Genomic DNA, 57671 nt, shown 5'->3' on the forward strand with positions numbered 1-57671 from the left:
ACCGGCGAACGCAGGCAGGCCGCGGGCGGCCCACCGTCGGGCCCGCCGCCGCGCCGTGGCGGCAGCGGTGGCTCCGACGGGCCGGGAAGGCGGCAGCCCGAGCAGCGGAAGAAGTTCCCCTGGCGGATCGTGCGCCGCACCCTCTATGTCTTGATCGCGTTGGCCATTCTGCTGCCCAGCGGCATCTTCCTGGCCGCGTACACCACGGTGTCGGTGCCGCAGCCGGGCGATCTGAAGACCAACCAGGTGGCGACCATCCTCGCCTCCGACGGCACCACCGTGCTCAGCAAAGTGGTTCCGCCGGAAGGCAACCGGACCGACGTCACCATCGACCAGATCCCGCCGCACGTGCGTAACGCGGTGATGGCCGCCGAGGACCGCGACTTCTACACCAACCCCGGCTTCTCTATCTCCGGCTTCGCGCGCGCGGCCAGGGACAACATCCTCGGCAAGGAGAGCGCGGGCGGCGGCTCGACGATCACCCAGCAGTACGTGAAGAACGCGCTGGTCGGTGACGAGCACTCGCTGACCCGCAAGATGCACGAGCTGGTCATCTCGGCCAAGATGGCGCGGCAGTGGAGCAAGGACGAGATCCTCGCCGCGTACCTGAACACCATCTATTTCGGTCGCGGCGCGTACGGCATCGACGCGGCGGCCAAGGCGTACTTCGGCAAGCCGGTGCAGGAGCTGACCGTCGCCGAGGGCGCGGTGCTCGCCGCCACCATCCAGCTGCCGTCCAGCCTGGACCCGGAGAAGAATCCCGAGGGCGCGAAGACCCGCTGGGGCTACGTGCTCGACGGCATGGTCTCCGGCGGCAACCTGAGCGCGGCCGAGCGCCAGGGCCTGCAATACCCGCAGGTCGTCCCCCTCGCCTCGACCAGAGACAAGGAACAGGACTCCGGCCCCGAGGGCTTGATCAAGACGCAGGTGCTCAAGGAACTCGGCGCCGCGGGCATCAGCGAGCAGCAGCTGAACACCGCCGGCCTGCAGATCACCACGACGATCGACCCGAAGGCCCAGCAGGCGGCGGTCGACGCGGCCACCTCGAAGATGCAGGGTGAGCCGGAGCAGTTGCGTACCGCCGTGGTGTCGATCGATCCGCGTAGCGGCGCCGTGCGCGCCTACTACGGCGGCAGCAACGGCCAGGGGTACGACTTCGCCAACGCGGGGCTGCAGACCGGTTCCTCGTTCAAGGTCATCGGCTTGGCGGCGAACCTGGAGCAGGGCGTCCCGCTGTCGCAGTTGTACGACAGCTCGCCGCTGACCGTCAACGGCATCAAGATCTCCAATGTCGAAGGCGAGCAGTGCGGCATGTGCACCATCGCCGAGGCGCTGAAGCGGTCATTGAACACCAGCTTCTACCGGATGCAGCTGGACATGCAGAACGGCCCACGCAAAATCGCCGAAATGGCCTATAAGTTGGGCATGCCGGACACCATTCCGGGAGTCGGTAAGACGCTCACCGAGTCGGACGGCTCCGGGCCCAACAATGGCATCGTGCTGGGCCAATACCAGGCACGGCCGCTCGACATGGCCTCCATGTACGCGACGCTGGCGGCCTCCGGCGTCTACCACGCGCCGCACTTCGTGTCGAAGGTCGTGACGGGCGACGGTCAAGTCCTGCTCGACCGCGGTGAGGTGGCCGGTGAGCAGCGCGTCTCCGCCGCTGTCGCGGACAACGTCACCGCCGCGATGAAGCCGATCGCCAGTTACTCCCGCAACCACGGGCTGGCCAACGGGCGGGAATCGGCCGCCAAGACGGGTACCGCGCAGTTGCTGGACACCGGCGAGAACAAAGACGCCTGGATGGTCGGCTACACCCCGTCGCTTTCCACCGCGGTGTGGGTCGGCAGCGTCGACAACTCGCCGCTGCGCAACTACAGCGGCGGCATGATCTACGGCTCGGGGCTGCCTTCCGACATCTGGAAGGCGACCATGGACGGGGCGCTCTCGGGCACTCGCAACGAGACTTTCCCGAAGCCCGCGCCCATCAAGGGCCAAGCCGGCGTCCCCGAATGGTCGGCGCCCTACACCGCGCCGTCCACCGTCGAATCTCCGCTCCTGCCGCCGGTGGTGGTCGCACCTACCCAAGTGGAGATTCTGCCCGGCATCACCATCCCGGTTCCCGGCGTACAACCCGCGCCGCAACAGCAGCGCCCGCAACAGCAGCGTGAATCGGACTCCGGACCGCTGCCCGGCCAACCGGTCGCACCGGCTGACGGTTCCGCACCAACGGCCACCGGCTCACCGAGACCGAGCAACAACGGTAATTCGAACAACAACGAGGGTACGAACGGAACCGCGCCGACACGGGGCAGGTAGTTCGCTGTCACGCAGGCCGGGGCCGAACCTGATCAGGTTCGGCCCCGGCCTGCGTCGTGCTTGGGCAAAGTTTCCAGACATCACCTGTCACTGGGCCGATCATTCCGGATAGTGAAGAGGATTTGTCACGTGCACCGCTTGCTCCGGTGTGCGCGGCAGGCAACGCGCGGGGGACCGAAGCCGACTCGATCCGGGCCACCGGCCACACTCCGGGTAGCCTCGGGTTCCGTGACCGATCAGCAGCTGGTGGAGCCACGGAGGGATGGGAGGGCACCGCTGTCGGACCAGATGGCGCCCGGTGGGGCGTACTACGCCGCCCCTGCTCCGCTCGCTTCTGATCTCCGATCGGCGGACGCGCGGGACCGGCCGAGTCGCAATGATTCGCTCGCCGCGCAGCTGTCCACGGTGATCGGCGGGCCGGTCGGTGATCACGCACTGATCGGGCGGGTGCGGTTCTGGACGCCCATGCGGGTGCTGATGGCGTTCACCGTGGTGTTCCTGGCGCTCGGCTGGTTCGGCAAGGCGGGTTGCATCCAGCAGACCACCGGCGCGGACGGTCCGACGCTCGACTGGAACAACGGCCGCCAGTACGTGGCGATGTGCTATTCGGACACCGTGCCGCTCTACGGAGCCGAGCGACTGAACGAAGGCGCTTTCCCGTACAAGAAGCAGTGGACCGAGCAGACTCCCGACGGTGGGCGGGAGACGCGGTACATGGAATATCCCGTGCTCTCGGGCCTCTATCAGTATTTCGCGATGCGGATCGCCAAGAGCTGGGACGCCGCGCCGCTGCCCGGCGCGTTGCAGGTGGTGATCTATTTCAACGTCGTCGCGTTCGGCCTCGCGATCGCCTGGCTGATCACTGTCTGGGCGTCGGCGTTGCTGTCCGGCCGCCGGATCTGGGACGCGGCGCTGATCGCCTGTTCGCCGTTGGTGATCGTGCACGCCTTTACCAATTTCGACGCGCTCGCGACGGCCTTCGCCGCGACCGGTCTGCTCGCGTGGGCCCGGCGCAGGCCCGTGCTGGCGGGAGTCCTGCTCGGCCTGGGCGGCGCGGCCAAACTGTATCCCCTGCTGCTGCTCGGGCCCATCCTCGTGCTGTGCCTGCGCACCGAGACGATGCAACGCACCCTGCGCACGCACCTCGGCCTGCGGATACGCGACATCGACGGCTGGCCGACCTTCCTGGCGTGGCTGCGGGAAACCCCCTATCGCATCCAGTTTCTCAGCGCCAGGCCGATCGGCGCCGCGTCTGTCACGATGTGCGCCGCGCTGGCCACCTGGCTGGCGGTGAACCTGCCGATCGCCGCGCTGTTCCCGAATGGCTGGCAGGAGTTCTTCCGGCTCAACACCACCCGGCACGCCGACCCGGACTCGATCTACAACGTGATCTCCTCGTTCACCGGTTGGCCCGGCTTCGACGGCGCGCTGACCTACGGCGAGCAGCCCGCGATCCTGAACGCCGTCTCCCTGCTGGCGTTCGTCGCCGCCTGCGCCGTGATCGCCTACATCGGCCTCACCGCGCCGCGACGGCCGCGGCTGGCGCAACTGTGCTTCCTGGTGGTCGCGGCGTTCCTGCTGACGAACAAGGTGTGGAGTCCCCAGTATTCGCTGTGGCTGGTGCCGCTGGCCGTCCTGGCGCTGCCGCACCGGCGCATCCTGCTGACGTGGATGACCATCGACGCGCTGGTCTGGGTACCACGGATGTTCTACTACCTCGGCTTGGACCGCAAAGGCCTGCCCGAACAGTGGTTCACCGGCACGGTCGCACTGCGCGACTTGGCGGTGCTCGGCCTGTGCGCGCTGATCGTGCGCCAGATCTACCGCCCGGAGGAGGACCTGGTGCGTCGCGACTTCGTGGACGACCCGGTGGGCGGCGTCGTCGACCGCGCGCCGGATCCGCTGCTGCCCTGGCTGCCGGGGCCGTTGCGGCCGCGGGCGGCGGTCGCCCAAAGCTGAGCGGGCGCCTTCAGGCGTTCACATCGTGCGCAGGAAGCGCGCCTGCCGTTCCGGCTCCTGCGGCAACAGGTCCAGATCGAGTTGCCACGCGCTGCCGGTCCACGGATCGAACAGCGGCGTGCCGCCGATGGTCGGCAGGTGGCGGCACGACTGCGACAGCATCGCCACGGTGGTGTCGGCCGAATCGGACTCGTTCGCGCCGACGATCACGATGGACAGCCCGATCAGCTCACCGCGCGTGATCAACGCGCCGATGCGCTGGGCGTCCGAGCTCTGGTAGCCGTGCGGGAAGTCCGCGGCCAACAGCACCCGATGTTCGGCGGGCGGCGTGAAAGCGCCGCTGGTATAAGCCAATTCGGCCAGTTCGGCCGCGTCCACCAGCGCTTGCAGCCGCGCCGAGATGTCGGCGTGATCGGTGATCGGCGGACCGTTCAGCACCGGAGCGAGCAGGCCGGTGAAGCCGCCGAACGCGTCGGTCAGATCGATGATGTCGACCAGCGTCCGCCGCTGCGGCGCCGTGGCGAGCAGTCGCGCCAGCAGTGCGCCCACCACGGGCGCGACCGCACGCGTCGACTCGGTATCGATCCACAGCGGCCGGTTCAGCGGCACCGGAACGCAGTACGGAATGCGCAGCGGCCCACGGTCGAGCGCGTACAACTCACCGAGCCGGATGCCGTCGCTCGGCGCGGGCTTGTCCCAAGCGGGCGAATCCCAGGACGCCAGGGCGGGCGGCAGCACCCGGTCGGCCTCGGCGAGTTCGCCCATCAGCTGTTCGGCATCGCGCTGGTGGTTGCGCTCCGCGGTGGCGACGAGTTCGTCGTGCCGTTGCTGCGCGGCGGTGCGCGCCTGTTCGGCCGCCGGAGTGTTCCTGGTAGCCGGATCGGAGACGGCGAGCGACAGTTCGTGATCCAACCGCTTCGCCGCGTACTCCCGCGCCGAGACCAGCGCGGCGGACGACCGCGCCGCGTCTTCGAACACCATCCACAGCCGTTCCAGGCCGTGACCGACTTCCAGCGGCGCACCGGCGGCCGCGATCTGCGCGTCACCCGACAGTGGACCGGCCATGGTGTGCGTGCCGGGCCCGTCGGCCTGCTCCTCAGCCGCACCGTCGACCTCGACGCCGTGCGCGGTGAGCAGCACGGCGAGCCCGCCCGCGTAACCCTGGCCCACCGCCCGCAGCTTCCAGGCCGGACCGCGCCGGTACACCTCCAGGCAGATCAGCGCGGTCTCGCCGGACGACGGGGAGATCGCGAATTCGGCTGTCACGCTGTCGTTCTCGGACAAGGTGGCGGTGACCGACCCGAGTCCGCCCGCTCGCGCTGGTGCGGCCGGGTCGGCGCTGACCACCAGCAGCACGGCCTTCGCGTCCGCGCGCACCTCGGCGAGCGTGATGGTGACTCCGTCGGCCGCCAAGGCGACCCCCGCCGTGGCGGGCTGATTGTAGAAGACGAAATCGTCGCTGGAGAACACCTTCAGGTTCTCGGCGACCACCAGCGCGGAGACATCGAGGGCAGCCTCGGCTTTCGCACTGAAACGAACGACCTCACCGGTCAATGGGATGTTCTGACCGGCCCGCAGTTGAATCACCGTATCCGCCCCGCTGTCCGCCGCCGGTCAACCGTTGACGAGGAACCGGCCGAGCTGCGGCACCGCCTCACCCGGATGCTTGGCCTGGAAGCCCTCACCGAGCGCCTGCAGTTTCCAGTCGCTGCCGACCCGGTACAGCTTGGACATGGCCATCGCGGTGAACGGCATGCCGCCCGCGAGCGTGTATCTGGCCAGCTCGCCGTTGTTCGTCCCGTCGACCAAGCGGCAGAACGCGTTCTGCACCTGCTCGAAGGTGTGGCCCTTGTAGGAGGTGACGATGAACAGCAACGTCGTGACGTGCGCGGGGACGCGGGTCAGGTCGACCAGGATCACCTCGTCGTCGCCTTCGCCCTCGCCGGTGAGGTTGTCGCCCTGGTGGCGGATCGAACCGTCCTTGGAGGTCAGCTGGCCGTAGTAGGCCACGTCCACCGGGTTCATGTCGGCGAACATGATGACCGACGCGTCCAGGTCGATGTCGACTGTGCGGTTGCCGAACATGCCGCGGCTGCGCACCGGATCCCAGCCGAGACCCATCTTCACGAAGGTCAGCGCGGCGCCTTCCTTGCGCAACGTCACCCGCTGGCCCTTGACCAGGCTGACGGGGCGGTCCTTGCTCAGGCTGACCTCGGCGGGCTGCTGCGGCTGCGGCGGCTGGCCGGGCGGCGGATAACCGGCCCCGGGGGCGGGCGGCGGCGGGTAACCCGGGCCGGGGGGTGGATAACCGGGGCCGCCCTGCGGCGGCTGACCGGGCGGCGGGTAGCCGGGGCCGGGCGGCGGATAACCGCCGGTCGGCGCGTACTGCGGCGCCTGCTGCTGGGTCGGGTAGGCCGGGGTGGTCGGCGGCGGGTAGTTCGGCGGCTGCTGAACCGGCTGCTGCTGCGGAGGCGGCGGCGGGGCCTGCGGAGCCTGCGCGGGCTGGGCGGGAGCGTCGTCGACCTTCACACCGTGATCGGTGACCAGCGCGGCGAAACCACCCGCGTAGCCCTGCCCGACCGCACGCACCTTCCACGCGCCCTGGCGTCGGTACAGCTCGAGCGCGATCACGATCGACTCGGTGTTCAGCCCCTCGATCCGGTACTCGTACAACTGATTACCGGCCGCGTCCGACACGATCGCGGTCGGCGCGGGGAACCTGCCGAAATTGCTGTTCGCGTCATCGAGGGTGATCACGGCGCGGATCTGATCGATGTCGGCGGGCACCGCGTTCAGCGACACCGCCAGCGACGCGGGCTGACCCGCCGGCGCGGGCTGCAGATTGACACCCGGGCCGCTGGGCTGGTTGAAGAAGACGAAATCGGCATCGGAACGGACCTTGCCCCGCTCGGTGACCAGTAGTGCCGACAGATCCGCCGGCGCCGTGAGCTGGACGGAGATCAGCACGTCGTTGGTGGCCAGCGGACCGTTCTGGCCCTTGGCGAGAGTTGCGGACAAGTTCGACCCTTCGCTTGTCGGTGCGTTCGCCTGACACTCTACGAGAAACGCGCTGCGGGCCGCTGGAATCGAAGGGCCGCGCTGCCCCGACGCCCGCGCGAGCATCGGTTAGGGTGACGGCACGCAGATGGAATACGGCGGTCACACCGTGTTCCCGATCGAGACAGCAGGCAGACATTCCATGGCGCAACTGTTCGAGCAATCGAAGAAGGTGATCGAGGCCCATCTGGCCGGCACCAGCCTCCGCGCGATCTCCGGTTCGATGATCGCCTACGAGGGGAACGTGCAGTTCAAGGCGGCCGGCTTCGGCGGGGGCGACGGCGTGCTCGCCGGGCTGAAGCGCCGGGCCACCGGCGAGAAGCTTTCGCTGATGGAGTGCGCCGGTCACGGAAGGGTGTTCTTCGCGGTCAACGGCCAGCACGTCACCGTCGTGAACCTGAACAACGAGACGTTGCAGGTGGAATCGCAACAATTGCTCGCGTTCGCCGGAAACCTGCGCACCGACGTGCGATTCGCCGGGTTGCGCGGTGCGTCCACCGGGCAGGGCCTGTTCACCACGACCGTCTCCGGCCAAGGCCAGGTCGCGCTGCTCTCGGCGGGTGGTCCGCTCATCCACCTGGAGGTCTCGCCGCAGTACCCGTTGGTCGTGGACCCGGACGCGTTCGTCGCCGCGCGCGGAAACCTCAACCAGTCCTTCGTCACCGACGTGTCCTGGCGCAGTTTCGTCGGCCAGGACGCGGGCGAGGCGTTCTCGCTGCGCTGGGACGGCCACGGCGTGGTGTCGATCCAACCGGCGGAACGGTAGAGGCGGATGTTCGAGAAGGTCAACGGCAAAGTCGTCAAGGTCGACGTCGGGATGGCGGGCGGTGTGGTCGCACGCAGCGGCGCGATGCTGTTCTATACCGGCAACGTCGCTTTCGCCCCCCATCAGATTCCGGGAGCGCAAGGGATGGGCGGCATGGGCGGGCTGATGGGTCTGGCCGGCCGCGCGATGGCGGGCGAGCACGAGCGCACCATGCTCGCGCAGGGCAACGGCGAGGTCCATTACGGATTCGCCGGTCTCGAGGTGCACGTGGTGCACATGCAGCCGGGCGCGACGCTGCGCGTCGAGGCTTCGCGACTGCTCGCCAACACCGCCGGGCTGCAGAGTTCGGTGGTCTCCGTGATGAGTTCGGGCGGTGGAGGCGGTGGCGGCCTGATGGGCGCGCTGCGCGGCGCCGCGTCGGGCGCGCTGACCGGGCAGGGCATGTTCACCACCCAGTTGTCCGGGCAAGGCTCGGCGGTGCTGCTCGCGCACGGCGGATTCCTGGAACTGCAAGTGGGCGGCCCGAATCCGGTCGTGGTCGATCCGCAAGCCTTCGTCGCCGCGTACGGCAACGTGCAGACCGAACTCAAGGCGGCGCTGAGCTGGCGCGACGCCGTCGGACGCGGTTCCGGCGAGGCGATGCAGCTGCACTGCGCCGGGCAGGGCGTCGTCTATGTGCAGGCCTCCGAAGAGAAGTTGTGAGCATGTCCCAGATCCTCGGCCCCATGAATCTCGGTGAGAGCGACAACATCCCGGGAAACAGCTACGCCTACTGCATCGACCTGAACAAGCCGTGGTTCATGCGCAAGGGCGCGATGATCGCCTACTACGGCGACATCCGGTTCCAGGCGCTCACGCACGGGTTGCAGGGCGGGCTGCTGCACATGGTGTCGCAGCAGTTCTCGGCGCCGCTGTTCACCGGCGACTACGTCGTCGCGGAGGGGCACGGCAAGCTGATCATCGGCGACCGCGGTTACGACATCAATTCCTACGATCTCGAGGACAACGGCAACCTGACCATCCGAGCGGCGAACCTGCTCGCCTTCGAACCGGGCCTTTCGCTCAACCAGTCCATCGTGCCCGGATTCCTCACGTTGATCGGCACCGGCAAGTTCCTCGCCTCCTCCAACGGGCCGGTGATGTTCGCCGAGCCACCGCTGCGCGTCGACCCGGAATCCCTGGTCGGGTGGGCCGATTGCCCCTCCCCCAGCCACCACTACGACGAGGGGTGGATCTCGAACTTCCTGGCCGCCGGTGCGGCGCGCTTCGGCGTGAACTCGGGTGAGGAGCGCCAGTTCGAGTTCACCGGCGCGGGAACCGTGCTGATCCAGTCCAGCGAGAAGGTGCTCAGCGACTCCGTGCTGGTGCGCACCATCGAGGGCCAGATCCAGAGCGGGATCACCGTCGGCGGCCTGCAACGATTGCAGGGAATCATCGCGCAGCAGTTGGCGGGACATCAGCAGTACTGAGTTCGCATACGGACAGCGAAGGATTCGCGACGGGACGGTGAACTCGTCTCGACGTTCCCCGGCAACGGTGGCGGTCGGCGGAAAATCGAGGGATGGCTGACTTGGCGCTCTCGCCGCAGCGTCGCACGGCGCTGACGAACCTGGTGCGAGACGAATCCTCTTTCGCGACAGAGTATCCGCGAGTAGCCGACTACTGGTCCACCGCGGGCCGGTTGCCCGGCACCGGTGACGACATCGCCGACGCCACGTTCGACCTACACCTACTGCACTACATGACCGGCGGCGCGAGCGCGAACCCGTACTGGGACATCGTCGCCACCGCGGTGTCGCCCGGCCCGGCGGAACGGGCGAACCGCGCCGAGGTGAACGGGGGAAATCCCAAAGGCAGTGCGCGACTGGCCTACGCGCAGATCGTGTTGCAAGCCGCGTACGCCTACGCGATTCCCTCCCCCGCGACGCTGCGCTGGGTCGGCGACGTCGCCCAGGGCAGGCCGATTTTCGAGGTCGGAGCCGGACGCGGTTACTGGGCACATCAGCTCACGCGGATCGGCGTGCCGACCAGCGCTTTCGACTCGCATCCGCCCGACCGTGCCACGAACTCGGCGTTCCCGGGCGCGGCGGGCCAGACCGCGACCTGGCATCCCACCGCGACGCCGCCGTCCACGCCGGCGGATCTGGTCGCCGCGCACGCCGACCACGCGCTGTTCCTCTGCTGGCCGCCCGGCTGGGAGAACCCGATGGCCTCCACCACTCTCGCCGCCTACCAGGAGGCGGGCGGGTCGTCGCTGATCTACATCGGCGAAGCCCGGGGAGGGCGCACGGCCGACAGCGCGTTCTTCGACCTGCTCGAGCAGGAATGGACCCTGCTCGACCAGGACCCGGGCTACGTCTCCTGGTGGAATCTCGGTGACCGCGCGCAGTGCTGGCAGCGACGGTGAGTGGATCAGCTCGCCCGCTGGAATTCCCACGGGTCGTGCGCGCTGATCAGGGTGACCTCGTGGCCGTGATCGCGGTGTAGTTCGCGCAGGCGCGCCTGGGTGCCCAGCCGCAGGTCGTGATGGACTTCGGAACCGGTCTGCACGACGTCGAGCACCGGGTGCGGCTGCGGGGCGGCGTCGAGTTCGCGATGGTAGTAGTAGGCGTCGCCGCAGTGCAGCAGCCAGCTGTCGCCGTCTCGAACGGCGACCCCTGTGTGGCCTGCAGTGTGCCCGCCCAGCGGGATCAACTGGAAGTCGTCGGGCAGGTCCTTTGGTTGGATCGCGTTGAAACCGAACCATTTCCCGGTCGCCTCCGACGGGTAGGCCACCCAGTTCGGATCGTGTGCCCAGTGCGCGGGACGATAGCGGAAGCTCGGCGCTTCGGCATGCGCCGCCGCCAGTTCGGCGCCGAGCACGTGGACTCGCGCGTGCGGGAAGTCGGGCAGTCCGCCGCAGTGGTCCACGTCGAGGTGGGTGAGGATGATGTGCCGGACGTCGGCTGGGTCGTAGCCGAGCCGCTCGATCTGCCGGATCGCGGTCTCGTCTTCGGAGAGGACGGGCTGGGCCATCGCCACCCATTCCGCCCCGAGCGTGCCCGCCGGGTCGCGCACATCGTCCAGCCCGATGCCCGTGTCGATCAGGACCAGGCCCTCGGAGGCCGTCTCGACCAGCAGGCAATGGTTCACGGCATGAGCGGGCGCGGGCCCGTCGTAGGTGGCTTCGATCTGCCGAACCGATCCGCAATTGAGGTGATGAATTGTCATGCGAGCTAGTCTGTGACTTGAAGCGCGGTTCAAGTCAAGGAGACGAGATGACCGACGTCCTGCTCGATATCGCCGAGGTCGGCGCGCAAACCGGCCTCGCCCCCTCCGCCCTGCGCTTCTACGAGAAGCGCGGTCTCATCGCCGCGACCGGCCGCAACGGCCTGCGCCGCACCTACCACCCCGACATCCTGAACCGCCTCGCCCTCATCTCCTGCGCCCGAGGCGCCGGTTTCACCCTCGCCGAAATCGCCCGCTTCCTACGCGCCTCCCCCTCCGACGCCGAACTCCGCGCCCGCATGGCCGAAAAAGCCGGCCGACTCGACGAGGACATCACCCGCCTCATCCGCATGCGCGACAGCCTCCGCCACGCCGCCACCTGCACCCACGACCCCCTGGTCGAATGCCCGGACTTCAAATCCACCTTCGACCCCACCACCGACGTGGTGTGAGTGCACGAGCCCGTCCGACCGAGAGGAGTCGGATGATCGAGGCTGAACTCAAGGCTCGGGTCCGGGACGTCGAGTCCGTGCGGTGCGCGCTCTCCGCGCGGAGTGCAGGGCAGCGTTCCACGTATCAGGACACTTACTACGACCTGCCGGACGGGAGATTGTCGTGGGAGGACCGTGAGCTGCGTTTGCGGACCATCACCTCGGACAACGGGCGGCGGTCCCTGCTCACTTACAAGGAACCCGCGGTCGACACGGCGAGTGGATCGAAGCCGGAATACGAAACCGAGGTGGCCGACCCTTCGGTAATCGACTCCGTGCTACGCGGTCTCGGCCTGAAAGACCTGGTCTGCTTCGAAAAGCACTGCATCGACTATCGATTCGCATCCGGAGGACGCCAGCTGCTGGCCACGCTGGTGACGGTTCCCGAACTGGACGGCACGTTCATCGAGCTGGAGACCATCGTGCCCGAATCGGAGCTGGCGGAAGCGCTGGAGGTCGTTCGGACCACGCTCCGACAGCTCGGCATCGCGGACGGCGATCTCACCACCGAGCAGTACACGGATGCCGTGCTCGCTACGCGGAAGGCGTCGGGGCTGCCTTGATGAACCAGTTGATGATTTCCTCGCCCGCGAGGATGCCGGTGGCTCTGGTGACGGTGAGGTTGGGGTGGGTCCAGTTGAGTTGTTCGAGTTCGCCGTGGCGGGGGCGGATGGCGGAGTCGGCCGCGCGCAGCATTTCGGCGTCGAGGGCGCCGTCGCCCGCCGCGAGGGTGCGGGCGTCGTCGGCGAGTTCACCGCTTTCCCAGAGACGCTTGCGCACCTCGTCCACCGCGCGGCTCTTGCAGACGGCCTGCGGCATAGTGTAGATCTTGCGGCCCTGCTGGGACGCGGACCAGCCGCGTGGACGGCACCAGTCGTCCCACTCCGCCAAGAACCCCTCGGGAACCTCCTTGGGCTTCACCACCAGGTAGCAGAACAGATGATCGGCCACGCGGAACTTGGTGACCCAGGAGTCATCGATGCGGGTGTGCAGTTCCTTGCTCACCTCGGAAAGGGTGGCGCCCCCCGCGCGAACCTGGGCGTCGATGCCGATGCGCCAGCTGAGGTCGGGCACGCCGTCGACCAGGATGTTCCCGCCGTTGCTCGTGATCGCGTAGCGCCACGGCGCTCCGGGCAGGCGGATGCGGTCGAACTGTTTGATGGTGCGGGTGGTGGTGGGAACGACGGCGGCGGGTTCGGTCAGGGTCTGCATCCGCAGCGCCGCGGTGGTGGTCATGAACGACAGCGGCGCCCCTTCCAGATGCTCCACACAGACCGTCGGCACGTCGGCGGTGGTGCTGAAGGCGTTACGCGAGTAGATCATCGTCCGGTCCAGGTCGGTCGCGATCAGCGCACGTCTTCGATGCGCTTTCGGGGATAGGTTCACTGCTGCACGTCCTTGATCAGTCCCATGCACGAATATGCCAGGTCGGCGACGACTTCGACCGGCACGCCCCTGGCCGCGGCGAGCATCCTGATGTGCGCGTGCTCCGGCGCGTCCGCCTCGCGCACCAGCACCCGCCACGGAACCCGCCGCAGCAGCACCCGGGTGGTCTCACCGACCCCTGGCTTGACGAAGTTCACGCTGGTGATCCCGTATCGCTCCCGCACTTGCTCCACCGACGTCCAGCCGGTCCAGGTGGGCGTCCGGTCGCTCGCGCGGATCGCGGCCACCTCGGCGGGCACCAGGTCCCGGACCGCGTCGAAGGCGCCGCTCACGGTGTCGAGCAGACGCCCGGACACGTCGTCATCGGCCAGTTCGCGGTAGAACTTCGCGCCGTGGAACTCGCCGGGCCCGATCAGGGTGTCGTTCAGGACCGTGCGCGAAACCAAGCCGGACACCGTCGAATTCAGGCAGGCCGACGCGATCAGGAAGTCGTCGCGAGTGCCGTAGGTGCGCACGCAATGCCCTGGATCGGCCAGCACCGCCAAGCCGTCGTCGAACCGCGGGCCGCCCGCGGCGTGATAGGCGTCCAGCGCTTCGGTCAGCTCACGGGTGATCGCACCTTTGCCGGTCCATCCGTCGACGAACACGACCGAGGACGGATCGTGATGCTCGGCCAGATAGTCCAGCGCCACCGCGTCGATGCCGCGACCTCGCACGATCGACACCGCGTAGTGCGGCACCTCCAGGCTCGGACGCCGCGCCCGCAGCCAGCGGCGCATCAGAATGCCGACCGGCGTGCCCGCACGGGCCAGCGACACCAGGACGACGTCCTCGCCGCGTTCGGCGACCACCAGCTCCGACACGGTCGCCACGGCCAGCGCGAGCCGTTCGGCGCTGGCCGCGAGCACCTCGTCGAACAGCGCCCGGTAGGACGCGTCGGGCTGATACTCGATCGGCAGCGACTCCGCGTAGTGCGCCTTCCCGGCCTGGATCCGCCGTTCCCGCTCGACGATGTCGGCTTCCAGGTCGACGTCCGACAGATCCTTCAGCAGCCAGGAGACCTCCTCGGCCGCGTAGGAGCCGAACCGCGGCCCGTGCAGGGGAGCCGGTAGCGCGCCCACCTCGGTACTCGTCATACCCGGCTCCCGTCCGACTCCGTGCGTTCGGCGTGCAGCCGCCGCGGGTCCGCCTCCGGCAGCACCGCCAGCAGGACGTCGGCCCCGGAAGCGGTCAGCACGTCGATCAACCCGTGCTCAGCCGTCAGCTCCGCGGTGTCGGCGGGGGAGTCGACCACGACGACGAGCACGGGGTCGGCGGCCGGGCCGTCGCCCTCGGCGCCGCTGTCGACGCCGTCGTCCGAGATCGCGACGGCATCGCCGTGCGGCGAACCGGCGAGCAGCGCGCCAAGCCCCGCGAGGTCGGCCTCGAACAGGTCGAGCGAGGTCGCGGGCCACTGCGCGTTGTACAGATAGCGCGGCGCGGCATCGCCCGGTTCGGGCGCGACGAACCGGAACCCCCGCCGCAACGGATACCCCGGCTCGTCCAGCACGTACGCGGGCGACCGCGTGGTGGTCTGGAACCGCGTGGGCGTCCCCGACTCGGCGAGCAGCGCCGCCAGCCGCAGGGGCAGGTACATCAGCTCCTCGTGCCCGAGCACGATGACGGCCCGGCCGGGGAAGTCGGCGTCGAGCCGAGCGGTCAGCGCACGTCCCGCGTCCACCAGCGCGGCCTCGAACGCGCCGGTGTCGGAGGCGAGGATGCCGTGTCTGCCACCCTCCGGCACAGCGTTCGGCCACGGGAGTTCGATGCGCCCGAACGAACCGGTGTGCCCGGCGGTCGGGTTCAGCCGGGGTTCGGGAAGCGCGCCGACCGCGTCCACCAGCCCGTCGGGCAGTGACGCGCGGCCGGTGGCGAGGCACACGGTGTCGATGCGCGCCCCGAGTTCGGCTGCCACCGCGTCGAATTCGGCCCGCTGGGCCTCGGTGCGCAGATCCACCAGCGACGCGAGCACATAGTGCGTGCGGGGCGCGAAGGCATGCAGTGCCCGCACCGCGTCGATCGCGGTGTCACCGGTGGAGATCTCGTCGTCCACCAGCACCAGCGGCAGATCGTTGACGAAGATGCCGGCCGGCGACGGTTGCAACAGGTGGGAAGTGGCGTGCGAGTGCCCCTCCTCGAACCCGGCGAGCGTCGTCGCGTGCGGCACCGCGCGCCGGGTCGAATGCAGATAGCAGCTCGCGCCGATGCGCGCTGCCACGCAATGGCCGAGACCCGTTGCGGTCTCCGCGAATCCGAGCACGACGGCTGGGCGCTCACCGAGCACCGCGCGAACCAGATCGCCCAGGTGATCGCCCGCGCCGAGCACCACCCGAGGATCGGTCGGCAGGTGCTTGCCCAGCACGGTGGAGACCAGCAGGTGCGCCCTGCGCCGATTGTTGTGGCGCACTCCCGGCTGCACCAAGGCCGTGATCGGCAGCCGCGCGGTGCGCAGCCGGTCCGGTGCGCCACTGGTGTCGTGATGTAGTTCGATGCCGAGAACTTTTGTCGCCCAAGGTGTTCGGTTGTCGAATTCGGTAGCGGCCCGGCTCATACGGTGACCAACGCCGTCAGCAGATCCACGAACGACACTCCCTTGTTCGCCACGCCGAACACCCGCGCGCGCAACAGTGTCTGCCGCGCCCAACTGCGATGCGGCCGCATCTCGTTCATCTTGTTCCGGTAGCCGGAGGCCGCCACGCCGCCGACGTCGTCGCGCAGGATGTCCAGCGCGTCCGAGTACTCCTCGTGCGTCACCACCGACAGCGCGTGCACGGCCGCCACGTGCGACGGATGGATCACCGTCTTGCCCTGGATGCCGTTGGCCCGGTCCAGCGTGATCTCCCGCAGCAAACCGTCCAGATCCCGGCTGACCAGGTACTGCCGGCACGGCACCGCGTCGGATTCCTCGAACGGCGCGGTCCGCAGCAGCGGACGGAACATCCGTTCGTGATCGGCGAAGTACTCCCACACCGGCCCCGTGATGACGAAACCGGTTCCGTCCGCGCGTCCCAGATAGTTCACGATGTCGGCGATGACGTCGGCGACCACGCGCACGTCGTAGATGGTCAGGTCGCGGTCGCGGCGGATGCCGAAGGTCGAGCACATGTCGGTCGCGCCGACCCGCACCGCCAGCACCCGGTCCCGGTGCGCCGCCAGCAGCGCCGCGATCTGGGTGAGCTCGTAATCGCGGGTCTCCCGGTGCACCAGCCCCGCCGACTCCAGCACCGGCATCCCGTACAGCGGCCGGTCCAGCCGCTGGGCCGCCGCGTTCAGCGCGTTCAGGTACTTCGGCCCGGTGACGCTGTCGAACTTCGGGAACACGAACCCGGTCAGCACCTTGGCTCCGGGTCCGAGTTGCTCGACGAGCTCGGTGATCGTGTCCGCGTCGCGCACCCGCACGAACAGCAGCGGGTTGGCGTCGTGGCTGCTCGCGAGCAGATCCAGCGCGGCGACGGTCTGTCGCTTGGCGTACTCCACTTCGTGATCGGCGACCGCGTCCTCGAGGTCGATCACCATCGAACACACGCCGTGCGCGGCGCGCCTTCCGATCGTCTCCGCGAGATCGGGCCTGGTCGCGGGCGCGTACAGCGTCGCGCCCAGCCCGATGGCGAGCAGCTCGCGGTCGGTGTCGTCGTCGCCGAACGCCTCGGGCTGCCGGTGGAAAAGACGCCGAGCCTCGGGTCCGTGCAACTGCCGGAAGTGGCGCAGCGGCATTCGCTTCCGCAGGGATACCTCCTGCTGGACGGCGATGCCTGCGGTCATCGTTGCCCCATCCTCATTCTCGTCGTGGTCCTGCTTGTTTTCTCATTCGATCCACTACTCCGGCTATGAATTCGGTGACGGCATCCAGTTCCGCCACATAGGCCCAGTAGTCGGGGTGGCGCCCCGACAGTGTTTCGCTGATTCGGTCGATTCGTGCCGCTTGCGCGTCGAGCACCGAACCCCATTCGGCGACCAGCCCGCGGCTCACCGCGAGCATCTGCGCGTCCCGCAGCCGGAATCGTACGGCCTTGGCGTGTTCTTGCGGGTCGGACCGGATCGCACGCAGCAGAGCCAGCCGCTTGGTGACGGCGTCGACTCGCTGCTCGGCCTCGGCGAGGAACCCGCGCGCGGATGTGGTCAGATCAAGTGCAAACTCCGGATTGTTCTCTGCCGCCGCCGCACGCGCCCTGCCCAGGGCCGCGTCCGCGGCCTCGATGGCTCGCTGGCTTTCCCGCTCATTGTTAGCCAAATCGGCCGAACTCGCAGCATTGAACTCGCGCAGCAGCGCCGAGAATGCCTGCGGAACGCCTTCGGCCCTGGTCCGGACGGCGGCAATGCGGGTTGTCACCGACGATATCGCGTTGGTCGCCGCCGCGGCCCGAGATGGCGCTTGCGCCAGAGCATCAGCCAGCTCCTTGGTGGCCGCCCGGAGACGGTTCGCGGCCTCACGCACGGTGCCCGAGGCCGTGCCCGAACCCGCCGCTTCCAGTGTGACCAGCGCCTCATCGACCGCCGCCGCGTGCCTGCGCACCGAGGGGTAGTCCGCGAACTCCGATTCGGCGGCCCGCCCGCGCACACCGGCCGCGTCGGCCTTCACCTGCTGGACCAACTGCGGCACCGCGCCGAGCACCGCCACCGCCTCTTCCAGCTTGCCCCGGTCGCCGCGATAGAACTCGTCGACCGCGCGCGCCGCGTCGGTCAGTTGCCGCACCGCGGCGTCGACGCGTTGCCTGCCCTGCGGCACCGGAGGGCCGCCTTGCTGCGCGGCCTCCAGCTCCGCGCTCAGCGTCAGATACAGCTCCGCGGCGCCATAGCACCTGTGCCGCACCGGTTCCCAGCGCGCGCCCGTGCCCCGGTCGGGGAAGATCTGGTCGGCCGCGTGCACCGCCGCCTCGGCCGCGCTCTGCCGTCGGTCCATGTCCAGGAACGCGGTCGCGAGCGTCGCGCGGGCATGCTCGATCCACTCGTCGTTTCCCGACGAACGGAACCATCCACGCCTCCGGCCTGCCACGCCCCGATGGTAGGAGATCTTCCTGTTCGCCGGGGGTTACGCGGGTTCCTACGCAAGTTCGCGGAAACCTACTACTGTCGATGGCGTCCCCGGCGATTCGGACATGCTGGGAACCAATGACGGACTATTGAAAGGGAATCCCGCATGGGTGTCAGTTTGTCCAAGGGCGGCAATGTCTCGCTGACCAAGGCGGCGCCTAACCTCACCGCTGTTGCGGTCGGCCTGGGGTGGGATGTGCGGACCACCACCGGCACCGACTTCGACCTCGACGCCAGCGCCATCGCTACCGGCGCGGACAAGAAGGTCCTGTCCGACCAGCACTTCGTCTTCTTCAACAATCTGCGTTCCCCCGAGGGCTCGATCGAGCACGCGGGCGACAACCGGACCGGCGAGGGCGAGGGCGACGACGAGGTCATCAACGTCGACCTGGCGAACACCCCGCCCACGATCGAGAGCATCTTCTTCCCGGTCTCGATCTACGACGCCGACTCCCGGTCGCAGTCCTTCGGCCAGGTCCGCAACGCCTACATCCGCGTGGTGGACCGCAGCAACGGCGAGGAGCTCGCCCGCTACGACCTCACCGAGGATGCCTCCACCGAGACCGCGATGGTCTTCGGTGAGCTGTACCGCAACGGCGCGGAGTGGAAGTTCCGCGCGATCGGCCAGGGTTACGCCTCCGGCCTGGCGGGCATCGCCCGTGACTACGGCGTGAACGTCTAAGGAACACTTCGCCGTTCACAGGGGGCCCGGCGACGGGCCCCCTCGTCGTGCGACCCAGGCATGCCGGCGCCCTGGGAGCAACGTTGGACAACCGGCGATCCAGCGGCCACCCTGGTAGCAACCGTCGCCGCCTCGTTCTTCACTCACGAAAGGTCCCAGCGTGGTCCTGCGCATATTCGGCATGTCCCTCGTCGTCACGGTGCTGTCGCTCGTCGTCGCCGTCGTGTACGGCGGACCGACCGCCCTCGCGCTCGCCGCGATCCTCGGCATCCTCGAGGTGTCGCTCTCGTTCGACAACGCCGTGATCAACGCCACCGTCCTGGAACGGATGAGCGCGTTCTGGCAGCGGATCTTCCTCACCGTCGGCGTGTTGATCGCCGTGTTCGGCATGCGGTTGGTCTTCCCGCTGGCGATCGTGTGGATCACCGCGGGGCTGGATCCGGTGCGGGCCTTCGACCTGGCCCTCAACCCGCCCCCGGACGGCGCCCTGACCTTCCCCGACGGCAGCCCCAGCTACGAGAAACTGCTCACCGACGCGCACCCGCAGATCGCGGCGTTCGGCGGCATGTTCCTGGCCCTGCTGTTCCTCAACTTCATCTTCGAGGAGCGCGACATCACCTGGCTGAGCTGGCTGGAGCGGCCGCTGGCCAAGGCGGGCAAGCTGGACATGCTCTCCGTGGTGGTCGCCGGCACGGGTCTGATTCTCACCGCGGAGTTCATCGCCGACGAGGCGCACCGCTCGACCGTGCTGGTGGCGGGTCTGCTCGGCATGATCACCTACATCGCGGTGGACGGCTTGGGCTCGATGTTCCACACCGAGGAGCACACCGAGGGCGGCCCTTCGGAACTGGTCAAGGCCACCGGCAAGGCGGGCTTCTTCCTGTTCCTCTACCTGGAGGTGCTCGATGCGTCGTTCTCCTTCGACGGTGTGATCGGCGCGTTCGCCATCACCTCCGACCCGATCATCATCGCGCTCGGCCTCGGCCTGATCGGCGCCATGTTCGTCCGGTCGATCACGGTGTACCTGGTCCGCAAGGGCACGCTGTCGGAGTACGTCTACCTGGAGCACGGCGCGCACTGGGCGATCGGCGCGCTCGCGGCGATCCTGCTGATCTCGATCGGCGTGCACATCAACGAGGTCGTCACCGGCCTGGTCGGCGTCGCGTTCATCGGCGCGGCGTTCATCACCAGCATCGTCCGCAACGGCCGAGCGGACGAGGAGGAACTGGACAGCGAACGGGAACCGACGCCGGTAGGCTGATTCCCGGCAAGCAGCCGAAGACCCGTTGCGGCAGCGGCCCCATCCCGAGGATGGCCGCTGCCGCTCTCGTTTCCACAGAGGGGGGATCCGCGCCATGGGGACCAACGACAACCCCGGCGGCGTCAGCCTGTCCAAGGTGACCCTGTCGAAGGCGACACCGAGCATCAATCTGACCAAGCCGGGTGAGCAGCAGGGCACCATGCGGGTCAACCTGAACTGGTCGAGCGGTCCGAGGGGATTCTTCCGCCGCGCCAAGGCCATCGACCTGGACCTCGGCTGCCTCTACGAACTGTCCAACGGCGCCAAGGGCGTCGTCCAGGCGATCGGTGGCAACTTCGGCACGCTGGAGGGCGAGCCCCACATCCGGCTCGACGGCGACGATCGCAGCGGTTCGGCCGCGGCGGGCGAGAACCTGCACATCGATCTGTCCCGGCCCGAACTGTTCCGGCGCATCCTGATCTTCGCCTTCATCTACGAGGGCGTGCCCAACTGGGCCGCCGCCGACGGCGTGGTGACGCTCTACCCCACCTCCGGTCCGCAGGTCGAGGTCCGCCTCGACTCTCCGGTGGACGGCGCCCGCTCGTGTGCCGTCGCCCTGCTGCAGAACCAGGGAGCCGGCATCACCGTGCACCGGGAAGTGCACTACGTCAACGGCGCCCAGCGCGAACTCGACCAGGCGTACCAGTGGGGTATGCGGTGGCAGGCCGGTCGCAAGTAGGTCACCGCGGCACCGGCACCGGCTGCCGCCGGATCACCGGCGACGCCGTCGGCTTGCGCGCGGCGAACACCAAGCCCACCAGGCCGACGGCCAGTCCGGCGACCGTCAGCGGTCGCAGCGGCTGATCGATCAGCAGCCAGGCCAGGATCGCGGTCACCGCGGGCGTCGCGAAGAACAGCTTGCCGACCCTGGTCGCGTCCCACCGGCGCAGCATGGCGTTGAGCAGCAGGAACGCGGCCATGGAGTTCACCAGCACCATCCAGATCAGCGACCCGGCGAACCGGCCGGCGTCCGACACGTGCACCTGACCCGACAGCCAGGCCAGCGCCCCGGCGATCGGCGCGCTGATCGCCACGTGCAGCGCCGTGGCGGCCCGTGGATCGACGGCGGGCGTGAACCGCTTCTGGTATACGGTGCCGATGCTCAGGCCGAGCAGCCCTGCCACGCACAGCAGCAATCCGGTCAGGGAGAAGTGGGACTGGTCGAACACGGCGAGCGCGACTCCGACGCCGCCGATGCCGAAGCCGAACCACTGCCGCATCGTGACGACTTCGCCGATCAGTCCGGCGCACAGCGCGATGACCACCGGATTCAAGCCCTGCACCAGCGCGATCACCGCCGCCGAGACATGTTCGGCCATCGCGGTGTAGAACGCGCCGAACTGGACCATCTGCATCAGCAACCCGGCGATGAGCACGTGACGCAGTTGACCGCCTTGCGGCCAGGTCACCCGCGCGATGAAGGCGTAGGCCGTCAGCAGCACTCCCGCGACGGCGAAGCGCACGAACAGCACGAAGAGCGGCGGCGCGGCGCCGACCCCGATCACCCCGGCGATGAACGCGCTGCTCCACAACAAGACGAACAGCGGCTGCGCGGCCACCGTCGCGAATCGGCTCTGCACGGAACCTCCCTGAGTAACCATCTTGGGTGGTTATCACGGTGACATCCGCGCCACTAACCTGTCAAGACGGTTACTATGGGCACGTGTTCACCTTCGTGAGCGGCAACCTCGCCCTGGACTTCGCCGGCACCGTCAAGGCGCGCTCGACCACATTCGAGGACGTCCTCACCAGCCCTGCCGCGCTGGCCGACTGGATCGTCGCCGCGCGGTTGCTCGACAACCCCCCGCCCAGCGACGCGGACACCCTCGCGCGGGCGGTGCGCTTGCGCGAGGCGGCCTACCGCATGGCGGTGGCCTGCACCCGCGACAGCGCCTTCGACGATGCCGACCGCCGGACCGTCAACGAATTCGCCGGCAGCGCCCCACCGTCGGTCAGCCTGCGTCCCGATGGGACGGTCCTCCGCGCCGGCGATGCGGACGCGGCCTTGGCCGCCATCGCCCGGTCCGCAATCGAGCTACTCGGCAGCAGGGCGCTCGTCAAAGAGTGCGGTCGCGCCGCATGCACCCGGCTGTATGTGGACACTTCCCGCGGCGGCTCCCGCCGGTGGTGCGACATGACCTTGTGCGGCAACCGCGCCAAAAGCGCCGCCTTCCGGGCCCGGCACGGTGCGCCCTAGACCACCGGGACCAGCTTGCGCGTGCCGGATGGCGAAACCCGGGCAGACGTCGAACGATCTCCGCGCGGCGCCGCCCACAGGAAGACGAAGAAGAACACGATCAGCAGGCTCGCGCGCCCCCACACACCGAATTGGACGATGCGTTCCATCAACTCGACCGAGGTGCCCTGACCCATCGAATAGAAATAGCGGAACACCCCGATCCCGATGGCCGCGTCGGCGACGAGATAGCCGCCGATCCACCACCAGGGGATCTCGAGCAGCACCAGGAACGGCACCAGCCAGAGGGTGTACTGCGGGGAATGCACCTTGTGGAACAACAGGAATCCACACAGCATCGCGCCGCTCACCCCGACCCATGGGAACACGCCGGTCGCCAGATAGCGCCGCCAGCCGAGCACCATGGCCAGTGCGAACGCCGCGAGCACCAGCACGGGCGAGGCGACCGAGACCACTTGCTGGAACGCCGCCTCGCTGCGCGCGTCGGGACCGAACATCGGCCGAAGTCCCCAGTACCAGATCGAATTCGTGGTGATGTCGGCCTGACGCAATTGCTGGAACGTGATGGACGCGCGCCAGCCCTCATATCCCACCAGGGCGAACGGCAGGTTGACCACGACGACGGTGCCGATCGCCGCCGCCGCGGTGAGCAGCGCGCCACGGACGTCCGGCTCGCGATCGCCGCCTCGCGCGTCGCGCTCACCGCCGCCGGTCAGCACGTAGGCCAGCAGGGGCAATACGAAGATCCCCGGATACAACTTGAGGCAGAACCCGAGCCCGAGCAGCACCGCGGCCACGATGCCCCTGGTGCGCACGGAGTAGCGGGTCAGCGCCGCCATCACGTAGACGGCCGCGACCGCCGTGCACACCACCGGAAGCTCCCAGTTGTGGAAGGCGTACAGCACCAGCGGCGGTCCGGCCGCCCACAGCAAGGCCGCGCCCCCGGCCAGGCGAGCCAGCATCCATGCGGTCAGCAGCGCAAAAGGCGCCAGCAACAGCGCCGAGTACCGCAGGAAATCGGCGTCGTTGTCCGCGCCGACCGCGCCGATCCACATCAGCACGCCGCTGAGCACCGGATACTCCACCGCGCCGCCGACCAACGCGCCGCCGTCGGTGATGCCGCCGTTCACATAGGGAAAGACGTGCTCGTTGATATCCCGGCCGAGCCAGAGGAATTGGATATCGGAATAGCAGACGTCCGAATCCTTGACGACGTCGAAAACCGTGCTTCGCCCGTCCCGGTCGAACGGCGCACCCGCACAGCGCGCCTTGTTCGCGTAGGCCAGCGCGAGGACCAGGCCGCAGAGCAGCACCACCACCACGGCGAACGCCGCGCGGCGTCGCACACCACCCGCGGGCAGGTCGCTGGCGGCGAGTCCGGTCGGCATGGATCCACCCTAAGCGGACGCTCCCCGGCGTGGCGCCGTTCCCCTTCCTACGGATGTGAACGCGGCGTCCGACCGCAGGGGGCCGGGGCGGCGCGCCGGGGCAATTTCACTGCTCAGCCGCCGCTCATGTAGCCTGTTCGGGTTGCTGACGCAACGACCCTCCTGCCACGGACCGTCCGTGGCCGTTTCCTAGTCCACAGGAGGTGATTGGTCCGTGCGTCATTACGAAGTGATGGTCATCCTCGATCCGAGCCTGGACGAGCGCACTGTTGGTCCGTCGCTGGACAACCTGCTCAGTGTCGTTCGCACCGAGGGCGGCAAGATCGACAAGGTCGACATCTGGGGCCGCCGCAGGCTCGCCTACGAGATCGCCAAGCACGCCGAGGGCATCTACGCCGTGGTCGACCTGACCGCCGAGCCCGCCACCGTGAGCGAACTCGACCGCCAGCTCGGTCTCAACGAGTCGGTGCTGCGCACCAAGGTTCTGCGCCACGACAAGTAGTCCGGCAACCCTCGTTTGCGTCAGAGCCTGTGCCTAGGCTCTAGCGCAACAGCGAGACGCGGACTGCACACCGAGCAGGAGGAACCACATGGCAGGCGACACGGTCATCACCGTCATCGGAAATCTGACGGCCGACCCGGAGCTTCGATTCACACCGGCGGGACAGGCGGTGGCGAATTTCACCGTCGCGTCGACTCCCCGTGTGTTCGATCGCAATTCGAACGAATGGAAAGACGGCGAAGCGCTGTTCCTGCGCTGCAATATCTGGCGCGAGGCCGCGGAGAATGTCGCCGAAAGCCTGACCAGGGGTTCCCGTGTCATCGTGAGCGGACGACTCAAGCAGCGCTCCTACGAGACCCGCGAGGGTGAGAAGCGCACGGTCGTCGAGCTCGAGGTCGACGAGGTCGGTCCCTCGCTGCGCTACGCCACCGCGAAGGTCAACAAGACCAGCCGCGGCAGCGGAGGCGGCGGCTTCGGGTCCGGCTCCGGCGGCGGTGGCGGCTATGCCTCCTCCGGTGGTGGCGGTGGGCGTTCCGGCGGTGCCGAGGACGACCCGTGGGGCAGTGCGCCCGCGGCAGGCTCCTTCGGGGGCAGCCGCATGGATGACGAACCGCCGTTCTGAGAACGGCCACAACGGCCCGGCCGATTCGGGCCATCACTGATTACGGAGTACAAGACCATGCCTAAAGCGCCCGCGCGCGAAAAGGTGCTGAAGAAGAAGGCTTGCTCGTTCTGCAAGGAGAGCAAGACCGGAAGCGTCACGATCGATTACAAGGACACGGCGTTGCTGCGCAAGTACGTCAGCGACCGCGGCAAGATCCGTGCCCGCCGCGTCACCGGCAACTGCGTGCAGCATCAGCGCGATATCGCGGTTGCGGTCAAGAACTCGCGTGAGGTCGCCCTGCTGCCTTACGTGTCGACGGCTCGCTGAGAAAGGGAGGCACGCCAATGAAGTTGATTCTTACCGCTGATGTGGACAACCTCGGTGCCCCCGGCGACACCGTTGAGGTCAAGGACGGCTACGGCCGCAACTACCTGCTGCCGCGCGGCCTGGCGATCGTGGCCAGCCGTGGCGCGCAGAAGCAGGTCGAGGGCATCCGCCGGGCGCAGGAAGCCCGCCGGGTCCGCGACCTGGACCACGCCAACGAGCTGAAGCAGGCCATCGAGGGCCTGGAGTCGGTCTCCCTGGCGGTGAAGACCGCCGGCACCGGCAAGCTGTTCGGTTCGGTGACCCAGTCGGACGTCGCGGCGGCCGTCAAGGCGGCGGGTGGCCCCGTCGTCGACAAGCGCAGCATCGAGCTGCCGAAGGCGCACATCAAGACGACCGGCAAGCACGGCATCGCGGTGCACCTGCACCCCGACGTGGTGGCGAAGTTCGACCTGACGGTCACCGCCGCCTGATTTCAGGGCATTACATCGAGGACCACTCCCGTCTGCGGGCGGGAGTGGTCCTCGGTTGTGCCCGCTGCTACGCACTGATTAGTAGCCAGCTATTTGCCGAATGAGCGAGAGCGTCATTCGGGACAATCGGGGCGCCGTCGCGCACTTCACCGCCGCCCTGTTTTCCCAGCCTGTGGATTACTGGCGGAACCGACCGTCCGCAATGTGATTCAGGTCATATGCGACTCACGTGCTGTTAACCCAACACGCCCGGCTGTTCAACTTGGCCGACACGCCGGTACTTCATTAATCCACACCTGGAAAAGCGCGGAAGTCCATGTCTATCTGCGTATTCGACCCTGTCGACCTGGGTTTTCCCCAAGTTGTACACAGGGGCTGCACACGGTTGGGTGAACTCTCCCCAAGTTATCCACAGCTGTGTGCACAGGGCGGTTTGGTACCCACCCGGCAGGTCGCCTAGGTTCGTCGCATCGCCGCGCGCCGACCGCTTCATGGCGCGCGCACGGACCGGTGCCGCGGCGGTAGCTGGAGCCCTGGTCAACGGCTTATCCGAACGTGTCGGTGCCCGGGAGTAAAACGAGTCGACAGGGTGCATCCCGGTCGTGGGGTAGAGAGGACGGTCGAGTCTGGTGACAACCACCGATGACCGCGGGCACACGGATTTCCCGCCCGAACCTCCCGGCGAAGACTTCGGCCGCCAGCCTCCGCACGACATGGCGGCCGAGCAGTCGGTGCTCGGCGGCATGCTGTTGAGCAAGGACGCCATCGCCGACGTCGTCGAGGCCCTTCGTCCCGGCGATTTCTACCGTCCTGCCCACCAGGCCATCTACGACACGATCCTGGATCTCTACGGGCGCGGCGAACCCGCCGACCCGGTGACCGTCGCCGCGGGCCTCGACCGCCGTGGCGAACTCAAGCGCATCGGCGGCGCCCCCTATCTGGTCACGCTCACCCAGACCGTGCCCACCGCGGCCAACGCGGGCTACTACGCCGAAATCGTCGCCGAGAAGGCCATTCTGCGCCGCCTGGTCGAGGCGGGCACCCGCATCGTCCAGTACGGCTACGCGGGCGCCGACGGCCAGGACGTCGCCGAGGTCGTCGACCGCGCCCAAGCCGAGGTCTACGAGGTCACCGAACGTCGCACCAGCGAAGACTTCCTCCCCCTCGAGGAATTGCTCCAGCCGACGATGGACGAGATCGACTCCATCGCCAGCCGCGGCGGCATATCCCTCGGCGTCCCCACCGGTTTCACCGAACTGGACGAAATCACCAACGGTCTGCACCCGGGCCAGATGATCATCGTCGCGGCGCGGCCCGGCGTGGGTAAGGCGCTGGCATTGGACACTCCACTGCCCACGCCGACTGGATGGACCACCATGGGTCAGGTGCAGGTCGGCGAAGAATTGCTGAATGCCGACGGCTTGCCCACCCGTGTCGTCGCGGCCACCGAAATCCTGACCGGACGCCCGTGCTACGAAGTCGAATTCTCCGACGGCAGCGTTCTCGTCGCCGACGAACAACATCAATGGCTCACCGATACGAGGGCATCCCGGCGGTCGAAGCGGGCTCACGCCGAAGTCCGCACCACCGGGGAAATCGCGAAGACGGTGCGGTGCGACACCGCTGATCGCAGGCTCAACCACTCGATCACCAACGCCGCGCCGCTGCAGTTGCCTGCGCGCGCATTGCCGGTGCCGCCTTACACACTGGGTGCCTGGCTCGGGGACGGAACGTCCGCCGCCGCACAGCTCACCTGCGCCGACCCTGAGATCATCGCGCGCATCGAAGCCGAGGGAATCGTCGCCGTGCCGTCACGGTCGGCTCGGCTGCGCTATCAGCTGAGGTTGCCTGCCGACGAGCCGATCGCCGCACGCGAGTGCGTGATTTGTGGAAAGGAATTCATTCCCTTCACCAGCGAGGTTCGCACCTGCGGGCGGTCTTGCGGCGGAAAGGCACGGTTCCATTCGGCTCCGGTACCTGCGCCTCGTTGCCCGAATTGTGGCGAGCGTTCGATCGGTCTGCGCCTGTGCCAGAGATGCCGGAACACCGTCGGCAGCCTGCAGGCGCGTCTTCGGTCCCTTGGCGTTCTCGGTGACAAGCACATTCCCATCGAGTACCTTCGCGCATCCGAACAGCAGCGCCGTTCCCTTCTGGCCGGCCTGCTCGACACCGATGGCACGGTGACACACGGCGGTGCCGTGCAGTTCTGCGTCACGAACGCCCGGCTGATCAGCGATGTGTACGAACTGATTGTCAGCCTGGGTTACCGCTGCCATGTGTCCACGAAACGAGTCCCAGGGCGTTCGGAGGAATCGTCCACCGCGTACACCATCACCTTCTCAACCGACGACGAGGTGTTCGGCCTGTACCGGAAGGCCGTACTTCAGAAGGAGCGGCGCGCGAGCCACAGCACAGCGCGTTCGAACTCGCGTTTCATCGTCGACGTGCGCCGGATCGAGAGCGTGCCGGTGCGCTGCGTCGAAGTGGACAACGCCGCTCACCTGTATCTGGCGGGACGCTCGATGATTCCCACCCACAACTCGACCCTGGGAATGGATTTCATGCGCAGCTGCTCGATCAAGCACGGCTTGGCGAGCGTCATCTTCTCGTTGGAGATGAGTCGCACCGAGATCGTCATGCGCTTGTTGTCGGCGGAGGCGAAGATCAAGCTCGGGGATATGCGGTCCGGGCGGATGAGCGACGACGACTGGACGAAGCTGGCGCGGCGGATGAGTGAGATCAGCGAAGCACCGCTGTTCGTGGACGATTCGCCGAACCTGACGATGATGGAGATTCGCGCCAAAGCGCGGCGTCTCAAACAGCGCCACGATTTGAAACTCGTGGTGGTGGATTACCTCCAGCTGATGACGTCCGGAAAAAAGGTCGAATCCCGTCAGCAGGAAGTCTCCGACTTCTCCCGCAATTTGAAACTGCTGGCCAAGGAACTCGAAGTGCCGGTAGTCGCCATCAGCCAGCTCAACCGCGGTCCCGAACAGCGAACCGACAAGCGCCCCATGGTGTCCGATCTCCGCGAATCGGGCTGCATGCCCGCCAGCACCCGCATCCTCCGCGCCGACACGGGCGACGAAACCACGCTCGGCGACCTGCTGTCGAGTGGGGAACAGCCGTTGGTGTGGTCGCTCGATGAACGGATGCGGATGGTCGCGCGGCCGATGGTGAAGGTGTTCTCCAGCGGGCGCAAAGAAGTGTTCCGGCTGCGCCTGGCATCCGGCCGCGAAGTGGAAGCGACGGGGAACCATCCGTTCTTGACCCTGGATGGCTGGATTCCGCTCGACAAGCTGTCGGTCGGCGACCGACTCGCCACTCCTCGCCGGGTACCGGAACCGGTGCACACGTCGCGGATGCCCGATGCCGAGGTCATCCTGCTCGCCCACATGATCGGTGACGGCTCCTGCGTGAAGCGGCAGCCGCTGCGCTATGCCAGCATCGATGAGGAAAACCTGGCGGTGGTCACCGAAGCAGCGACACATTTCGGCGTCACCGTCGCTCGTGACGACTACGCGGCAGCGAGGGTCACGACACTTCGGCTGCGCGCTCCGAACCGACTCGCCCGCGGCAAACGCAATCCGATTGCCGCGTGGCTGGATGAACTCGGCCTGTTCGGTCTGCGCAGCTATGAAAAGTTCGTACCCAAGCGTGTCTTCGCGCTTCCCAATGATCAGATCGCATTGTTCCTGCATCATCTCTGGGCAACGGACGGTTCCGTGCGCTGGGATGCGAAGGGACGTCAGGCGAGGATCTACTACGCGTCCACCAGCCGCCGCCTGATCGATGATGTAGTCCAATTGCTGCTGCGCTTGGGCGTGCACGGCCGCATCAAAAAGGTCGCCAAGACCGGTTACCGGGATTGTTGGCATCTCACTATCGACGGCGCGGAGAATCAGACGATCTTCCTGCGTGACATCGGGGTGCACGGTGCACGGGGGCAGTCCGCCCGAGCAGCCCTTGCCCAATTGGAGCCGATGACACGCAATACCAACGTCGACACGGTTCCTCGCGAGGTTTGGTCGAAGGTTCGTACGCTGCTGAGCGCCAAAGGCATGACGCACCGCGAATTCTCGGCGGCGATGGGTTCACGTTTCTGCGGATCGACCATGTGGAGGCACTCGCCCAGTCGATCCCGGCTCGCTCGGGTGGCAGCAGTGCTGGAAGACGCGGAAATCGAAATGTTCGCCACGAATGATGTCTTCTGGGACAAGATCGTCGACATCACCAGCCTCGGTGAGCAGGACGTCTACGACGGCACCGTGCCCGGGACACACAATTTCGTCGCGCAGGGAATCTCGGCGCACAACTCCTTGGAACAAGATGCGGATATGGTCATCCTGCTGCATCGTCCCGACGCTTTCGAGCGCGACGACCCGCGCGGCGGCGAGGCGGACCTGATTCTCGGCAAACACCGTAACGGTCCCACCGCCACAATTACCGTCGCCCACCAATTGCATCTTTCGCGGTTCGTGGACATGGCGCGCGGCTGAGTTCTGCTGGCGATGAGCATCGGGGCGCCGCGTGTGTCCGTATGCCATCGCGCCGCGGCGTCGTCGCTGTGCTCTGGCTCACTTCAGGCGAGGAGGCACTCGGCCGCTCGAACCCTTCCATCCGGAACCGAGTAACGCTCGGGGCCCCGACCACGACGTCCTCGGTGACGTATGGCCCGTCGGGGGGCTTGTCCGTCCACTTTGTCGGTGTATGGAATGGGAATCAGGACATGGCTCTTCGCGAGTTCTTCGCGCGGCATCGTATCGCTTCGGCGGTCGCCGCACCGGCGGCGTTGGGAGTGGCGGCGGTCGTCGCCGCCTCGTTGGCGCTGACCTCGACGCCGGAAACCAGGGAAACGCAGCTCACGACATCCGTCACGGAGTGCCGCGACATGGTCACCATCTCGGTGGCCGGCCGCAACGACACTCCGGTGGAGGGGACCACCAAGATGCTGGTGGACGCCAACGGCAACCCCTTGCCCGCAGCGCTGTCGGGCGATCACAGCAGCGAGTGGGTCGATCCGGTCGTCAACGCACCTGCCGACGACGTCGATCCGGACGCGTACGCCGCGGTCTACATCGCCTATCCGGCGAATATGTCCACCTACGAGGACGCCGTGAACGCTGGTGTCGCGAACACCGAACGGGTGATGCGGGAGATCGCCCAGGCGTGCCCCGACACCAAGTTCTCGATCGTCGGCTACAGCGAGGGCGCCGACGTCGTCCGCCGCGTCGCGATGAAGATCGGCCATCAGGAACCCGGCCAGGACGGCGCCTACGGGATCGTGGACCCGGACGACGTCGTCGGCGTCGTCATCCTCGCCGATTCGGGTCGCTCGGCGGGCGACGGGCCGTTCCCCGGATCGAAGGACCCGTTCGGCAACCCGGACGGCTTCGACCAGAAGTATCAGAACGGCGCCAACCCGGTTCCCGGGCGGGGCGCGGTGCAGGGCACCAGCGGTGACTTCGGCGCGCTGAACGGCAAGATCGCGTCGTTCTGCTCCGACGGCGATCTCACCTGCTCGGCGCCGCAGAACATCTCCCTGCTGCAATTGGTGGTCAATGTCGGCAGGCAGTTGAACGTCGACGCGCTCGAGCGCGACGGGCTCACGCCCGCGACCGGTCAGGACGTCGCCGTGGTCCTCGGGCGGATCGCGATGGCGGCGTTCGCGGACATCCAGTCGCAGCCGAACTGGATGCAGAGCGACGAGACCTTCTTGCAGGTGCTGTTGCGGGTGTCGGACCCGGCGTACAAGCCGGGGGAGAAGAAGGCACCGGCTCAGGCGGAGGCGATTTCCACGAACGAGATGTCGCCGCTGGCCTACCTGCCGCAGAAGGTGCTCAACGAGATCGTCGGACTGATCGTGACGAACCAGAACACGATCCCGGTCATTCTGAGCGACCCGTACAACCTCACGCTCGGGCCGAACCACACCGGTCACCACTTCGACTACTGGGACGACGCCGACCCCGCCGCGGGCAAGCCGCTGACCTCGGCGGAGTACGCCGCCGCCTGGCTCACCCATCTGGCGAAGCAGGCGCAGGCCGGTAAGCAGGTCGACCCGACGTCCAAGCCGCAGGCGGCGGATCTGGCCGCCGTGTACAAGGCGGTGGAGACCACCTCGGCGACTCCGACGACCGAGCCCGCCAAGACGTCGACCACGTCGCAGGCACCGACCAGCGCCGCACCCACGACGACCAGCGCCGCGCCGACGACGACCGGAACCACGCAGCAGCCGACGACGACGGCGCCGAGCTCGAGCACCACCTCGGCGCCGGCGGTCACCACGCCGCCCGCTCCGGCTCCGGTCGCGGCTCCGGTCGAGACGACCAAGCCCACCACTACGGAATCGACCACGACGACTACGCAAGCGGCGCCGACCACGACCGCGAAACCGTCGAACTGATCGACCCACGGGCCGCGATCAGCCTCCGGGCGTGATCGCGGCCCTCGGCGTCTTCGCTCAGAAGGCCACTCGGATTCGCCTGCCGACGCGCGAAGAGTGCGGCGTAATCGGCAGACCGCCCGACGGCCACGTCAGTCGTGCACGGCCCGGAGGTTTCGGCCGAGCACTTCGATGCGATGGCGTTGGAGCTGCGCGAATTCCTGGGGATGATGGATCTCGACGCTCAGCCGCCCATCGAACGTGCTGATGACGCAGGTACCGCCGCCGGGTTGCTGCGGGCGGCGTCCGGTCAGGTCCGGCTTCGCGAGCATGGTGGAGTGGAAGTCGTCGACGCGCAGCTCGTCCTGCGCGGGGAGCGGCGGGATGGTGCCCCAGTTGGTCGCGATGACCACGCCGGGCAGGGCCGGTCGCGGCGCCGCCGCCATGTCGGGGATGCTCAACGGTGTGCGCTGCACGATGCCCGCGGACAGGCCCGCGTGCAGCGCCGCGCCGATGCCGCGGGCTGATTCCACCAGCGTCACGTCGGATGCGGGGGACAGGTAATTGGCGAAACCGAGGACATTGGTCCCTTCGGTGGCGCCGATCGACGGGCTGACCCTGGTCCGCAGGTCGACGGAGTACAGGTAGAGCAGTCCGGTGAGCGGGAGTTCGCGGATCTCGGCTTCGGTCCGCAACAGCGCGGCCGACACCAGACCGTGCACCGTGACGTTCTCGCGGTGCCCGACGGCGACCAGCGCGGCGGTCTCCTCCCGGGTGAGCAGGCATCGGGTGGTGCGCAGCGTCGGATAGTCGTCCTCGCGCGGCGGCGGGACCTGCGGCGCGGCGGCGGCGTTCGCGGCGCCGGGCAGTGCCATCTTCTCGATGCCTCGCGCCGCGAGCAGGTGCTCCACCGGTTCTGGGAACGTGTGTACCGGCGCGTCGAGAGTGGCGCCGCCGAGCGCGTCCCGGTACCCGGCCCAGAATGCGGTGACGATGACGAACGCGTGGAACGCGTCCGCGACGCTGTGATGGAGCACGAGGGTGACGCAGGCGGTATCGCCGTCGCGTACCACGCACAGTCCGCAGACGCCCGTGCGCTGGTCGAATTTCGCTCCGCTGAGGGGCGATTCGGGGTCGCCGTCGGCGACGAACATCTGCGGCGGGGCATCCGACGCGACGAAGACCCGACCACCATCCGCGGCGGACTCGATGCGGGCGCGCAGCACCGGGTGCGTCCTGGCGACGGACTCCAAGGCGGCCGTCAACGCGGACAGGTCCAACCGGCCGGATACCCGTGCCGCATAACCGATGAAGACCTCGCCCGCGGCGAACATCTCCTCGCTCGGGGCAAGTCGGCGGATCACGTCGACCACGATGATGCCTTCCCTTCGCTTCCGGCGAAGACTAGCCCGAAGACCGTTGTCTGCGCGCATCATTCGCTCAAATGGGACGAACAGGACAGCAACGGGCGTGCCCTGGCGCCTTACCGGAGCCGGGAAGCTGGACGTGTCGGATGATCGGATCACCTGGCTAAGCTCCCAGTGGTCGAAAGCGAGGGGAGCATGTTCCCAACCTCCGGCGCCGAGTCGGTCACCGTCCGTCCGCACCGCGGAGCGGTCGCGCGATGACCCGCCGCGGGTGGGCGCTGTTCCTGGCGATGGGCGTGATCTGGGGCGTGCCGTACGCGATGATCCGCGTCGCGGTGGTTGACCTCGACCCGATCGTGGTCGCGTTCGGCCGCACGCTGATCGGCGGCTTGCTGCTCCTGCCGGTCGCGCTGTACGCCGACGCGCTGGCGCCGGTGCTGCGGCGGTGGCGACCGCTGCTGCTCTACACCCTGATGGAGATCACCGGGCCGTGGTTCCTGATCGGGTACGCCGAGACCACGCTGCACAGCTCGACGGTCGGCCTGCTGATCGCGGCGGTGCCGCTGATCGCCGTGGTGATCGTGACCGTGCTCGGCCACGACCGGTTCGACGCGCGCCGGGTGGCCGGTCTGCTCGTGGGGTTCGCCGGCGTCGCCGCGCTCGTCGGTTTGGACGTCGACCTGGGGAACCCGGCGGCCATTGCCGCGATCGGGCTGACCACGGTCGGCTACGCGGTCGGGCCGATCGTCATCAATCGCGCGTTGGCCGATCTGCCCCCGCTCGGTGTGGTGACCGCGTCGCTGCTGCTCGCGGCGGTGATCTACGCGCCGTTCGCGGGATGGCTGCGCCCGTCGCGCCTCACCGCCGACGCGGCGTGGTCGGTGCTCGGGCTCGCGGTGGTCTGCACGGCCGTGGCGTTCCTGTTCTTCTTCGCGCTGATCGCCGAGGTGGGCCCGGCCCGTGCCACGGTGATCACCTACATCAATCCCGCGGTGGCGATCCTGCTCGGCGTCACGGCGCTCGACGAGCCGCTGACCGCGGGCATGGCGATCGGCTTCCCGCTGGTCATCCTCGGTTCGGTCCTCGGAACCGCGCGTGGGCGCGGCGAAGTGGTCCGTGCGGACGCGCCGGCCGCGCCGGAGGCCGCCGCCCAAGTACCCGAGAGGTGATCGCCACGGCGCGCGGACATGGCAGTCGCACCGTCGCCCGGGCATTCGATCCGGGGAGTAGGTAATACGCTGCTCGGGGTGTTGCATCCGACCGAAGACTTCGCAGACGAACATCCCGACGTGGCCGTCACCCGCGCCGCCTACGACGACGTCGCCGATCTCTATACCGAGCTTTTCCGGGATCACCTCGCCGGCGCGGTGCTCGACCGCGCGATGCTCGGCGCGTTCGTGGAATCGGTGGCGCGCAACGGTTCCGGGCCGATCGCCGATCTCGGCTGCGGACCCGGACGGCTCACCGGCCATCTCGCGTCGTCGGGGGCAAGGGTGTTCGGTATCGATCTCTCGCCGCGCATGGTGGAGCTGGCCCGCGCGGAACATCCACAGCTGCTTTTCGCGCAAGGGTCGGTGGAGCGACTACCGATAGGCGACGAGGCGCTCGGCGGCGTGGTGGCGTGGTATTCGTTGATCCACCTCCCGCCGGATCGCATCCCCCACGTGTTGAGTGAGTTTCATCGGGTACTCGCGAACAAAGGGCACGTGTTGCTGGCCTTCCAGACGGCGGACCACCCGGATGCGGTGGAAGCCTTCGACCACAAGGTGACTCGTGCTTACCGGTGGGCGCCGAAGCGTCTCGCGCGCCTGCTCGGTGACGCCGGGTTCACCATGGTCGCTCGGATGGTGCGCGAGCCGGATCCCGAGGAGCGGTTCGGGCAGGCCTACCTGCTGGCCTCGAAGGTTCGGTGACGCACCGAACACGTTCGATCCGGTCCGGGCGCGTCCGTCGGCGGGTAGGTTTGTCGTGTCGCGGTGGCTTCACGGCTGCGCGGGCCCGCCGACAACGTGGTCGATTCGAACTCCGAACATCTTCACCATGTCGTCAGGGGGCGACTCATCATGGAATTCATCGCGCCGGTCGATGCCGTCTTCTTGCTCGCCGAATCCCGGGAACAGCCGATGCACGTGGGAGCGCTGCAGCTGTTCGAGCCGCCGGAGGACGCCGGGCCGGACTTCGCCGCACAGGTGCACGACAGGCTATTGGGCAATACCGACGTCGATCCGGCATTCCGCAAGCATCCCGCCACGATCTTCGGCTCCCCGCAGATGGCATGGACGTACGCCGACGACGTGGAACTCGACTATCACGTGCGGCGGCTGGCCGTCCCCGGGCCGGGGCACATGGACCAGCTCGTCGAGCTGGCCGCCGGGCTGCACAGCGGTCTGCTCGACCGGCACCGCCCGCTGTGGGAGTTCCATCTGATCGAGGGCCTTGCCGACGGCAGGTTCGCGCTGTATTCCAAGATGCATCACGCGTTGATCGACGGCGTTTCCGCACAGCGTCTCCTGCGCCGCACGCTGGCCAGCGATCCGGCCGCGAGTGCCACGCGCGTGCCGTGGCACCTGCCTCGGAGCAGGCGCGGCACGCGGTCCGGTGCGGGAAGCACGGCGCGCACTCTGGTCTCCGCCGCCACGTCCGGCGCGTCGGTGCTGCGTGCCGCGCGCACCGCGCTGGCGCGACAGCAGCTGACCCTGCCGTTCGCGGCGCCGCGCACCATGTTCAACGTGCCGATCGGCGGCGCGCGGCGCGCGGTGGTGCGGTCCTGGCCGTTGGAGCGGTTGCAGCAGGTGAAGAAGGCGACCGGCGCGACGCTCAACGACGTGGTGCTCACCATGTCGGCGGGCGCGCTGCGAAGGTACCTGCTGGAACGGAACGAGCTGCCGGACAAGCCGCTGGTCGCGATGGTGCCGATGTCGCTGCGGGCCGAGGACGACGAGGAGACCGACGGGGTGAAGGTCGGCGCGGTGCTGTGCAACCTCGGCACCGACATCGCCGATCCGCTTGGCCGTCTCCAGGTGATCGCGGCGTCGATGCGCGACGGCAAGGACGTGTACCGCACGCTGTCGTGCAACCAGACGATGGCGTTGTCGGCGTTGATGCTCAGCCCGCTGGCCCTCAATCTCGTGCCCGCGCTGATTCCGTGGACCAAACCGGCCTTCAACATCGTGATCTCCAACGTGCCGGGGCCGCGCGAGCCGATGTATTGGAACGGTGCGCGGCTGGACGCGAGCTACCCACTGTCGATCCCGTTCGACGGCCAGGCGGTGAACATCACGCTCACCTCCAACGCGGGCAATCTCGACTTCGGCCTGGTCGGCTGCCGCCGCAGTGTGCCGCAACTGCCCCGTCTGCTCGATCACTTGGAGGCCTCGCTCGCCGAACTGGAGCGTGACATCGCCTGACCCGGCGGCGCATTCCGCAGAAAACTAGAACGTGTTACTGTCGATGCATGGTGCAACGGCCAGTCGACGAAGCCGCGGCCGCTTCATGGCGATATCAGCGGCTCGCGGTGGACTCGACGTGCGGCGACCGGGCCGAGCCGAGCGCCACTTATGCAACTCGTTCTAGTACATCTGCGCCGCGCCGTTCGCGGCGGAGCAGTTAGGGAGACCAGCACGCCATGCGTACCGAAATCTGCGAACGGCTCGGGATCGAATTCCCCATCTTCGCCTTCACCCACTGCCGCGACGTGGCGGCCGCGGTCAGCAACGCGGGCGGACTCGGCGTGCTCGGCGCCGTCGGCTTCACCGCTGAGCAGCTCGAGGTCGAGCTGGCCTGGCTGGACGAGCACGTGCAGGGTGTCTACGGCGTCGACCTGGTGATTCCTTCGAAGTACGAGGGCAAGGGCATCGATGGACTGAGCCCGGAGGAACTCGAGGCCAAACTGGCCGAGTTGGTCCCCCAGGGGCACCGCGACTTCGCGGAGAAGATCCTCGCCGACCACGGTGTGCCCAAGCTGCCCGAGGACGAGCACCACAACCAACTGCTCGGCTGGACCGCGACCACCGCGGGACCGCAGGTCGAGGTGATCCTGCGGCATCCGAAGGCGAAGCTGGTCGCCAACGCCCTCGGCACCCCGCCGGAGGACGTGATCAAGCAGGTGCAGGATTCCGGCCGGTTGATCGGCGCGCTGTGCGGTTCGGTCAAGCACGCGCTCAACCACAAGCGCGCGGGTCTCGACTTCGTGGTGTGCCAAGGGACCGAGGGCGGCGGCCATTGCGGCGAGGTGTCGTCGATGGTGCTGTGGCCGCAGGTCATCGACGCCGTCGGTGACCTGCCGGTGCTGGCCGCAGGCGGCATCGGCAACGGCCGCCAGGTGGCCGCCGCGATGGCGATGGGCGCCGCGGGCGCGTGGACCGGCTCGGTGTGGCTGACCGTCGAGGAAGCCAACGTTCCGCCCGCCCAGATGCAGACCTACATCGACGCCACCAGCCACGACACCGTGCGTTCGCGCGCATGGACCGGCAAGCCCGCCCGCATGCTGCGCAACGACTGGACCGAGGCGTGGGAGCAGGCCGATACGCCGGACCCGCTGCCGATGCCGCTGCAGATGATGGTCGCGCTGGACGGCGTGAAGCGCGGGCACCGCTATCCGGAGGCCGCCAAGGACGTCAACTTCAATCCGGTCGGCCAGATCGTCGGCATGATGAACCGGGTGGAGCGTTCCGCGGACGTGGTCAACCGCCTGATCCAGGAGTACGTCGAGGCGTGCGAGCGCCTCAACAAGCTCAACGGCGGAGCCTGAGTCCCGGCATCGGTTCCGAGGCGGCGACGCCGCGCGGTGCGGCCGCGCGGCGTCCAGCCGGTGGAGTCCGGGATGATCGCACCGGCGTCGAGGCGGCCACCCTCGCGCCGGTGCGATCGCCGGTGCACGGCTTCGGGTCGATCGCACGGCATAGCAGGACTCGCCGCTCGTGCTGTCGCTCAGACGTTTTCGGCACGGTCGGCCCTTCCGCCGCAGGCCGAGCACCTTTGTCGATGCGGGACCGATTCATCCCATTCGCACCATGCGGTGTCTGAGTCGGATCCTGTCGCAGAATCCGGCGGCAGGGCCGTTTTCGAGGCGCTGAGCGGACTCGGACAAGAGGGCCGCCGAAGAACGTCTCAGACAGATTGTGCGGCGTACGAAACGGCTACGCCGTCGCGGCCCGGTGCTCGTCGGCGCTTGCCTCGACGCCGACCACCAACTCCTCGAAGCGCGCGACGACCTTCTCGTGGTACATGCCGAACAGATCCTCGAACAGCGCCAGCTGAGCCTCGCTCGGCCCCGATCCGGAGTCCCACACCGCGGCCAGCGCCCGCCAGACCAAGACATGCAGATCCGGCGCGCCGGCGAAGTACGCCTCGACCGCCTCCGGCACCTCGAGCACCGTCTCGCCGATCGAGTTCAAGATCGCGCGGTGCATCGGGAGTCCGAGCGCGGTCAGCAGTCTGCGCACCAGCGCGACCTCGAGCGCGAGCATCTGCCGCAAGTCCGGATCCTGCTGGCGCGCCAAAGATTCGAGTTCATCGATGGTGGATTTGGTTTCGGCCGAATCGATCCGCTGCTCCCCACCGGTGTAGGAGAGCAGCGCCTCCAGCACGAGATTGCGCTCGACATCCACGATGTCGCGGAACATCTCCATCGCGATGTCCGGCATGGGAATCGAGAATCGGAACAGCTGGCGGTACACGTCCACCCCGCCCGCCTCCCGGACGTCACGGATCGTGAATCCTTTGCCGCGCCGGGCTTCGACGAAACCGTACGACTCCAGCCTGCCCAGGGTCAGCTGCGCGGTCGCGCGGTTCATGTCGAACTCCTCGGCGACCTGACGCACCGACGGCATGAGATCCCCCGGCTGATATTCCCCTGCGGCAACCCGGCGCGCCAGCTCGTCGGCAACGTCGGCGACCACCGTCTGGGATCCCATCGAAGTCACCTTTCGACTACTTTCGAATACGTCCCAGACAGTCTAAGCCCTACTGTCCGGTACTGCACCTGTGTCACACTTGTGCCCGCGACTGTGAGGTGAGTCATGACCATCCGGCCCATCGGAGAGCGCCCCGAGGAGGGGGCGACGGGCAAGCGATCCCGGCTTTTCGCGTCGCGTTCCCACGGTAAACCGCCTGTTCACGGCGCTGTTCGCGGCGCCAAGCTCGCCGCGCTCCCGATGGCGTTCGCCGGACGGCAGGCGGCGGGCCTTGGCAAGCGGGCGCTCGGCAGATCGGCCGAAGAAGTCAATCGCGACATCCAGCTCCGCACCGCGCAGCACATCTTCGAGGTGCTCGGCGAGCTGAAGGGCTGCGCCGCGAAGCTGGGGCAGCTGCTGGCCATCTACGAACTGGCGCTGCCCCGAGAGCTGGCCGAGCCGTATCGGATCGCGCTCAGCAGGCTGCAGGACGCGGCGCCCGCGATGCTGCCGCACACCGTCCACGCCTCCATGGCCGACAGCCTTGGAGCGCAATGGCGTTCGTATTTTCGCGATTTCGACGATCGACGCGCCGCAGCGGCCTCGCTCGGCCAAGTACACCGCGCGATCTGGCACGACGGCCGACCGGTCGCGGTCAAGGTGATGTATCCCGGCGGCAGGCAGGCCGTAGCGCGCGATCTGGACCACCTGCGCCGCATCTCCTATCTCGCCGCGGTTTTCCTGCCCGGCGCGGACGTGGCGGCGGTGACCGAAGCGATCTGCGCGTCCGTCGCCGGGGAACTCGACTACGCGGCGGAGGCCGATCATCAACGGGCCTTCGCGGCGGCCTACGCAGGCGATCCGGACTTCCACGTGCCTAATGTCGTTGCGCAACAGGGCGATGTGCTGATCAGCGAGTGGATCGATGGCACCCCCGTACCGCGCGTCGTCGCCTCCGGCACGCAGGCCGAGCGCGACCGGGTCGGCATGCTCATGGTCCGCTTCGTGACCTCGGGCTGGGCCAGGCACGGCCTGCTGTACGCCGATCCGCATCCGGGCAACTTCCGCGTGCTGCCGGACGGCAGGCTCGGCGTGATGGATTTCGGCGCGTGCTGCGCCTGGCCGCCGGAGGGTTTCGGCGAATTGACGCTCGACTGCTGCAAAGCGATATTTCGCGGCGGCCCAGGCGATCTGGCGGACGCCACGCGCAGACACGGTTTCGTGGAGAACGGACGCGCCCTCGACAGCGATGCGCTCTACGCCGCGATCACTCCGTGCGGTGAGCCCTTCCGGCACGAGACCTACCGCGTGACCACCCGCTGGTTGCGCCGACAAGTGCTGCGCACCACCAACCCTCGACTGACCAACGTGGTGCGGCAGATGACCATGCCCGCCTACTTCACGCCGTTCGCCCGCTCGTTCCTGACACTGGTCGGCGTGCTCGGTCAATTGGAGACCGAAGGCCCTTACCGCGACGAAATCGTGCGCTGGGTACCGGAATTGAGCGAGGCGTTCGTCTCGGACGAGGCGGCGCGGACGGCTTCGCCGACAGTGGATCTGGCGGCCGCGCGAAGGAGACGCGCCGAGGCGGGCAAACGGGACGTGCCGACGGGGTAATGTCGAACACAGTGTAAAACAGGCGAATTCGGCATGACCCCGCTTGGAAGTGCCGAATCGGGCATTTTCGTCTTCATTGTCTGGGACAGATGCGAGACCGACCCGCCGGTGGTCGAAATTTCAACGAATCACCGCCGCAGCCACGCGCGCCACTGCGGAGCGACGAGCGCGGCCAACTCCGCGTAACCCGCGGCCGCCGGATGTGCCCCGTCACCCGCGCGCACGTCGGCCGACCACACCGGGTTGTCCCGCAGTGGCTGGTGCACCCGCACGTACGGCACTCTAGACGCGGCGCAGACCTGGGCGAACCGTTCGTCGAGCGCGGCGGTGCGGGCGTTGTGCTCGTCGTCGGCGATCGGCGGCGGAGCGACCATCAGCACCGGCCACCCCCGCTCGGCCGCCTGCGCGAGCAGCTCGCCCAGATTGGCGACCGACTCCTCGGGCGCCACCCGCGGACCACCGTTCTCGTGCATGGTGTCGTTCACGCCGAACGACAGCACGACCCGCGCGTCGACGCCCTCCGGCAGGCGGGGCGCGCATTCGGCGTGGAAGCGCCGCACGATCTCGGCAGACGTCTGTCTGCGCACCCCGAGGTTGTAGGCCGTCAGCGGAAACCCTTCCGCGTGCGCAGTGGACACGAGCCTGCCCGCCCACCCGAGAAAACCCGGGTCGCCGACACCGGCGACGAACGAATCCCCGACGAAACACACACGTAGATCACGGCTCACCCACGTGATCCTGACAGGCCGGGACCGGCCCGCGAGTTCCAGGTACGGGCAATATGATCACGGAGGTTCGACCGGGAGGGAGTAATGGTGACAACCGAGCCGGAACTCGCGACACCGCCGGTTCCGCAGTGGTTCGCGGAGTTGTTCGCCCATCGACGCTGGATCCGGCGCAGCATGCCCTTTCCGCACGTGTACGCCCGCGATGTCTTCGTTCCCGAGTTCTATCGACGGCTGGCCGAGGAAGTGGATCGGGTTCGCGTGCGGCGTCCCGAGTTGTTCGCGCCGATCGCCGCAGGCTACAGCGCCGACGGCGTCCGGCTGGCCGACCTGCGCGACGGCCCGCTCGCGGTGTTCTCCTCGCGCGAGTGGCACGACCTGGTCGCCCGGCTCGGCGGCGTCGAGGCGACCGGTGACGTCGAGGGGTCGTTGCACCACCACGGGCCGGGCAGCCCGTTCGGCTGGCCGCACAACGACTTCAATCCGGCCTGGTTCCCCGGCCCGCCGCCCGGGCCCGGCGAAGTGCGCCTGCCCGACGACACCGTGCATACCAAGACCGGCGCACGCGCGCCGGGCGTCGTCGCGCGCGAGATCGTGCGCGCCGTCGCGGTGCTGTTCTATCTGGGCAATCCGGGGTGGGAACCGGGCGCCGGTGGCGAGACCGCGCTGTACGACCACGTCGCCGAGGGGGCGGCGCTGCCGTCGGTGACCCTGGTCCCGCCGCTGGACAACTCGCTGCTGCTGTTCGAGGTCACCCCGCGCACCTGGCACACGTTCGCGGGCAACAACGTCGAAGACCGCAACAGCGTGGTGATGTGGGTGCATCGCACCAAGGCGGACGCCGAACGGCGCTGGGGAGGAGACCGGATTGTCCATTGGTGAACGCCGCGTCTGCCTGCTCACCGGCGCGAGCGGCACGCTGGGCGACGCCTTCTGCCAGGCCTACTACCGCGACTACGACATCGTCGCCGTGTGCCGCACCCGCACACCCGCGGTGCCGTCGCAGCTGGAGTGGTACGTCGATCCGCTGGCGCCGGCCGCGGCGGTGCCGGAGAACGATTCCCGCGTGTTCGTGGTGCGATCCGATCTGACCCAGCCGGGCGAAGTGGAACGGGTGGTGGACCTGGCGCTGGCCCGGTTCGGCCGAGTCGACCTGCTGGTGAACAACGCGGCGCACGTCCGGCTGCACCCGGGCGGCATCGTGGACGGCGACGCCGCACTGGAAGACTTCGATCCGCATTTCGCGCTGAACGTCGCCGTGCCACTGCGTTTCGCGACGCGACTCGCGCAACGATGCTGGTTGCACGCGGGCCCGGAGAATCGCGCGCGCAATCGCAACATCGTCAATGTCTCGAGCATCTCCGGCTCGGAGGTGTATCCCGGGCAGACGCTCTACTCCGCGTCGAAGGCCGCGCTCAACCAGCTGACCCGCAATATCGCCGCCGAGTTCGCCGAGTTCGGGGTGCGCGCGAACGCCATCGCCCCCACCACGTTCCCGGTAGTGGTCCCCACCGGGCGAGTCGCGCGGGCGATCGTCGAGCTGGACGCGAGCGCGGTGTCCGGTGGGGTGTACGGGGTCGGCGTCGAGCCGGAGCGAGCGGACGGCTCCTCGCTCCGGCTCGCCGAACCGTGACCGGGACTACTCGCTCGGTGCGAGCCCGGTGGCCTGCTCGGACAGCGTCCAGAGCCGTCGCGCGAGATCGGCGTCGAGCGCCTGCTTGTTCTTCGGCGGCTCCAAGTCGAGCCGGTGGAAGTACTGGCCGTTGATCGCCGCGCCGTCGGCGGTAGTGGCCAGGTACACCAGCGGCTCGGCCCCCTTGTCGGGCCGGATGAAGAACGGACGCGCCAGCGGCGAGCGGATGAACCAGCCGAGGCCGAGCGGCGCGTTGTCGTAGACGCGGGTGGCGACCACGCCGGGGTGGAAAGCCGCGGTGGTGAGGCCGGTGCCCTCGGTGCGGCGGGCGAGTTCCCTGGTGAACAGGATGTTCGCCAGCTTGGACGCGCCGTACGCGCCGAGCTGGTTGAACGAACCGGTCGGCGCGTTGGCCGTGTCCAGGTTCAGCTTCGCCATCCGGTAGGTGGTGCTCGCGGTGTTCACCACCCGCGCCCGCGCCTGGATCAAGCGCTCCAGCAGCAGGTTGGTCAGCAGGAACGGGGACAGGTGATTGACCTGGAAGGTGAGTTCGTTGCCGTCGTCGGTGACCGTCCGCTTCGGCCACGCACCGCCCGCGTTGTTGGCCAGCACGTCGATCCTCGGGTACCGGTCGAGCAGTTGCTCGGCCAATTTGCGCACGTCGTCGAGCCGGGCGAAGTCGGCGACGAACGGCTGCGCGCCCGCCTTCGCGGCCACCTCCGCGGTCCGCTCCGGTGATCGGCCGACGACGGCGACGGTGGCGCCGCGCGCCGCGAGCCGCTGCGCCGCCGCGGCGCCGATGCCCGAGCTCGCCCCGGTCACCACCACCGTCTTTCCCGTCAAGTCCTGGTTTTGTGTCTGTTCCCGCGCTGCCATCGCTGCCTCTCGCACATCGGTTTACGTGACCCGATCGTCTTCGGCTCGCGCGGGTTCGGCAAGCACCGACGCGCCGGAGTAGTGCTCGGCGATCTCGTCACTGGTGGTCAGCCACACTCCGGGATGGCTTGCCACGTAATCGAGTGCCTCGTCCAGGTACTTGATCCGGAACGCTTGCCCGATCACGAAGGGGTGCAGGGCCAGCGCCATGACCCGCCCGCTGCCTGCCGACTCGGCGTAGAGCTGGTCGAGCTGATCGCGCACGATCCGCACGAAGTCCGGCCCGCTGGTCGCTTTGCCGAGGAACAGCGTGTTGTCGTTGAGTTCCACCGAGTACGGGACGCTGAGCAAGCCGGGCACCGACAGCGGATAGGGCTGGTCGTCGTTGGTCCAGTCGAGGACGTAGCCGAGGCCGAGTTCGGCGAGCAGCGACGGGGTCTGGAAGGACTCGGTGAGCGCGGGCCCCATCCAGCCGCGTGGCCTGCGTCCGGTCGCGCGTTCGATGGTCGCGACCACGTCGGCGAGGTAGGCGCGCTCCTCGTCCGCCGGAACGTCCGGCTGGAAGATCGAGTTGTTCTTCCCGTGCGCGACCCACGCCCAGTCCCGCCGCACCCCCGCCGCGACGATCTGCGGATTGTGCTCGACCACATCCGCATTGAGCAACGCGCTGGCCCGGATGCCGTGCCGGTCGAGCACATCGATGACCCGCCAGATGCCGACCCGGGGCCCGTAGTCGCGCCACCCGTAGTTCAACGGATCCGGCGCGAGACCCGACGTGCCGGGAAAGATGCTCGTGGACGGCCGATCCACCTGATAGTGCTCGACATTGAGCCCGACATAGAACGCCACCCTGGCGTCACCGGGCCACCGCAGCGGCGGACGATCGACGATCGGGCTGTAATCGAAGAGTTCGTTGTCCATGCCCTCATGCTGAAACTTGACACCGGTGTGAGGATCAACAGTGACGGTGAGTGACGTGCGGCACACCGCGTCGCCGAGCGGAAGACGGTGGCGGTTCCGCGAGCCTCAGCGCGTACACCGGCCGGTATCGTGCAGCGAACGCAACAACTGATCTCGTACGCACCTGGGCAACTCATCGGGACGCCCAGAAGGGGAGTGGCGCCCGACGCAGACCTGAACACGGATCTCGCGGCTCTCGACCGGTACGGCCCGGAGAGCCGCGGAGGCGGGTCCAGCGCCACCCAACCAGTACGGCCTGAATACCCGGAGAGGCGGACCAGCATGCGAGTGGACGGGCGGGAGATCCCGGTCACGGGCAGCCTGCTACAACCGCTGATCCGGCGTACCAGCGACATCGTCCGGGTGGTCCTCGCCACGCTGTGGGTGGCGGTCGTGATCGCGGCCTCGCTGATCACCCGCCCGGAATGGCTGGCCCTGGAACGCTCGGTCTCCAACATCGTCGGTTTCCTCAATCCGGACCAGTCCAACCTGGTGTATCTGGTCTACGGCATGGCGATTCTCGCGCTGCCGTTCGCGATCCTGATCGAACTGATCATCGGCAGGCAGTGGAAGCTGCTCGCCGGCTACGCCGCGGCAGGCGTCGTGGCCGGACTGCTGTTGTCCATCACCGGCACCGGCCTCTCCGCGCCCAAATGGCATCTCCAGGTGCCGGACCGGTTGGACACCTTCCTGTCCCAGTTCCTCGACGATCCGCGCTGGATCGCAATGATCGCCGCGATGCTCACCGTCGCCAGCCCGTGGCTGCCCACCCGGCCGCGACGCTGGTTGTGGTTCCTGCTGCTGGCCTTCGCGCCGATCCACCTCGTGGTCAGCACCGTGGTGCCCGCGCGGGCGATGTTCGGGCTCGCGGTGGGCTGGCTGGTCGGCGCGGTGATCGTGCTCGTGGTCGGCACGCCTGCGCTGGAGGTGCCGCTGGACGCGGCCGTCCGGGTGCTCGCCAAACGCGGCCACACGGTCACCGGATTCACCGTCGTGCATCCGGCGGGCCGCGGGCCGCTGGTGCTCGCCGCCGCCATCGAAGGGCCGGAACGCGAGCTGATCGTCGAGATGTTCGGCAAGAACCAGCGCAGCTTCGGCGCGCTGCGCCAGGTGTGGCGCTGGCTGACCTTCCGCTCCAGCGAGACCGCGGCCATCCACGGTTCCATGCACCGTGCGGTCGAGCACCGCGCGCTCATGGCGATCGCCGTCGCCGACCTCGGGCTCGGCAGTTCCAGCCCCGTCGCGGTCGCCGCGCTGTCGCGTGGCTGGATGCTGTACGCGCTCACCCAACCCTGCGGCACGGCGCTCACCGAACAGTCCGCCGAAGTGCTGCCAGGGGTGTGGCAAGCGCTGGACGCTTTGCAGCGCAAGCAGATCTCGCACGGCGACCTGCGGCCGATCGATATCCGCGTCGCCGACGGCGTCACGCTGTTCGGCGGCTTCGGCAACGCCGAGTACGGCGCGTCGGACGCGCAACTGCAATCCGACATCGCCCAGCTGCTGGTCACGACCACCGCGACGTTCGGCAAGGAGCCCGCCGTGCGCGCGGCGATCGAAACCATGGGCGAAGCGCGGGTACTCGCCGCGGCGAGCCGGTTGACCAAGTCGGCCATACCGACCGGCATCCGCAAAGCGGTTCCGGAGTGGAAGACCGCGCTGTCCGATGCCCGCGACGAGGTGCGCAAACAGACCGGTCAGGACCGGATCGAAGCCGAGCAGATCACCCGGTTCTCCCGCAACCAGATCATCCAGCTGGTGCTGCTGATCGGGCTGGTGTATGTCGCCTACCCGTTCATCAGCGCCGTGCCGACCTTCTTCACCCAGCTGCGCACGGCGAACTGGTGGTGGGCGCTGCTCGGGCTGCTGGTCTCCGCACTGACCTACGTCGGCGCGGCGGCGGCGCTGTGGGCGTGCGCGTTCGGCGCGGTGAAGATCCGCAACCTGCTCGTCATGCAGGTCGCCAATACCTTCGCGGCCACCACCACGCCCGCGGGCGTCGGCGGACTCGCGTTGAGCGTGCGGTTCCTGCAGAAGGCCGGGATCGGCACGGTGCGCGCGACGGCCGCGGTGGCGCTGCAACAGGCGGTGCAGGTGATCACGCATATCGGCCTGCTGCTCGCGTTCAGCATCCTCGCGGGCACCTCGGCGGATCTGTCGCATTTCGTCCCGGATGCCACCGTGCTGTATCTGCTCGCCGGCGTCGGGGTCGGGATCGTCGGCGCGTTCATGTTCGTGCCGAAACTGCGCCGCTGGCTGAACAACGCGGTCCGGCCGCAGTTGCAGGAGGTCATCGGTGAACTCGCGGAGCTGGCCCGCGATCCCAGACGCTCCGCGGTGATCATCGGCGGATGCGCGGCGCTCACCGTCGGCATGGCGGGCGCGCTGTGGGCCAGCGTGCAGGCGTTCGGCGGCGGCACCACCTTCATCACCGTCACGATCGTCACCATGATCGGCGGCACGCTCGCCGCCGCCGCGCCGACGCCGGGCGGTGTCGGCGCGGTCGAAGCGGCGCTGATCGGTGGTCTGGCCGCGTTCGGCCTGCCCGCCGAGATCGCGGTGCCATCGGTGCTGCTCTACCGCGTGCTCACCTGCTGGCTTCCGGTGTTCTGCGGCTGGTTCGCCATGCGCTGGCTGGTGAAGAAGGACCTGATCTAGGCGGGTTTGGTGGCGAGCAGGACACCGGTCGCGGGGCGCACCGTGACGAACTCGACCAGTTCGAATCCGTTCACACCCAGCACATCGCGGTACCGCCGGATATCGATGGCGGCCAGCGGGTCACCGTGGTTGTGCGAAGTGTCATGTGCGCGGTGCGCGGCGAAGCGCGCCATGATCCGCACAGCGCTGGAGAGCACCGGACCGGTCGGATGCGCGTCGGCGAGCAGGAGCCGGCCGCCCGGCCGCAGTACCCGAAACATCTGCGCGACCGCGGCCGGTCGTTGTGCCGCATCGATGTGGTGCATCGCGAAGGTCGAGACAACCAGATCCGCCGAAGCGTCGGGCAACGGCAACGACTGCGCCGCGCCGACCTCGAACCGGCAGTTCGGCAGGTCGCGCGAGCGAGCGGTGGCGTAGTCGATCATCTGTGGTGCGGGATCGACGCCGACCACCTGACCGGCCCGGCGAGCCAGCAGACGAGCGAAATCACCCGGACCGCACCCGACGTCGATGACATCGGCGTCCGTCCCGGGATGCGCCAGACGGGCCAGGCGCGCGTTGAGGCGGTTCGCGCCCCCGAGCAGGGTCACCTCCTTGAGGAGCCGATAGCGCCGGGGCTGAGTGAGCAGGATGCCGACGTCATCGGCGCTGTCGGCTCGGCTGTGGATACGGGACTTGTGTGCGTTTTCGGCCATATGTTCAGGATCGTGCCCGCTGCGTGGAACTACCAGGCACAATGTGGTGAAACCCGTCCACAATCGGACGAAGGTGAGACATCTGTCCAGGAGAGAGCGTGTCGTCGAACGGACGAAGCACATCCGGCCGCACTGATCGCAGGGTCCGGCGCACCAGGGACTCACTGCATCGGGCCTTGGTCGAACTCATGATCGAGCGCGGCTACGACCGGATCACCATCAGCGAAATCCTGACTCGCGCCGACGTCGGCCGGTCGACCTTCTACACGCACTACCGCGACAAGGACGATCTGCTCCTGCGCAGCTGCGCCGATTACCTGCGAGCGGCGATATCAGAGATGGATCCTGCTGCGGCGCACAGTGATCCACTCGCGCCCGTGCACACGTTGTTCCGACTCGCCGACGGAAGCCCCGAGGTATACCGTGCGCTGCTGCGCCGCAAGAGCGGGGCGGTACTGCTGCGGACAACTGTCGACGTCGTCATGGAGGTGTTGGGCGAGCAGCTGCGCGACCGGCTGGAGCTGCCACCCGCAGAGGTCGCCACTACGGTCACTTTCCTGTCCTGGGGCGTAACCGGCCTGCTGAACGCGATCGCCGAGGCCGATCCACCGCTTTCGGCGGACGAGGCATATCGCCGTTTGGTTCACTTGGTCGGCCCCGGGTTGAGCAGCCGGGTCGGCGACTGAGTCGATTACACCGATCACGCCTCCGATCGCCGAGTTCCAGCGTCCTGCGGCGCAGTCGATTCTTCCGTGGGTGAAACCACTGAGCGATAACAGCCAGAGCGGAAAGCAGCGAAATACCGATCGCGAGTAGCGCAGCCCAAGTGAGACTGAAAGTAGCGTAGGAAATCTGCCGAAATCCTGGGGCCGGATAATTGTCGTGCCCTTTTGCCCATCGGATCAGCAATCCGACTTGCGTGCCCGGATCTCGAGCGCTCCCATACGAAACCACTCGCGTGAGTTCATCGCCTTTGCTGTCGAGATAGAGCGCGGTGGCGATCGTGAATATGGCGACGAAGACCGTCGCGACGAGCGCCACACGCGTCAGCGCCTCGACGCGGGCGACGCTGTCGACCGCCACGCTGCCGACCACGATGACGATCGCGACACTGGTCAGGATGCCCAAAGTGCCACTGGCTTCCGGGCTTGGCACGGATGACCGCGCCCAGAGATCGACCCAGAACGTCGAGACCTGGATCCGGCCGAATGCGTTCGCGTGGATCACACCGTCCGTCCCGCCGGTGCCGGTGGTCAGCCATGGCTGGAACAGCAGAATGAATACGACGATGCAGCCGCCTGCCACGCAAAGGTGCACCCCTTTTTCACCGCGTACAGCTGAAAGCCGCTTTGCGCCGAGCACAACTCGCAGCCGCACGCGATCCCATCGACATCGTGGCGCTGCACCGGCTGAATCGACCTGCTCGTTGCGGGCTGCCGCATTCTGCCAAGGGGTGGGTCGCACGGTTTTTCAGCCTATGAGTGCGGCTGTATGGAACCCGTCAAGGAACAACGCTGTGAGCGAGAACAATTCGTCAAACTTCAGCGGCGATGGGCGAATGCGCGCCGAGGTATCGCCCCCTCCGCGAGGAGAAGGCCGGTCAGTCGTTGATCAGTTCCAGCGCGTCCGCGGCACGCACGCTGCCCGCCGTGACGAGCTCGAGGTTCGCCAGCGCGGCTTCGTGCGCTTCCGGGGTGGCGGCGGCCAGGCAGTCGGCCACCGGATGCACGGTGAAGCCGAGATCGGTGCCGTGCCGCGCGGTTTGCTCGACGGTCAGATTGGTGGCGACACCGGTGACGAAGAGCGTCTCGATCCCTTGATCGGTCAGCCACCGCGGCAGTTTGCTGCCCGCCAGGCCGGAGAGTTTCTGGTTGTCGAAGACTTCCGTCGGCTGCGCCGCCATCTCCGGAATGATCGCGGCCCCGGGCGAATCCGGCCGGAACTCGGTCTGCGCCGCGCCGACCGAGCGCATGAATCCGGTGTTGCGCACCAGCTCTCCCTCACCGATCGGGATGGTGAACCGCGTGAAGACCACCGGCAGCCGCGCCGCGAGCGCCGCGGCGTGGAAGTCCGTCGCCCGCGTCACCACGCCCGAAGCCGCCACGGGCGCGGCCAGCATGGGACCGAAGAAGCCTTCGGGCCGAATGACATTCACCTGCCAGTGCAGCGCCAGCACGGCGGCGCGGATGCGTCGGATCGCCATGGGACGACCTTACGCATCCACGCCGCGCGCATCGTCCGATTCACGTGAAACCGGACTCACCGCACCGTCAGGACGAATAGTCCTTGCGCAACTGGACTTTGACGACCTTGCCGCTCGCGTTGCGCGGCAGCTCGGGCAGCAGCACCAGCTCCTTGGGGTGCTTGTAGCGCGCCAGGTTCTCGTTGAGGAACGGCTCCAGCTCTTCCAGGGTCAGCTCGTCGTCCGGGTTGTGCAGGGCGACCACCGCGACCGGCACCTCGCCCCACTTCTCGTGCGCTCGGCCGACCACCGCGGCCTCCCGGATCTTGGGGTGCGCGAACAGGACGTTCTCCACCTCGGCGCAGTAGATGTTCTCGCCGCCGGAGATGATCATGTCCTTCTTGCGGTCGACCACGTAGATGAAGCCCTCTTCGTCCTGACGGACCAGGTCGCCGGAGTGGAACCAGCCGCCCGCGAACGCCTCGGCGGTGGCCTCGGGCTTGTTCCAGTAGCCCTGCATGAGCGTGGGGCCGCGGTAGACGATCTCGCCCACCTCACCGGGCGCGACGTCGTTCATCTCGTCGTCGACGATCCGCGCCTGGATGGTCGGGATCACCTTGCCGACCGAACCGAGCTTGCGGATCGCGTCCTTGCCCTCCAGCACGCAGGTGATCGGCGACATCTCCGTCTGACCGAACACCGCGACGTTGAACGAGTTCGGGAAGCACTCGGCCATCGCGCGCAACACGGTGTCGGAGGCGGGCGCGGCGCCCCAGCTGAGTACCTCGAGCGCGAGCTTGCGGTCCTTCACCGTCGGGTGGTCGCAGACCAGCTGCCACTGCGCGGGCACGCAGAACGCGGAGGTGGCCTGCTCGGCCTCCAACGCGTCCAGGAACTCACCGGCGTCGAAGGCGCCGAGCGGATGCAGCACCGTCTTCGAACCGAGCATGAAGGCCGGGGCGAGACTGCCGAGACCGGCGATGTGGAACAGCGGCGAGGTGCACAGCCCGATCGAGTCCGGCTCCAGCGCCAGCGCCCGGATGCAGGTCAGCGCCTGGGCGTTCATGTTCGCGTAGGTCAGTACCGCGCCTTTCGGGCTGCCGGTGGTGCCCGAGGTGTACATGATGAGGCTCGGGGTGTCCTCCGGGATGTCCAGCGGGGTGTGCGGCTCACCCTCTTCGGCGATCAGGTCGTCGTAGCCGATCGCACCGTCGCCGGACGCGCCGCCGATCACCACGAGGGTCTCCAGGGCGGGCGCCTGCGCCCGCACGGCGGCGGCCAGCGGCTGCAACACGGTGTCGGTGACCACCGCCTTGGCTCCGCTGTCACCGACGATGTAGGCGACCTCGGGCGGCGTGAGCCGGAAGTTGACCGGGACCGCGATCGCGCCGAGCGCGTTGATTCCGAACACGGCCTCGAGGTATTCCGGGTAGTTCAGCGCCAGGATCAGGACCCGGTCGCCGAACCCGACACCGCGGCGTGCCAGTCCGTCGGCGAACTTCAGCGATCGCTCGTGCAACTGCCGCCAGGTCGTGTCCGCGCCGCGGAACCGGACCGCGACCGCGTCCGGGCGCATCTGCGCGTGCACGGCGAGCTGGTTGTTCCAGTGGTTGCGCCGCGACCTGATCGGCTCGTCGAGCGCTGCTGCCCCGGTGGTCATTGCCACGAACTCCTCTCGGACCGCCATCGGCCCGCCGGGATGTCCGACGGCGGCGACGGGCTGAATCGCGTGCAGAATAACAACTAACTTAAACGCCCGGCAAGAGATTGCGTGATGAATCCGGGTTAATCGGCCCGTCCGGGCGGCCTCGCCGAGTTGGAAGTCTTCTAGCAGGCTATTTGGTCTACTATGCACCGATAGCGAAGCGGAAGCAGCGACGAAGAAGATCATCAAACATGCGAACGTCGGCTCACTTGTGAGTTGAAGGCGGAGCGATTCTCGTGTCACCATCGACGCCAACGGGCGAACCGGCACGCCCGCGCGAGATAGAGGAGAAGCGCAATGCTGCGGACCAGGTTCACCGAGAAGTTCGGCGTAGAGCACCCGATCGTGCAGGGCGGCATGATGTGGGTCGGGCGGGCCGAGCTCGTCGCGGCCGTCGCCAACGCCGGGGGGCTCGGCTTCATCACGGCCCTGACCCAGCCGACGCCGGACGACCTGCGCCGCGAGATCGCGCGCACCAGGGAGCTGACCGACAAGCCGTTCGGCGTGAACGTCACCATCCTGCCGTCGATCAACCCGCCGCCGTACGCGGAGTACGTGCGGGCGATCATCGACAGCGGCGTCGAGATCGTCGAGACGGCGGGCAGCAACCCCGAGCCGTTCCTGCCGTACTACAAGGACGCGGGCATCAAGGTGCTGCACAAGTGCACCAGCGTGCGGCACGCGCTGAAAGCCGAGCGGATCGGTGTGGACGGCGTGAGCATCGACGGCTTCGAATGCGCGGGCCATCCCGGTGAGGACGACGTCCCCGGCCTGGTGCTCATCCCGGCCGCCGCACGGGAGCTGAGCATCCCGATGCTCGCCTCCGGTGGAATCGCCGATGCCCGTGGCCTGGTCGCCGCGCTCGCCCTCGGCGCCGACGGCGTCAACATGGGCACCCGGTTCCTGTGCACGCAGGAGTCCTCGATCGATCAGAAGGTCAAGGAGAAGATCGTCACGAACTCCGAGCGCGACACCCAGCTCATCTTCCGCACCATGCGTAACACGGCGCGGGTGGCGGACAACGAGATCAGCCGCAAGGTCGTCGAGATCGAGAAGTCCGGCGGCACCTTCGACGACGTGCGGGATCTGGTGGCGGGAGCGCGCGGCCGCCGGGTGTTCGAAGAGGGTGACCTGGACGCGGGCATCTGGTCGGTTGGCCTGTGCCAGGGCCTGATCCACGACATCCCGACCTGCGCGGAGCTGATCGGCCGGATGGTCACCGAGGCCGAGGAGCTGATCACGGCTCGTCTGGCCGAGGCCGTGGTGGCGGGCTGACCCGAGCTACCGGGCCGCGCGGGCGGTGACGGCCGCGTAGTCGTGGCTCGCGACGAGTTCGATGCCGTCGGGCAGCGCGTGCAGGCGGTGGATCGTGGTGAAGGCGGCGTCCCGGTCGGCGTCGAACAGCTTGCCCGGCATCGGCGCCTTCTCCCGCAGCAGATCGACCTGCAACTTGCTCCAGACGGCGTCGCCCGCGAACAGCACGCGGGTGCCGTCGTCCACCGCGAGCAGCACGCCGATGCTGCCGGGAGTATGGCCCGCCAGATCCACCAGCAGCACCGAACCGTCGCCGAACAGGTCTTTGCTGCGCGGGAAGGTCAGCACCGGCGGGCCGTCCAACTCGAAACGGTCGAAACTGCGCCCCCGCAGCGGGCCGCGCGCCACACCGGCCGGCGCGTGCGGACCGCCCATCGCCCAGTCGTACTCGACTCCGGGCAAGCGGATCTCCACCGAAGCGGGCAGCTCCAGCAGGCCGGAGACATGATCCCAGTGCAGGTGGGTCGGGACCACGAAATCGATGTCCTCGCCCGCGATGTCGTGCGCCGCGAGCGCGTCGGACAACCCGAGCACCGGCTTGTCCGGCGCGACGAGCAGCGGAACCGGGAACGGCAGTTCGGGCAGCACGCGCTCGTGCACGCCCGCGCACAGGGCGGGGTCGATCAGGAAGCGCGCCTTCGGATGCTCGACCAGGAACGCCGCCATCGACAGCCGCATCTCCCGCAGGCTGCGCACCCCCTCGGCCACGATCGTGGTCGGCGCGGACATGGTGGCCTGCGTCAGCACGGTCAGCCGGACCGTGGCGCTCGCGGCGGGCGGCGGCGCCACTTCGAGGTTCGCCAGCAGGGCCGTGTCGGGGCGGCGCGGCCGCAACAACCGGCCCGGCGTCGCCGCCAGCGCGGCGCAGCAGCGCAGGAGGGTGGGCAGAGTCGGCGTGCGCTCGGCACGGGTGGCGGCACCGCTGTCCGGTTCGGTCACGATGCCACGGTATGTGATCACGCCGGTTCGCGAAAGAGCCGGGCAGGCAGCGGATATGCGTCCTTGCTCAGTACCGTTTCTCCGGCATAATCGCGTGGGTACCGTTCTCGAGCGGGTAACGACAACCGGGGAGACGGGGAGGGAGGACGCGATGCGGCCCGGTCTTCCGGACGGGCACGGTGGTGCACGGGAGCACGACGGTTCGCTCGGCGGTAGCCGACGCACCGCGCTGACTTGCGCCGCCGTCCTCGCGGTAGCGGATCTACTAGGCGTCGACGCCGCCTCGGTGTCGACCAACTCGCCCTTTTCCGATCTCGGCCTCGGTTCCACCCAACTCGCGAGGCTGACCGCCCATCTCGAGGACGCCATGGGAGTCGAGGTTCCGCTGATCGCGATCTACGACCATCCGGACATCGAGCAGCTTGTCGAGTATCTCGCGATGCGATGAGCGGCGCGGCTACTGATTCAGTCGGCTCGCATCCACCCGTCTCCGTCATCGGCATCGGCTGCCGACTGCCGGGAGCGGCGAGCGTCGCCGAGTTCTGGCAGCTGTTGGCCGAGGGCAGGGACGCCACGTCCACCCCGCCCGCCGGGCGGCTCGGCTCCCGGCGTGGCGGGTACCTCGCCGAGGTCGAGTCCTTCGACAACGACTGGTTCGGCATCTCCGACCGCGAGGCCGCGGTGATGGATCCGCAACAGCGGCTCGCGTTGGAAGTCGCGGTCGAGGCGCTCGACGACGCGGGGATCGGCTACCGCGCGCGGGGTTCCGGCGCGGCCGTCGTCTTCGGCGCTTCCGGGTACGACCACGGCATCGCGGTGCTCGGCCGAGCGGGCCACGACGCCCCCTTCGCGGTGACCGGGTCGGCGCTCAGCATCATCGCCAACCGGTTGTCGTACGTGCTCGACCTGCACGGGCCGAGCCTGGTGCTCGACAGCGCCTGCTCGTCCTCGCTCGCCGCGGTCGACCTCGCGGTCCGGCTGCTCGCCGACGACGCCGTGCCGTTCGCCATCGTGGGCGGCGTCAATCTCGTATTGCTGGAACACACTTCGAACTACCTGGCCGAGGGCGGCTTCCTGTCGCCCGGCGGACGGTCGGCGCCGTTCGACGTCACCGCCGACGGCTATACCCGCGGCGACGGCTGCGCCGTGGTGATTCTGCAGCGCAGCGCGGACGCGGCACGCGAGGGCAATCGGGTGTACGCGGAGATCGCCGGAACCGCCGTCGGATCGGACGGACGCTCCAACGGCCTGTACGCGCCCAACGGCCGCGCGCAGCAGGAGACGTTGCGCGCGGCGTGGGCGCGGGCCGGGCGCCCGCCGAGCAGCGCGGGGTATATCGAATGCCACGGCACCGGAACGCCTTTGGGCGACGCCGTGGAGGTCGGGGCGCTCGCCGCCGCGCTCGGCGACGGCGCGGACGATCCGGTCTGGATCGGCTCGGTGAAGTCGAACATCGGTCATCTGGAGGCCGCCGCCGGAATCACCGGAATGGTGAAGACCGCGCTTTGCATTCACCACGGGATGATCGCCCCGACCATCAACGTGCACACCGAGCACCCGCTGCTGCGTTTGGCCGAGCGCGGCCTGCGCGTGCCCACCGAGCCGGTGGACTGGAGCCGGGTGGCCGCTCCGGAGCGCGTCGCGGGCGTCAGCTCGTTCGGATTCGGCGGCACCATCGCGCACCTCGTGCTCCGTGGCGTCGCGCAGGCCCGGTCCGAACCCGCCCCGCGCTTCCCGATCCTGCTGCCGCTCACCGCACGCGACGACGAGGAGCTGCGCGAACGCGCGCTGCGGCTGGCCGGCGAACTGGACCTGGCGCGGTCGTCCCTGCCCGAGTCGGCCGCGGCGGCGGCGCGAGCGCTGCCTGAGCCCGCCCGGGCCGCGATCCTCGCGCACGATCACGCCGACGCCGTGCACCGGTTGCGCACGCTCGGAGGCGGCGACGCGGCGCTCGGCATCGTGTCGAACCGCCGCCGCGGCGGGCTGTTGTTCCTGTTCTCCGGGCAGGGAGGCCAGCATCCGCAGATGGGCCGCGCGCTCGCGGCGCGGTACCCGGTGTTCGCCGCCGCACTCGCCGAGGCGACCGACGCGGTCGTGACGGCGGGCGGACCGCGGGTCTGGACGCCGCGCCACGGGTTCACTTCCGCGGGCGAGGCGCAGGCCACCGATCTGGTGCAACCCGCGTTGTTCGTCTTCCAGGTGGCGCTGGTGAGATTGCTGGCGGCATGGGGCATCCGCTCCGACGCGGTGGCGGGGCACAGTCTCGGTGAGATCGCCGCGGCGGCGGTGAGCGGCGCGCTGACTCTCGCCGACGCGGCGCGCGTGGTGGTGCTGCGCAGCGCGACCTTGGCGCATCTGGACGGGCGAGGCGCGATGGCGGTGCTCGAGGCGGCCCCGGAAGAAGCGGCCAAACTTGTGGAGCCGATGCGATCGGAAGTCGCCATAGCCGCGATCAACGGCCCCAGGTCGGTGGTCGTGTCCGGCACACCGCGCTATATCGACACGCTGGTGCGGCGGGCCACGCGCCGCGACATGTTCGCGCGCAAGCTCGCGGTCGACTTCGCCGCGCACAGCCCGCAGGTCGCCACCGTGCTCGCGCCTTTCGTCGCGGCGTTGACCGAGATAGCCCCGCTGACGCCACGTCTGCCGGTGTATTCGACGGCGCGGCGCGGCGCGAAACTCACCACCGCCGCCATGGACCGCGACTACTGGGCGGAGAATGCCGCGGGCACGGTGCACTTGGCGGCCGCGCTGGAGCATGCGGCCGAAGACGGCATCGCCACCGTGGTGGAGATCGGCCCGCATCCGGTGTTGCTCGCGGCGGTGCGGGAGTACCCCGACTTCCGCGACCGCACGCATGCCGTGGCGCTGCGCGACGACGAGGCGAGCGGCTTTCTCACCGGCGTGGCAGGGCTGTACCTGGAGGGACGGCCGATCGACTGGTCCGCGCTCGGCGTTTTCGGCACACCGGCGCCGCGGCGGTGGCGCAAACGGAG

Annotated in this window: 49 protein-coding genes (1 of these 49 running past the window's edge); 30 read left to right on the forward strand and 19 right to left on the reverse strand. The window is 68.3% G+C overall.

Annotation, left to right across the window (positions count from 1 at the left end; translation table 11 throughout):
- Positions 1-2322 (forward strand): transglycosylase domain-containing protein (locus tag NB3_RS25395; RefSeq protein ID WP_244892073.1); only part of this gene is annotated, 2322 nt, incomplete at its 5' end.
- Between the two features lie 288 nt (positions 2323-2610).
- Complete coding sequence (locus NB3_RS25400) at positions 2611-4281, forward strand: glycosyltransferase family 87 protein (protein ID WP_084823663.1); 1671 nt, start codon at positions 2611-2613, stop codon at positions 4279-4281.
- Between the two features lie 18 nt (positions 4282-4299).
- On the opposite strand, the gene NB3_RS25405 is transcribed toward NB3_RS25400, so the two are convergent.
- Entirely contained in the window at positions 4300-5868 is a 1569-nt protein-coding gene (locus NB3_RS25405; RefSeq protein ID WP_067808402.1) for a TerD family protein, read from the reverse strand.
- A 27-nt stretch (positions 5869-5895) separates the two neighbouring features.
- On the reverse strand, positions 5896-7299 hold the full coding sequence (locus NB3_RS25410; protein WP_067808404.1) for a TerD family protein: 1404 nt from the start codon (positions 7297-7299) through the stop codon (positions 5896-5898).
- Between the two features lie 181 nt (positions 7300-7480).
- On the opposite strand from NB3_RS25410, the gene NB3_RS25415 reads away from it, so the two are divergent.
- The 4 genes from NB3_RS25415 (at position 7481) to NB3_RS25430 (ending at position 10511) form a co-directional block, all read left to right on the forward strand.
- A complete protein-coding gene (locus NB3_RS25415) occupies positions 7481-8104 on the forward strand; it encodes an AIM24 family protein (RefSeq protein ID WP_067808574.1) in 624 nt (207 codons plus the stop codon).
- A gap of 6 nt (positions 8105-8110) precedes the next feature.
- Positions 8111-8806 (forward strand): AIM24 family protein, encoded by a 696-nt coding sequence (locus NB3_RS25420; RefSeq protein WP_067808406.1) that lies wholly within the window; start codon positions 8111-8113, stop codon positions 8804-8806.
- Between the two features lie 2 nt (positions 8807-8808).
- Positions 8809-9573 carry an AIM24 family protein gene (locus NB3_RS25425; protein WP_067808408.1) on the forward strand — a complete coding sequence of 255 codons (765 nt, stop codon included), beginning with the start codon at positions 8809-8811 and terminating at the stop codon, positions 9571-9573.
- A 92-nt stretch (positions 9574-9665) separates the two neighbouring features.
- Positions 9666-10511: a hypothetical protein gene (locus tag NB3_RS25430; RefSeq protein ID WP_067808410.1), complete on the forward strand. Its 846-nt coding sequence runs from the start codon at positions 9666-9668 to the stop codon at positions 10509-10511.
- 5 nt (positions 10512-10516) lie between these two features.
- Here NB3_RS25430 and NB3_RS25435 read toward each other — a convergent pair whose 3' ends face one another.
- Entirely contained in the window at positions 10517-11314 is a 798-nt protein-coding gene (locus NB3_RS25435; RefSeq protein ID WP_067808412.1) for an MBL fold metallo-hydrolase, read from the reverse strand.
- Between the two features lie 47 nt (positions 11315-11361).
- On the opposite strand from NB3_RS25435, the gene NB3_RS25440 reads away from it, so the two are divergent.
- Positions 11362-11763, forward strand: a complete 402-nt coding sequence (locus tag NB3_RS25440) for a MerR family transcriptional regulator (RefSeq protein ID WP_067808414.1) — start codon at positions 11362-11364, stop codon at positions 11761-11763.
- 32 nt (positions 11764-11795) lie between these two features.
- Positions 11796-12365 (forward strand): class IV adenylate cyclase, encoded by a 570-nt coding sequence (locus NB3_RS25445; protein ID WP_067808416.1) that lies wholly within the window; start codon positions 11796-11798, stop codon positions 12363-12365.
- Here the strand turns inward: NB3_RS25445 and NB3_RS25450 are convergent.
- From NB3_RS25450 to NB3_RS25470, 5 genes are read right to left on the reverse strand one after another with little or no spacing between them, the layout of a single operon-like run.
- Positions 12337-13125, reverse strand: coding sequence for an HAD family hydrolase (locus NB3_RS25450; RefSeq protein WP_067808418.1), 789 nt, complete (start codon positions 13123-13125; stop codon positions 12337-12339). The genes NB3_RS25445 and NB3_RS25450 overlap by 29 nt on opposite strands.
- Before the next feature lie 59 nt (positions 13126-13184).
- A complete protein-coding gene (locus NB3_RS25455; protein WP_067808420.1) occupies positions 13185-14324 on the reverse strand; it encodes a cysteine protease StiP family protein in 1140 nt (379 codons plus the stop codon).
- Complete coding sequence (locus NB3_RS25460; RefSeq protein ID WP_067808423.1) at positions 14321-15778, reverse strand: phosphoribosyltransferase domain-containing protein; 1458 nt, start codon at positions 15776-15778, stop codon at positions 14321-14323. The genes NB3_RS25455 and NB3_RS25460 overlap by 4 nt, the downstream gene beginning before the upstream one ends.
- Positions 15775-16989: an HpcH/HpaI aldolase/citrate lyase family protein gene (locus NB3_RS25465; RefSeq protein ID WP_084823664.1), complete on the reverse strand. Its 1215-nt coding sequence runs from the start codon at positions 16987-16989 to the stop codon at positions 15775-15777. Before NB3_RS25465 ends, NB3_RS25460 begins: the two co-directional genes overlap by 4 nt.
- 13 nt (positions 16990-17002) lie before the next feature.
- On the reverse strand, positions 17003-18220 hold the full coding sequence (locus tag NB3_RS25470; RefSeq protein WP_244892074.1) for a hypothetical protein: 1218 nt from the start codon (positions 18218-18220) through the stop codon (positions 17003-17005).
- 144 nt (positions 18221-18364) lie between these two features.
- On the opposite strand from NB3_RS25470, the gene NB3_RS25475 reads away from it, so the two are divergent.
- The 3 genes from NB3_RS25475 (at position 18365) to NB3_RS25485 (ending at position 20919) form a co-directional block, all read left to right on the forward strand.
- The gene (locus NB3_RS25475) at positions 18365-18940 is read left to right on the forward strand and encodes a TerD family protein (RefSeq protein ID WP_067808425.1); all 576 of its coding nucleotides are present in this window, start codon (positions 18365-18367) and stop codon (positions 18938-18940) included.
- A 160-nt stretch (positions 18941-19100) separates the two neighbouring features.
- Positions 19101-20201: a DUF475 domain-containing protein gene (locus NB3_RS25480; RefSeq protein ID WP_067808427.1), complete on the forward strand. Its 1101-nt coding sequence runs from the start codon at positions 19101-19103 to the stop codon at positions 20199-20201.
- Positions 20202-20295: 94 nt separating this feature from the next.
- Positions 20296-20919, forward strand: a complete 624-nt coding sequence (locus NB3_RS25485; protein ID WP_067808430.1) for a TerD family protein — start codon at positions 20296-20298, stop codon at positions 20917-20919.
- A gap of 1 nt (position 20920) precedes the next feature.
- Here the strand turns inward: NB3_RS25485 and NB3_RS25490 are convergent, their stop codons facing one another.
- A complete protein-coding gene (locus NB3_RS25490) occupies positions 20921-21820 on the reverse strand; it encodes a DMT family transporter (RefSeq protein WP_244892075.1) in 900 nt (299 codons plus the stop codon).
- 83 nt (positions 21821-21903) lie between these two features.
- Here NB3_RS25490 and NB3_RS25495 point away from each other — a divergent pair, with 83 nt between their 5' ends.
- The gene (locus NB3_RS25495) at positions 21904-22437 is read left to right on the forward strand and encodes a CGNR zinc finger domain-containing protein (RefSeq protein ID WP_067808432.1); all 534 of its coding nucleotides are present in this window, start codon (positions 21904-21906) and stop codon (positions 22435-22437) included.
- Here NB3_RS25495 and NB3_RS25500 read toward each other — a convergent pair.
- Positions 22434-23825 carry a glycosyltransferase family protein gene (locus NB3_RS25500; protein ID WP_067808434.1) on the reverse strand — a complete coding sequence of 464 codons (1392 nt, stop codon included), beginning with the start codon at positions 23823-23825 and terminating at the stop codon, positions 22434-22436. The genes NB3_RS25495 and NB3_RS25500 overlap by 4 nt on opposite strands.
- A gap of 214 nt (positions 23826-24039) precedes the next feature.
- Here NB3_RS25500 and rpsF point away from each other — a divergent pair, with 214 nt between their 5' ends.
- From rpsF to NB3_RS25530, 6 genes are all read left to right on the forward strand, one after another.
- Complete coding sequence (gene rpsF, locus NB3_RS25505; RefSeq protein WP_039803204.1) at positions 24040-24327, forward strand: 30S ribosomal protein S6; 288 nt, start codon at positions 24040-24042, stop codon at positions 24325-24327.
- Between the two features lie 88 nt (positions 24328-24415).
- Entirely contained in the window at positions 24416-24949 is a 534-nt protein-coding gene (locus tag NB3_RS25510) for a single-stranded DNA-binding protein (protein ID WP_067808436.1), read from the forward strand.
- A 57-nt stretch (positions 24950-25006) separates the two neighbouring features.
- Positions 25007-25258: a 30S ribosomal protein S18 gene (rpsR, locus tag NB3_RS25515; RefSeq protein ID WP_067808438.1), complete on the forward strand. Its 252-nt coding sequence runs from the start codon at positions 25007-25009 to the stop codon at positions 25256-25258.
- Positions 25259-25275: 17 nt separating this feature from the next.
- On the forward strand, positions 25276-25728 hold the full coding sequence (gene rplI / locus NB3_RS25520; protein ID WP_067808439.1) for a 50S ribosomal protein L9: 453 nt from the start codon (positions 25276-25278) through the stop codon (positions 25726-25728).
- Positions 25729-26357: 629 nt separating this feature from the next.
- Positions 26358-30227, forward strand: coding sequence for a replicative DNA helicase (locus NB3_RS25525; protein ID WP_067808441.1), 3870 nt, complete (start codon positions 26358-26360; stop codon positions 30225-30227).
- Between the two features lie 230 nt (positions 30228-30457).
- Complete coding sequence (locus NB3_RS25530; protein ID WP_067808444.1) at positions 30458-32134, forward strand: cutinase family protein; 1677 nt, start codon at positions 30458-30460, stop codon at positions 32132-32134.
- A gap of 131 nt (positions 32135-32265) precedes the next feature.
- Here NB3_RS25530 and NB3_RS25535 read toward each other — a convergent pair whose 3' ends face one another.
- Positions 32266-33486 carry a phthiocerol/phthiodiolone dimycocerosyl transferase family protein gene (locus NB3_RS25535; protein ID WP_157112001.1) on the reverse strand — a complete coding sequence of 407 codons (1221 nt, stop codon included), beginning with the start codon at positions 33484-33486 and terminating at the stop codon, positions 32266-32268.
- 251 nt (positions 33487-33737) lie between these two features.
- Here NB3_RS25535 and NB3_RS25540 point away from each other — a divergent pair, with 251 nt between their 5' ends.
- The 4 genes from NB3_RS25540 (at position 33738) to NB3_RS25555 (ending at position 38230) form a co-directional block, all read left to right on the forward strand.
- Complete coding sequence (locus NB3_RS25540; RefSeq protein ID WP_067808448.1) at positions 33738-34649, forward strand: DMT family transporter; 912 nt, start codon at positions 33738-33740, stop codon at positions 34647-34649.
- A gap of 78 nt (positions 34650-34727) precedes the next feature.
- Positions 34728-35393 carry a class I SAM-dependent DNA methyltransferase gene (locus NB3_RS25545; RefSeq protein ID WP_244892077.1) on the forward strand — a complete coding sequence of 222 codons (666 nt, stop codon included), beginning with the start codon at positions 34728-34730 and terminating at the stop codon, positions 35391-35393.
- A 150-nt stretch (positions 35394-35543) separates the two neighbouring features.
- Positions 35544-36887 (forward strand): WS/DGAT/MGAT family O-acyltransferase, encoded by a 1344-nt coding sequence (locus tag NB3_RS25550; protein ID WP_067808584.1) that lies wholly within the window; start codon positions 35544-35546, stop codon positions 36885-36887.
- A gap of 218 nt (positions 36888-37105) precedes the next feature.
- The gene (locus tag NB3_RS25555; RefSeq protein WP_067808450.1) at positions 37106-38230 is read left to right on the forward strand and encodes an NAD(P)H-dependent flavin oxidoreductase; all 1125 of its coding nucleotides are present in this window, start codon (positions 37106-37108) and stop codon (positions 38228-38230) included.
- A 388-nt stretch (positions 38231-38618) separates the two neighbouring features.
- Here NB3_RS25555 and NB3_RS25560 read toward each other — a convergent pair whose 3' ends face one another.
- Positions 38619-39395, reverse strand: coding sequence for a GntR family transcriptional regulator (locus NB3_RS25560; RefSeq protein WP_067808452.1), 777 nt, complete (start codon positions 39393-39395; stop codon positions 38619-38621).
- A gap of 105 nt (positions 39396-39500) precedes the next feature.
- On the opposite strand from NB3_RS25560, the gene NB3_RS25565 reads away from it, so the two are divergent.
- Positions 39501-40991 (forward strand): ABC1 kinase family protein, encoded by a 1491-nt coding sequence (locus NB3_RS25565; RefSeq protein WP_244892078.1) that lies wholly within the window; start codon positions 39501-39503, stop codon positions 40989-40991.
- A 128-nt stretch (positions 40992-41119) separates the two neighbouring features.
- On the opposite strand, the gene NB3_RS25570 is transcribed toward NB3_RS25565, so the two are convergent.
- Positions 41120-41719 (reverse strand): DUF459 domain-containing protein, encoded by a 600-nt coding sequence (locus NB3_RS25570; RefSeq protein ID WP_067808455.1) that lies wholly within the window; start codon positions 41717-41719, stop codon positions 41120-41122.
- A gap of 84 nt (positions 41720-41803) precedes the next feature.
- Between NB3_RS25570 and NB3_RS25575 the strand changes: the two genes are divergently transcribed.
- The gene (locus tag NB3_RS25575; protein WP_067808457.1) at positions 41804-42598 is read left to right on the forward strand and encodes a 2OG-Fe(II) oxygenase family protein; all 795 of its coding nucleotides are present in this window, start codon (positions 41804-41806) and stop codon (positions 42596-42598) included.
- Positions 42585-43349 (forward strand): SDR family NAD(P)-dependent oxidoreductase, encoded by a 765-nt coding sequence (locus tag NB3_RS25580; RefSeq protein WP_244892079.1) that lies wholly within the window; start codon positions 42585-42587, stop codon positions 43347-43349. Before NB3_RS25575 ends, NB3_RS25580 begins: the two co-directional genes overlap by 14 nt.
- Before the next feature lie 6 nt (positions 43350-43355).
- Here NB3_RS25580 and NB3_RS25585 read toward each other — a convergent pair whose 3' ends face one another.
- The gene (locus tag NB3_RS25585) at positions 43356-44192 is read right to left on the reverse strand and encodes an SDR family NAD(P)-dependent oxidoreductase (RefSeq protein ID WP_067808588.1); all 837 of its coding nucleotides are present in this window, start codon (positions 44190-44192) and stop codon (positions 43356-43358) included.
- 54 nt (positions 44193-44246) lie between these two features.
- Complete coding sequence (locus NB3_RS25590) at positions 44247-45146, reverse strand: polysaccharide deacetylase family protein (protein WP_067808459.1); 900 nt, start codon at positions 45144-45146, stop codon at positions 44247-44249.
- Positions 45147-45467: 321 nt separating this feature from the next.
- Between NB3_RS25590 and NB3_RS25595 the strand changes: the two genes are divergently transcribed.
- Positions 45468-47840: a lysylphosphatidylglycerol synthase transmembrane domain-containing protein gene (locus NB3_RS25595; protein WP_067808461.1), complete on the forward strand. Its 2373-nt coding sequence runs from the start codon at positions 45468-45470 to the stop codon at positions 47838-47840.
- Here NB3_RS25595 and NB3_RS25600 read toward each other — a convergent pair.
- Positions 47837-48535 (reverse strand): class I SAM-dependent methyltransferase, encoded by a 699-nt coding sequence (locus NB3_RS25600; protein ID WP_067808462.1) that lies wholly within the window; start codon positions 48533-48535, stop codon positions 47837-47839. The two genes, NB3_RS25595 and NB3_RS25600, sit on opposite strands and share 4 nt — an antisense overlap.
- Positions 48536-48711: 176 nt before the next feature.
- On the opposite strand from NB3_RS25600, the gene NB3_RS25605 reads away from it, so the two are divergent.
- Positions 48712-49221, forward strand: a complete 510-nt coding sequence (locus tag NB3_RS25605; RefSeq protein ID WP_244892080.1) for a TetR/AcrR family transcriptional regulator — start codon at positions 48712-48714, stop codon at positions 49219-49221.
- Positions 49222-50135: 914 nt separating this feature from the next.
- Here the strand turns inward: NB3_RS25605 and NB3_RS25610 are convergent.
- Entirely contained in the window at positions 50136-50738 is a 603-nt protein-coding gene (locus NB3_RS25610) for a cysteine hydrolase family protein (protein WP_067808466.1), read from the reverse strand.
- Positions 50739-50805: 67 nt separating this feature from the next.
- Positions 50806-52377 (reverse strand): fatty-acid--CoA ligase FadD5, encoded by a 1572-nt coding sequence (gene fadD5, locus NB3_RS25615; RefSeq protein WP_067808590.1) that lies wholly within the window; start codon positions 52375-52377, stop codon positions 50806-50808.
- Between the two features lie 342 nt (positions 52378-52719).
- Here fadD5 and NB3_RS25620 point away from each other — a divergent pair, with 342 nt between their 5' ends.
- A complete protein-coding gene (locus NB3_RS25620) occupies positions 52720-53697 on the forward strand; it encodes an NAD(P)H-dependent flavin oxidoreductase (protein WP_174553238.1) in 978 nt (325 codons plus the stop codon).
- Positions 53698-53703: 6 nt separating this feature from the next.
- On the opposite strand, the gene NB3_RS25625 is transcribed toward NB3_RS25620, so the two are convergent.
- On the reverse strand, positions 53704-54675 hold the full coding sequence (locus NB3_RS25625; RefSeq protein WP_244892081.1) for an MBL fold metallo-hydrolase: 972 nt from the start codon (positions 54673-54675) through the stop codon (positions 53704-53706).
- 151 nt (positions 54676-54826) lie between these two features.
- On the opposite strand from NB3_RS25625, the gene NB3_RS25630 reads away from it, so the two are divergent.
- Positions 54827-55123 carry an acyl carrier protein gene (locus tag NB3_RS25630; protein ID WP_084823668.1) on the forward strand — a complete coding sequence of 99 codons (297 nt, stop codon included), beginning with the start codon at positions 54827-54829 and terminating at the stop codon, positions 55121-55123.
- On the forward strand, positions 55120-57671 hold the 5' portion of the coding sequence (locus NB3_RS25635) for a type I polyketide synthase (RefSeq protein ID WP_067808468.1). Its footprint extends 2476 nt past the window's final position; only the first 2552 of its 5028 coding nucleotides appear in the window; it begins with the start codon at positions 55120-55122; the stop codon falls past the right edge of the window. Before NB3_RS25630 ends, NB3_RS25635 begins: the two co-directional genes overlap by 4 nt.

The sequence above is a fragment of the Nocardia beijingensis NBRC 16342 genome (assembly GCF_001612785.1).
GTDB classification, from domain to species: Bacteria; Actinomycetota; Actinomycetes; order Mycobacteriales; family Mycobacteriaceae; genus Nocardia; species Nocardia beijingensis.

Bases quoted from the DNA above. Each gene is read 5' to 3' on its own strand.
- NB3_RS25400 (WP_084823663.1), top strand. From the start codon at position 2,611: ATGGCGCCCGGTGGGGCGTACTACGCCGCCCCTGCTCCGCTCGCTTCT.
- NB3_RS25415 (WP_067808574.1), top strand. From the start codon at position 7,481: ATGGCGCAACTGTTCGAGCAATCGAAGAAGGTGATCGAGGCCCATCTG.
- NB3_RS25420 (WP_067808406.1), top strand. From the start codon at position 8,111: ATGTTCGAGAAGGTCAACGGCAAAGTCGTCAAGGTCGACGTCGGGATG.
- NB3_RS25425 (WP_067808408.1), top strand. From the start codon at position 8,809: ATGTCCCAGATCCTCGGCCCCATGAATCTCGGTGAGAGCGACAACATC.
- NB3_RS25430 (WP_067808410.1), top strand. From the start codon at position 9,666: ATGGCTGACTTGGCGCTCTCGCCGCAGCGTCGCACGGCGCTGACGAAC.
- NB3_RS25435 (WP_067808412.1), bottom strand. From the start codon at position 11,314: ATGACAATTCATCACCTCAATTGCGGATCGGTTCGGCAGATCGAAGCC.
- NB3_RS25440 (WP_067808414.1), top strand. From the start codon at position 11,362: ATGACCGACGTCCTGCTCGATATCGCCGAGGTCGGCGCGCAAACCGGC.
- NB3_RS25445 (WP_067808416.1), top strand. From the start codon at position 11,796: ATGATCGAGGCTGAACTCAAGGCTCGGGTCCGGGACGTCGAGTCCGTG.
- NB3_RS25450 (WP_067808418.1), bottom strand. From the start codon at position 13,125: ATGATCTACTCGCGTAACGCCTTCAGCACCACCGCCGACGTGCCGACG.
- NB3_RS25455 (WP_067808420.1), bottom strand. From the start codon at position 14,324: ATGACGAGTACCGAGGTGGGCGCGCTACCGGCTCCCCTGCACGGGCCG.
- NB3_RS25460 (WP_067808423.1), bottom strand. From the start codon at position 15,778: ATGAGCCGGGCCGCTACCGAATTCGACAACCGAACACCTTGGGCGACA.
- NB3_RS25465 (WP_084823664.1), bottom strand. From the start codon at position 16,989: ATGACCGCAGGCATCGCCGTCCAGCAGGAGGTATCCCTGCGGAAGCGA.
- NB3_RS25475 (WP_067808425.1), top strand. From the start codon at position 18,365: ATGGGTGTCAGTTTGTCCAAGGGCGGCAATGTCTCGCTGACCAAGGCG.
- NB3_RS25485 (WP_067808430.1), top strand. From the start codon at position 20,296: ATGGGGACCAACGACAACCCCGGCGGCGTCAGCCTGTCCAAGGTGACC.
- NB3_RS25500 (WP_067808434.1), bottom strand. From the start codon at position 23,825: ATGCCGACCGGACTCGCCGCCAGCGACCTGCCCGCGGGTGGTGTGCGA.
- NB3_RS25510 (WP_067808436.1), top strand. From the start codon at position 24,416: ATGGCAGGCGACACGGTCATCACCGTCATCGGAAATCTGACGGCCGAC.
- rpsR (WP_067808438.1), top strand. From the start codon at position 25,007: ATGCCTAAAGCGCCCGCGCGCGAAAAGGTGCTGAAGAAGAAGGCTTGC.
- rplI (WP_067808439.1), top strand. From the start codon at position 25,276: ATGAAGTTGATTCTTACCGCTGATGTGGACAACCTCGGTGCCCCCGGC.
- NB3_RS25530 (WP_067808444.1), top strand. From the start codon at position 30,458: ATGGCTCTTCGCGAGTTCTTCGCGCGGCATCGTATCGCTTCGGCGGTC.
- NB3_RS25540 (WP_067808448.1), top strand. From the start codon at position 33,738: ATGACCCGCCGCGGGTGGGCGCTGTTCCTGGCGATGGGCGTGATCTGG.
- NB3_RS25550 (WP_067808584.1), top strand. From the start codon at position 35,544: ATGGAATTCATCGCGCCGGTCGATGCCGTCTTCTTGCTCGCCGAATCC.
- NB3_RS25555 (WP_067808450.1), top strand. From the start codon at position 37,106: ATGCGTACCGAAATCTGCGAACGGCTCGGGATCGAATTCCCCATCTTC.
- NB3_RS25560 (WP_067808452.1), bottom strand. From the start codon at position 39,395: ATGGGATCCCAGACGGTGGTCGCCGACGTTGCCGACGAGCTGGCGCGC.
- NB3_RS25565 (WP_244892078.1), top strand. From the start codon at position 39,501: ATGACCATCCGGCCCATCGGAGAGCGCCCCGAGGAGGGGGCGACGGGC.
- NB3_RS25575 (WP_067808457.1), top strand. From the start codon at position 41,804: ATGGTGACAACCGAGCCGGAACTCGCGACACCGCCGGTTCCGCAGTGG.
- NB3_RS25590 (WP_067808459.1), bottom strand. From the start codon at position 45,146: ATGGACAACGAACTCTTCGATTACAGCCCGATCGTCGATCGTCCGCCG.
- NB3_RS25595 (WP_067808461.1), top strand. From the start codon at position 45,468: ATGCGAGTGGACGGGCGGGAGATCCCGGTCACGGGCAGCCTGCTACAA.
- NB3_RS25600 (WP_067808462.1), bottom strand. From the start codon at position 48,535: ATGGCCGAAAACGCACACAAGTCCCGTATCCACAGCCGAGCCGACAGC.
- NB3_RS25610 (WP_067808466.1), bottom strand. From the start codon at position 50,738: ATGGCGATCCGACGCATCCGCGCCGCCGTGCTGGCGCTGCACTGGCAG.
- fadD5 (WP_067808590.1), bottom strand. From the start codon at position 52,377: ATGACCACCGGGGCAGCAGCGCTCGACGAGCCGATCAGGTCGCGGCGC.
- NB3_RS25620 (WP_174553238.1), top strand. From the start codon at position 52,720: ATGCTGCGGACCAGGTTCACCGAGAAGTTCGGCGTAGAGCACCCGATC.
- NB3_RS25630 (WP_084823668.1), top strand. From the start codon at position 54,827: ATGCGGCCCGGTCTTCCGGACGGGCACGGTGGTGCACGGGAGCACGAC.